This window comes from Curtobacterium sp. PhB142 (assembly GCF_004341255.1).
In the GTDB taxonomy this organism is placed as follows: domain Bacteria; phylum Actinomycetota; class Actinomycetes; order Actinomycetales; family Microbacteriaceae; genus Curtobacterium.
In genome coordinates, this window is record NZ_SLUT01000013.1 from 1 (window position 1) to 57,136 (window position 57,136).

Annotated in this window: 55 protein-coding genes, 1 tRNA gene and 1 pseudogene (1 of these 57 cut by a window edge); 22 read left to right on the forward strand and 35 right to left on the reverse strand. The window is 70.5% G+C overall.

The genetic code is table 11. The features are described from left to right. Positions 1–196: 196 nt before the first annotated feature. From EDF31_RS18400 to EDF31_RS18410, 3 genes are all read left to right on the forward strand, one after another. A complete protein-coding gene (locus tag EDF31_RS18400; RefSeq protein ID WP_131973754.1) occupies positions 197–826 on the forward strand; it encodes an esterase in 630 nt (209 codons plus the stop codon). 489 nt (positions 827–1,315) lie between these two features. Continuing rightward, entirely contained in the window at positions 1,316–1,519 is a 204-nt protein-coding gene (locus EDF31_RS18405) for a hypothetical protein (RefSeq protein ID WP_131847367.1), read from the forward strand. Between the two features lie 162 nt (positions 1,520–1,681). Continuing rightward, a complete protein-coding gene (locus EDF31_RS18410; protein ID WP_131847369.1) occupies positions 1,682–2,353 on the forward strand; it encodes a hypothetical protein in 672 nt (223 codons plus the stop codon). A 65-nt stretch (positions 2,354–2,418) separates the two neighbouring features. Here EDF31_RS18410 and EDF31_RS18415 read toward each other — a convergent pair whose 3' ends face one another. From EDF31_RS18415 to EDF31_RS18435, 5 genes are all read right to left on the reverse strand, one after another. Then, a complete protein-coding gene (locus EDF31_RS18415) occupies positions 2,419–2,943 on the reverse strand; it encodes a hypothetical protein (RefSeq protein WP_131847371.1) in 525 nt (174 codons plus the stop codon). A gap of 501 nt (positions 2,944–3,444) precedes the next feature. Then, entirely contained in the window at positions 3,445–3,813 is a 369-nt protein-coding gene (locus tag EDF31_RS18420) for a DoxX family protein (protein ID WP_131847373.1), read from the reverse strand. Between the two features lie 57 nt (positions 3,814–3,870). Then, on the reverse strand, positions 3,871–4,821 hold the full coding sequence (locus EDF31_RS18425) for an NADP-dependent oxidoreductase (RefSeq protein WP_131847375.1): 951 nt from the start codon (positions 4,819–4,821) through the stop codon (positions 3,871–3,873). Continuing rightward, positions 4,818–5,228: a DUF6640 family protein gene (locus EDF31_RS18430; protein WP_207896299.1), complete on the reverse strand. Its 411-nt coding sequence runs from the start codon at positions 5,226–5,228 to the stop codon at positions 4,818–4,820. Before EDF31_RS18430 ends, EDF31_RS18425 begins: the two co-directional genes overlap by 4 nt. 5 nt (positions 5,229–5,233) lie before the next feature. After that, positions 5,234–5,644 carry a nuclear transport factor 2 family protein gene (locus EDF31_RS18435; RefSeq protein WP_131847379.1) on the reverse strand — a complete coding sequence of 137 codons (411 nt, stop codon included), beginning with the start codon at positions 5,642–5,644 and terminating at the stop codon, positions 5,234–5,236. 85 nt (positions 5,645–5,729) lie between these two features. On the opposite strand from EDF31_RS18435, the gene EDF31_RS18440 reads away from it, so the two are divergent. Continuing rightward, complete coding sequence (locus EDF31_RS18440; RefSeq protein ID WP_131847381.1) at positions 5,730–6,395, forward strand: TetR/AcrR family transcriptional regulator; 666 nt, start codon at positions 5,730–5,732, stop codon at positions 6,393–6,395. 375 nt (positions 6,396–6,770) lie between these two features. Here the strand turns inward: EDF31_RS18440 and EDF31_RS18445 are convergent, their stop codons facing one another. Further along, positions 6,771–6,995 carry a hypothetical protein gene (locus EDF31_RS18445; RefSeq protein ID WP_131847384.1) on the reverse strand — a complete coding sequence of 75 codons (225 nt, stop codon included), beginning with the start codon at positions 6,993–6,995 and terminating at the stop codon, positions 6,771–6,773. Between the two features lie 121 nt (positions 6,996–7,116). After that, positions 7,117–10,224, reverse strand: coding sequence for an RHS repeat-associated core domain-containing protein (locus EDF31_RS18450; protein WP_131847386.1), 3,108 nt, complete (start codon positions 10,222–10,224; stop codon positions 7,117–7,119). Positions 10,225–10,912: 688 nt separating this feature from the next. Between EDF31_RS18450 and EDF31_RS18455 the strand changes: the two genes are divergently transcribed. Beyond that, positions 10,913–11,149 carry a hypothetical protein gene (locus EDF31_RS18455; protein WP_131847388.1) on the forward strand — a complete coding sequence of 79 codons (237 nt, stop codon included), beginning with the start codon at positions 10,913–10,915 and terminating at the stop codon, positions 11,147–11,149. A gap of 112 nt (positions 11,150–11,261) precedes the next feature. Beyond that, entirely contained in the window at positions 11,262–12,107 is an 846-nt protein-coding gene (locus EDF31_RS18460) for a hypothetical protein (RefSeq protein ID WP_131847390.1), read from the forward strand. Positions 12,108–12,635: 528 nt separating this feature from the next. Here EDF31_RS18460 and EDF31_RS20105 read toward each other — a convergent pair. The 8 genes from EDF31_RS20105 to EDF31_RS18495 all read right to left on the reverse strand — a co-directional run bounded on the left by EDF31_RS20105 (position 12,636) and on the right by EDF31_RS18495 (position 18,595). Continuing rightward, positions 12,636–12,797: a hypothetical protein gene (locus EDF31_RS20105; protein WP_165901492.1), complete on the reverse strand. Its 162-nt coding sequence runs from the start codon at positions 12,795–12,797 to the stop codon at positions 12,636–12,638. Continuing rightward, the gene (locus EDF31_RS18465; RefSeq protein ID WP_131973753.1) at positions 12,794–13,099 is read right to left on the reverse strand and encodes a hypothetical protein; all 306 of its coding nucleotides are present in this window, start codon (positions 13,097–13,099) and stop codon (positions 12,794–12,796) included. The genes EDF31_RS20105 and EDF31_RS18465 overlap by 4 nt, the downstream gene beginning before the upstream one ends. Before the next feature lie 152 nt (positions 13,100–13,251). Then, complete coding sequence (locus EDF31_RS18470; protein WP_131847394.1) at positions 13,252–13,608, reverse strand: hypothetical protein; 357 nt, start codon at positions 13,606–13,608, stop codon at positions 13,252–13,254. A gap of 88 nt (positions 13,609–13,696) precedes the next feature. Continuing rightward, entirely contained in the window at positions 13,697–14,668 is a 972-nt protein-coding gene (locus tag EDF31_RS18475; protein WP_131847396.1) for a WYL domain-containing protein, read from the reverse strand. Next, positions 14,661–15,692, reverse strand: a complete 1,032-nt coding sequence (locus EDF31_RS18480) for a WYL domain-containing protein (RefSeq protein WP_123294400.1) — start codon at positions 15,690–15,692, stop codon at positions 14,661–14,663. The genes EDF31_RS18475 and EDF31_RS18480 overlap by 8 nt, the downstream gene beginning before the upstream one ends. Positions 15,693–15,763: 71 nt before the next feature. Beyond that, complete coding sequence (locus EDF31_RS18485) at positions 15,764–16,690, reverse strand: hypothetical protein (RefSeq protein ID WP_131847398.1); 927 nt, start codon at positions 16,688–16,690, stop codon at positions 15,764–15,766. 43 nt (positions 16,691–16,733) lie between these two features. Continuing rightward, complete coding sequence (locus tag EDF31_RS18490) at positions 16,734–17,840, reverse strand: tRNA (adenine-N1)-methyltransferase (protein ID WP_243650148.1); 1,107 nt, start codon at positions 17,838–17,840, stop codon at positions 16,734–16,736. After that, on the reverse strand, positions 17,837–18,595 hold the full coding sequence (locus EDF31_RS18495) for an HAD family phosphatase (RefSeq protein WP_243650149.1): 759 nt from the start codon (positions 18,593–18,595) through the stop codon (positions 17,837–17,839). Before EDF31_RS18495 ends, EDF31_RS18490 begins: the two co-directional genes overlap by 4 nt. A 150-nt stretch (positions 18,596–18,745) precedes the next feature. Between EDF31_RS18495 and EDF31_RS18500 the strand changes: the two genes are divergently transcribed. Then, positions 18,746–19,681: a PAC2 family protein gene (locus EDF31_RS18500; protein WP_123312593.1), complete on the forward strand. Its 936-nt coding sequence runs from the start codon at positions 18,746–18,748 to the stop codon at positions 19,679–19,681. A 321-nt stretch (positions 19,682–20,002) separates the two neighbouring features. Here the strand turns inward: EDF31_RS18500 and mshC are convergent, their stop codons facing one another. Genes mshC through EDF31_RS18515 form a run of 3 tightly spaced genes read right to left on the reverse strand, consistent with a single transcriptional unit; the run spans position 20,003 to position 23,451 of the window. Further along, a complete protein-coding gene (mshC, locus tag EDF31_RS18505; RefSeq protein ID WP_131847400.1) occupies positions 20,003–21,247 on the reverse strand; it encodes a cysteine--1-D-myo-inosityl 2-amino-2-deoxy-alpha-D-glucopyranoside ligase in 1,245 nt (414 codons plus the stop codon). After that, a complete protein-coding gene (locus tag EDF31_RS18510) occupies positions 21,244–22,074 on the reverse strand; it encodes an undecaprenyl-diphosphate phosphatase (protein WP_111083996.1) in 831 nt (276 codons plus the stop codon). Before EDF31_RS18510 ends, mshC begins: the two co-directional genes overlap by 4 nt. Positions 22,075–22,134: 60 nt before the next feature. After that, positions 22,135–23,451 carry a M20/M25/M40 family metallo-hydrolase gene (locus EDF31_RS18515; protein ID WP_131847402.1) on the reverse strand — a complete coding sequence of 439 codons (1,317 nt, stop codon included), beginning with the start codon at positions 23,449–23,451 and terminating at the stop codon, positions 22,135–22,137. 183 nt (positions 23,452–23,634) lie between these two features. Between EDF31_RS18515 and EDF31_RS18520 the strand changes: the two genes are divergently transcribed. Further along, a tRNA-Leu gene (locus tag EDF31_RS18520) sits at positions 23,635–23,720 on the forward strand. A 388-nt stretch (positions 23,721–24,108) separates the two neighbouring features. On the opposite strand, the gene EDF31_RS18525 is transcribed toward EDF31_RS18520, so the two are convergent. From EDF31_RS18525 to EDF31_RS18550, 6 genes are all read right to left on the reverse strand, one after another. Further along, positions 24,109–25,437 (reverse strand): FAD-dependent oxidoreductase, encoded by a 1,329-nt coding sequence (locus tag EDF31_RS18525; RefSeq protein ID WP_111083993.1) that lies wholly within the window; start codon positions 25,435–25,437, stop codon positions 24,109–24,111. A 59-nt stretch (positions 25,438–25,496) separates the two neighbouring features. Beyond that, positions 25,497–25,694, reverse strand: a complete 198-nt coding sequence (locus EDF31_RS18530) for a hypothetical protein (protein WP_123294394.1) — start codon at positions 25,692–25,694, stop codon at positions 25,497–25,499. Between the two features lie 25 nt (positions 25,695–25,719). Continuing rightward, on the reverse strand, positions 25,720–27,513 hold the full coding sequence (locus tag EDF31_RS18535; RefSeq protein WP_131847441.1) for a DEAD/DEAH box helicase: 1,794 nt from the start codon (positions 27,511–27,513) through the stop codon (positions 25,720–25,722). Between the two features lie 176 nt (positions 27,514–27,689). Next, entirely contained in the window at positions 27,690–28,934 is a 1,245-nt protein-coding gene (dinB, locus tag EDF31_RS18540) for a DNA polymerase IV (RefSeq protein WP_111083991.1), read from the reverse strand. 37 nt (positions 28,935–28,971) lie between these two features. Next, positions 28,972–31,299, reverse strand: coding sequence for an FUSC family protein (locus EDF31_RS18545; protein WP_131847404.1), 2,328 nt, complete (start codon positions 31,297–31,299; stop codon positions 28,972–28,974). Positions 31,300–31,673: 374 nt separating this feature from the next. After that, the gene (locus EDF31_RS18550; RefSeq protein WP_131847406.1) at positions 31,674–32,837 is read right to left on the reverse strand and encodes an acyl-CoA dehydrogenase family protein; all 1,164 of its coding nucleotides are present in this window, start codon (positions 32,835–32,837) and stop codon (positions 31,674–31,676) included. Positions 32,838–32,848: 11 nt separating this feature from the next. Between EDF31_RS18550 and EDF31_RS18555 the strand changes: the two genes are divergently transcribed. After that, entirely contained in the window at positions 32,849–33,655 is an 807-nt protein-coding gene (locus EDF31_RS18555) for an SGNH/GDSL hydrolase family protein (RefSeq protein ID WP_200849146.1), read from the forward strand. Between the two features lie 131 nt (positions 33,656–33,786). Here the strand turns inward: EDF31_RS18555 and EDF31_RS18560 are convergent, their stop codons facing one another. Genes EDF31_RS18560 through EDF31_RS18575 form a run of 4 tightly spaced genes read right to left on the reverse strand, consistent with a single transcriptional unit; the run spans position 33,787 to position 38,356 of the window. Continuing rightward, a complete protein-coding gene (locus EDF31_RS18560) occupies positions 33,787–35,169 on the reverse strand; it encodes a serine hydrolase (RefSeq protein WP_131847408.1) in 1,383 nt (460 codons plus the stop codon). Between the two features lie 50 nt (positions 35,170–35,219). Further along, entirely contained in the window at positions 35,220–36,449 is a 1,230-nt protein-coding gene (locus tag EDF31_RS18565; protein ID WP_131847410.1) for a D-alanyl-D-alanine carboxypeptidase, read from the reverse strand. 25 nt (positions 36,450–36,474) lie between these two features. Further along, positions 36,475–37,053, reverse strand: coding sequence for a DUF1097 domain-containing protein (locus EDF31_RS18570; RefSeq protein WP_243650150.1), 579 nt, complete (start codon positions 37,051–37,053; stop codon positions 36,475–36,477). Next, a complete protein-coding gene (locus tag EDF31_RS18575) occupies positions 37,046–38,356 on the reverse strand; it encodes an amidohydrolase family protein (RefSeq protein WP_131847412.1) in 1,311 nt (436 codons plus the stop codon). Before EDF31_RS18575 ends, EDF31_RS18570 begins: the two co-directional genes overlap by 8 nt. A gap of 146 nt (positions 38,357–38,502) precedes the next feature. On the opposite strand from EDF31_RS18575, the gene EDF31_RS18580 reads away from it, so the two are divergent. Genes EDF31_RS18580 through EDF31_RS18590 form a run of 3 tightly spaced genes read left to right on the forward strand, consistent with a single transcriptional unit; the run spans position 38,503 to position 41,887 of the window. Beyond that, on the forward strand, positions 38,503–39,195 hold the full coding sequence (locus EDF31_RS18580; RefSeq protein WP_123294389.1) for a FadR/GntR family transcriptional regulator: 693 nt from the start codon (positions 38,503–38,505) through the stop codon (positions 39,193–39,195). Further along, a complete protein-coding gene (locus tag EDF31_RS18585; RefSeq protein ID WP_131847413.1) occupies positions 39,192–40,292 on the forward strand; it encodes an acetamidase/formamidase family protein in 1,101 nt (366 codons plus the stop codon). The genes EDF31_RS18580 and EDF31_RS18585 overlap by 4 nt, the downstream gene beginning before the upstream one ends. Beyond that, the gene (locus tag EDF31_RS18590) at positions 40,289–41,887 is read left to right on the forward strand and encodes an AtzH-like domain-containing protein (RefSeq protein ID WP_131847415.1); all 1,599 of its coding nucleotides are present in this window, start codon (positions 40,289–40,291) and stop codon (positions 41,885–41,887) included. The genes EDF31_RS18585 and EDF31_RS18590 overlap by 4 nt, the downstream gene beginning before the upstream one ends. A gap of 35 nt (positions 41,888–41,922) precedes the next feature. On the opposite strand, the gene EDF31_RS18595 is transcribed toward EDF31_RS18590, so the two are convergent. Next, positions 41,923–42,741 carry an RNA methyltransferase gene (locus EDF31_RS18595; protein WP_131847417.1) on the reverse strand — a complete coding sequence of 273 codons (819 nt, stop codon included), beginning with the start codon at positions 42,739–42,741 and terminating at the stop codon, positions 41,923–41,925. Between the two features lie 194 nt (positions 42,742–42,935). Between EDF31_RS18595 and EDF31_RS18600 the strand changes: the two genes are divergently transcribed. From EDF31_RS18600 to EDF31_RS18610, 3 genes are all read left to right on the forward strand, one after another. After that, positions 42,936–43,781, forward strand: a complete 846-nt coding sequence (locus EDF31_RS18600; protein WP_123938113.1) for a Sir2 family NAD-dependent protein deacetylase — start codon at positions 42,936–42,938, stop codon at positions 43,779–43,781. Beyond that, entirely contained in the window at positions 43,778–44,416 is a 639-nt protein-coding gene (locus EDF31_RS18605; RefSeq protein ID WP_131847419.1) for a histidine phosphatase family protein, read from the forward strand. The genes EDF31_RS18600 and EDF31_RS18605 overlap by 4 nt, the downstream gene beginning before the upstream one ends. A 69-nt stretch (positions 44,417–44,485) precedes the next feature. After that, complete coding sequence (locus tag EDF31_RS18610; protein WP_131847421.1) at positions 44,486–45,226, forward strand: hypothetical protein; 741 nt, start codon at positions 44,486–44,488, stop codon at positions 45,224–45,226. 99 nt (positions 45,227–45,325) lie between these two features. Here EDF31_RS18610 and EDF31_RS18615 read toward each other — a convergent pair whose 3' ends face one another. Both EDF31_RS18615 and EDF31_RS18620 read right to left on the reverse strand, forming a co-directional pair. Then, positions 45,326–46,399 (reverse strand): glycosyltransferase family 1 protein, encoded by a 1,074-nt coding sequence (locus tag EDF31_RS18615; protein ID WP_131847443.1) that lies wholly within the window; start codon positions 46,397–46,399, stop codon positions 45,326–45,328. A 5-nt stretch (positions 46,400–46,404) separates the two neighbouring features. Further along, complete coding sequence (locus EDF31_RS18620; RefSeq protein WP_243650151.1) at positions 46,405–47,412, reverse strand: alpha/beta hydrolase; 1,008 nt, start codon at positions 47,410–47,412, stop codon at positions 46,405–46,407. 113 nt (positions 47,413–47,525) lie between these two features. Here EDF31_RS18620 and treS point away from each other — a divergent pair, with 113 nt between their 5' ends. Next, on the forward strand, positions 47,526–49,235 hold the full coding sequence (gene treS / locus EDF31_RS18625; protein ID WP_131847423.1) for a maltose alpha-D-glucosyltransferase: 1,710 nt from the start codon (positions 47,526–47,528) through the stop codon (positions 49,233–49,235). A 37-nt stretch (positions 49,236–49,272) separates the two neighbouring features. Then, complete coding sequence (locus EDF31_RS18630; RefSeq protein ID WP_243650152.1) at positions 49,273–50,037, forward strand: 3'-5' exonuclease; 765 nt, start codon at positions 49,273–49,275, stop codon at positions 50,035–50,037. A 76-nt stretch (positions 50,038–50,113) separates the two neighbouring features. On the opposite strand, the gene EDF31_RS18635 is transcribed toward EDF31_RS18630, so the two are convergent. The 3 genes from EDF31_RS18635 to glgA form a co-directional block, all read right to left on the reverse strand. Beyond that, entirely contained in the window at positions 50,114–50,362 is a 249-nt protein-coding gene (locus EDF31_RS18635; protein ID WP_017887280.1) for a type B 50S ribosomal protein L31, read from the reverse strand. A gap of 108 nt (positions 50,363–50,470) precedes the next feature. Next, positions 50,471–51,253, reverse strand: coding sequence for an ABC transporter ATP-binding protein (locus EDF31_RS18640; RefSeq protein WP_131847425.1), 783 nt, complete (start codon positions 51,251–51,253; stop codon positions 50,471–50,473). A 9-nt stretch (positions 51,254–51,262) separates the two neighbouring features. Further along, a complete protein-coding gene (gene glgA, locus EDF31_RS18645; protein WP_131847427.1) occupies positions 51,263–52,462 on the reverse strand; it encodes a glycogen synthase in 1,200 nt (399 codons plus the stop codon). Positions 52,463–52,509: 47 nt separating this feature from the next. On the opposite strand from glgA, the gene glgC reads away from it, so the two are divergent. Both glgC and serB read left to right on the forward strand, forming a co-directional pair. Continuing rightward, complete coding sequence (gene glgC / locus EDF31_RS18650; RefSeq protein ID WP_123294454.1) at positions 52,510–53,751, forward strand: glucose-1-phosphate adenylyltransferase; 1,242 nt, start codon at positions 52,510–52,512, stop codon at positions 53,749–53,751. Positions 53,752–53,840: 89 nt separating this feature from the next. Continuing rightward, positions 53,841–54,479: a phosphoserine phosphatase SerB gene (serB, locus tag EDF31_RS18655; RefSeq protein WP_131847429.1), complete on the forward strand. Its 639-nt coding sequence runs from the start codon at positions 53,841–53,843 to the stop codon at positions 54,477–54,479. A 92-nt stretch (positions 54,480–54,571) separates the two neighbouring features. Here the strand turns inward: serB and fabG are convergent, their stop codons facing one another. Next, a complete protein-coding gene (gene fabG, locus EDF31_RS18660; RefSeq protein WP_027465673.1) occupies positions 54,572–55,285 on the reverse strand; it encodes a 3-oxoacyl-ACP reductase FabG in 714 nt (237 codons plus the stop codon). Positions 55,286–55,450: 165 nt separating this feature from the next. Between fabG and EDF31_RS18665 the strand changes: the two genes are divergently transcribed. The 3 genes and pseudogenes from EDF31_RS18665 to EDF31_RS18675 form a co-directional block, all read left to right on the forward strand. Beyond that, positions 55,451–55,873: a DUF3099 domain-containing protein gene (locus EDF31_RS18665; RefSeq protein ID WP_131847431.1), complete on the forward strand. Its 423-nt coding sequence runs from the start codon at positions 55,451–55,453 to the stop codon at positions 55,871–55,873. Further along, positions 55,873–56,079: pseudogene (locus EDF31_RS18670) on the forward strand (hypothetical protein); the annotation flags it as partial. The gene EDF31_RS18665 and the pseudogene EDF31_RS18670, both read left to right, overlap by 1 nt. A 98-nt stretch (positions 56,080–56,177) precedes the next feature. Continuing rightward, positions 56,178–57,136, forward strand: the 5' portion of a protein-coding gene (locus EDF31_RS18675) for an SURF1 family protein (protein ID WP_131847433.1). Its footprint extends 22 nt past the window's final position; only the first 959 of its 981 coding nucleotides appear in the window; its start codon is at positions 56,178–56,180; its stop codon lies beyond the right edge, outside the window.

The following is a 57,136-nucleotide window of genomic DNA, read 5'->3' on the forward strand; positions in this document are numbered from 1 at the left end:
TCACATCTCCACCTATCGAAGGTGCTCGGGCAGATCGTCGACATCGTGCAGCAGCATAGACACCACCACCGGCGCCCTCGTCTCACTGAACGATCGGTGACCGGACACCGTGTTGACGGACCGGCGCTTCCTCGGGACGCGAGCAAGCATGTTGTGAACGCGCCAGAATTCACTCATGTGCTCGATGCATCGGTTGGTGACCGCGCCTCTCGGCATCGCACTGTCCGTCGCGTCGGCATCGGGACGAGCCGACGCGACTTGGATCTTGTTACACGGTTCTGACGGGCACGAGACTGACCTGATGCCGCTCGCGGACCGCCTCCTCCCTGATGCTGCCCAGGTCGCCCTTCGCGGTGCCGTGGAAACAACTGGGGGCCGTGCCTTCTTCGACCGCCGCGCTGACCGGACCATCGACGACGAGGAAGTAGACGCTCGGATCGGCGCGCTGGTGGATGCGATACGGCACGGCCAGCGTCTGGTCGGCGGAACCCGTCACCGGATTCTCCTTGGATTCTCGAATGGCGCGATCATGGCCGCCGCGATCATGGCGCACCATCCGGAACTGTTCACCGCCGCCATCCTGATCCGTCCACAGGCCCCGTTCCGTTCACCGCCATCCCACACACATCTCGCGATGCCCGTGCTGATCCTCGACGCCCGGCATGACGCCCGACGCTCTCATGACGACGGCGTGCAGGTCGCCAGATGGCTGCATGACGCCGGCGCGACCGTCGAACACACAACCCTTCCGGTACAGCACGGCATCACGCACGACGACGAACGCGCAATCCGCGCGTGGCTCGACGAAACTCTGCGGGAGCCGTGAGCCCCACAGCCCCACAGCCCCAATGATGGCAACGCAGCTCCTCAGCCCAACGGACGCGGCGACCACCACACCAGGATGATCGGCATCCGTCGAGCCTCCACGTCGTTGTCTGGCGGCCGATCGGCTTGCGGGATCGCTCGGACCAGGCGCGCCCTAGAGCTGAGTAGCGTTCCCTGGGAACGGAAACGGAGCGCTTGATGTCTGGACAGCAGGTCGCGATGATCGCCGCAGGGTGCTTGGTGATCATCGCCTGCGTTGGCGTGATAGCAACTTCCCGCGGACTCGCCCGCACTATCTACGACGCATCCTGGGGCAGGCTCGGAGTACCGTTCCGGCCGCAACTCGCGCGCGTGGGCATCATCGGTGCTGGCGCATTCGGAGTCTTGCTCGGCGCAGGTGTCGTAGTTCTGGCGCTCACAGTCGCCGCCTCCTGAAGGACAGCCAGTGAACGATCGCTGATCATGTGCTCGAGAGCAGTACGTTGATGGCATGGATGTGGTGAGCGCGAAGGTGCTGGGTACTGGCGCCTTCGTCTTCGGACTGATCTTCATCACGACGTCGGCTGCGCGCCTGTCTCGCGCGGACCTCGACATCGTCCTCGTGATCCTGAACAGCGCACTCGGCATCGTCTTGCTCTACGTCGGCGCGAGGCTGTGGCGCTTTGCTCTTCGCGGAGCGAAGCACGACCGATAGCCGATCGGCTACCGAGACGAATCGCAAGAGAGCGTCCCTGCTAGATGGTTTGGGGTACACCCTTGTCCCCAGACACGCCGCCTGTACACATGCTCAGTTTCAGCGTTTACTGCGGGAGCCGCGGCACCGTCGCGGACGGGGTCGGTCGCAGGCGACCGCACGATGGCCGTTCTCGGGGGCCCTGCGTATCGCAAGGGAATAGGACAGCGCATGCAGAACGTACGACGTCGAGCAGCTCTCGGCGCAGCCGCCACAATCGGCGCCCTCGCATTGGCTTTCACGCCAACCGCCGCGAACGCGGCAACCTCCACCGCGGAACCCACGCGGGACTACTTCACGATGACCGTCGGTGGGTACGACGCGGCAGTCGCTGAAGCGAACGGCTATCAGATCATCACGAACGAGGATGGCACGCAGGAGTCAGTTCCGGTGACTGCGGCCGCGAAGGCGCGAGCAGCAGCACTACCGAGCGTCCAGGACCGCGTAGCGGATGCCGGCGAGGTGACCCCCTACGACGAGGTTGTCGGCGACTGCGGCCTGTCCTACCTCGACGGAAGCAAGGGAGCTAACGACACCATCAGCTACGAGACCGGTTTCGTCGTGCGCGATGCCGTCAGCTCGTTCACGTGGAACGTCACCGCGACGGGCTTCCTGACCAGCGGTTCGAACAGCTACTCCGGCGGGCCCGGTGACGCGGAATGGGGCGTCGCGGACACTGTCGTCGCAGTCGGTCCGGGGACAGCATTCGTCCCGGGGGTCAGCGCCGCCGCTGCCGCCACGCTGATCGACGGATCAGTCTGCTACTCCGGAGGCCCCTCGTTCGGCTTCAGTTGAGCCGGCACCACACAAGAGGGGAGCCCTGACGTATTGACGCGTCGGGGCTCCCGTCCTGTGTTCGATCAGGCGGCACTCAGCGCCGCTGCGGATCGGTCGCCGAAGTACAGCTCCGACGACACAAGCGCGGCGCGATCCGAGATTCGTTCGGACCACATGCCTTCCAGGGGCAGAACGATCAGCTGTTCGGGGAGATCCTGGTCAGCGGTGCGCTCGCGCCAATACCGGCGGGATGGACGGTCCTCGAGCGGCGTTCCCCGCTTCACGTTCGGCAGTACACGACGCCAGTGGGCATACGCGTTTTCCTCGATCATGGGGAGCTGTGCAGGCCAGGCTGGGTGCTCGAAGGGGTGCTGTACTCGGTCGGGTCGCTGCAGCCACCGAAGGTGCCCGGCCCAGTGCTGCTGCCAGGCAGTCACCGAGACCTCATCGAGATGCACCCGCCCTTCTAGGAACTCCTGCCCGAGGAGCGGCGGAAGATCTGACCGAGGGTCGATTGAAGCTACCGCTCGGACGGCTAGCAACTGCACGAACGGCGCCGGGAACGTGTCCACAGAGACGCTGATGCCGGACTGATCCGAAGCAAACATGCACTTAATCGTAACTCGCAAGAAGCGCAAATACGAGGGCTGCTAGGCCTGGCTGCGTGCTCGGCCGCAGCGCGCCGACCCGTTCGGCAGCCGATGCTCGTGATCGCACGCATCGACGGGCAATGCAACGACCACTTGAAACCACCGATCGGCTAACGAGACAGCCACGCGTCGGCGACAAGATGTTTGGTCAGAGCGAGCGACACCCGCGCCGGCGCCAAGACTCGTGAGCGGAGGGGGAGACAAGTAGCGAGCCCGTCGACACCTGAGTGTCGCCGTGCGAACAACTTGTCTCCTGCGCACACAACTGGTCGCCACACGGGAATCCCCAGGTCAAGCAGGACACGGGCAAGGGGTTGTCGCTCCCAGCCGTGTACCGGTGGACGACCGGTTGACGGGCGACCGGACATCGCTACATGCGTACGAGCCCCAGATCGTGGAGCTGCGCTGACGTGGCAGTGCTGCCTGTCTGCGACAGCCACTTCCACACCGGCTGCAGGCTCACGAGGACACGAGGATGAAGCCGAGGATCGCGGCGGCGAGGGGCAGCGCGGTCAGGACGATGGCCGCGATGGGAGATTCCTTGCGGCGGACGTGGACGGCGATCGCTCCGGCCATGATCACGGTCAGGGCGATGCCGGCGACGGGGCTGAGGGCAGGGGCGATCCGGGTCGCGATGGGGAGGACGAGGCCAATCGCTCCGACGACTTCTGCGAGGGCGATGAGCTTGACGGTGGTGTTGGAGTAGTCCTCGACCCAGCCCATGCCGGCTTCCTTGAGGGCTGGTGTCGGGCGGATCAGTTTCATCAGGCCTGCGCCGAAGAAGGCGACTGCGGCGAGACCGGCAACGATCCAGAACGTGATGGCCATGCGTTGTGTCTCCAGGTGGGGTGATGGTGTCGACGCGGCGGGGGTGCACCCCGCAGTTCAGTCGATGGTGATGACGAGTTTTCCGCCGCCCGAGGTGGAGGCGGTTTCCAGCTCCGCGAGGGCGGGGATGGCGTCGTCGAGGGCGACGGCACGAGCGATGCGGGTGACGATGTCTCCTCGTCCGGCGGCGTCGGCGACGTGCTGCAGATCGTCGCTGTCGGGGCGGCCCATGAACGCGTTGTAGGGACCGGGAAGGATGCTGCGGGCGAACTTCGATGCCGAGGGGACGATGTCGATGATCCGCCCGTGGAGGGTGAGCATCTGGCGTGCGACGTCGTAGGGCAGGGTCCCTGCCGTGTCGAAGAGCACGTCGAACCGGCCGGTGCGCGGAACAGGATCGGTGTCGAACGTGTCGAACGTGTCGAACGTGACGACGGGGTCGACGCCGAGGTGATGAGCTTCGGCTTCCGTTCCCGACCGGCGGCTACCGGCCACGGTCGCGCCTGCCGCAAGTGCGACCTGGACGGCGATCCGTCCGACTCCGCCGAGGCAGCCATTGATGAAGATGCGCTGTCCAGGTCGGAGCTTGCCGGCCGCCGTGACCGCCTGGTAGGCGGTGAGGCCGGCCACCGGCAGGGTTGCGGCGTGTTCGAAGGAGAGGGCGCCGGGCTTCCGAGCGACGGATCGTTCGTCGGCGATCACGAACTCCGCGAACGCTCCTGCATGCTGCAGGCGCGCCGCGCCGAGGACCGCGTCGCCGGCCCGAAAGCGAGTGACGCCCTCTCCGACCTGTTCGACGACACCGGCGAATTCGTGGCCGACACCGCGTGGGAACCTCCTGCCGGTCATGACCCGCATCTCGCCGTTGCGGATCTTCCAGTCCATGGCGTTCGCCGATGCTGCACGCACACGCACGAGGATCTGGCGTCGACCTGGCCGCGGGATGGCCGCGTCTTCCAACACCAGGACGTCGGGACCGCCGTAGCGGTGGTACTGCAGGCGCCTCATCGCTGCTTCCTCGTCGCGCCGAGCTCACGGCGTGCGAGGAACCAGCCGACGCCGATGACCGTCAGCATGGGGATCGTGAACTTGAGCTGCGGCCAGTTGTCCTCACCAGGCGGGTCCACGCTTGCCGTTCCGGGGTAGAAGAACGCCGAGAGCTGGCTCAGCCAGTACGTGCTGGCGGAGAACGCGGCCGCGTCCACGCCCACGCGCCCGGAGCCGGGGCGCCACAGATTCGCCAGGGTGGCCATCGACAGAGCGACGCCTGAACTCATCGTCTGCGCGTTGTGGAACTTCGCATGCGGAGGCCATGAGTCGTTGTGGATGTGCGTTTCGTTGAAGTCGAACACGAACGGGCCGACCATCTGCGCCACAGCGGTCGCGGAGACCAGGACCTTGCCCAGCGTCGCCATGCGCATCAGTGCTGGTCGCTGGATGTCGTACGGAGAGGCAGGATGACTCGGCTCGCGATCAGCCAGCGGCCTTCGTGCAGGACGACCGTGTCGTCGTAGACGACGCCGTGCACGCCACCGTCGGACATGATCATCAGGCCCTTGGACCGTACCGACGCCGTCGACTCCCCCGTCTCCGTGATGACGATGTTCGTTACGAAGTGCGACAGCGGTGCGTGCCCGGAGGCGAACAGCTGCCCCGCAGCGGTTCGCAGGGCCTCCAGACCCTCGAACGCGCCCATCCCGGAACTGGTCATGTCGTACGTCGCGTCGGGGGTGAACACCTCCCCGAGCTGATCCAAGGCGTTCTCGTCGACCACGAACGCCTGACGCGAAAGGGTCTCGGAGATCTGAAGCCGGTCGTCTGTAGAGAGCATTGCTCCTCCTTGTTTGGTACTCAGTACCGTATCACACCCCGTTCCTCTCGGAACGCAGTCCGGCACATGTTGATACAGTGCATCCATGACCGAGCCGACCGCCGAATCAGACACCACCCCGCTGACCCTGGTCGAACGGAAGCAGCGTGCCGCGCGGAGCCGGATCATCGACGCCGCAGATGAGCTGTTCGCCGAGCGAGGATTCGACGCGGTCTCGGTCACGGACATCGCCGAGCGGGCCGAGGTCGGCCGCACCACGTTCTTCCGACACTTCGGCGACAAGACGGAAGTCGTCTTCGCCAAAGAGCAGGCCATGTTCGACGCGATCGCTGCCGCTGCATCCACGACGTGGGATCCCGCGCCACCAGTGCAAACCCTCGGAGACGCCCTGAGCGCACTCGAACCGCTGGTCCTCCAACTCTGCGCGAAGGCCACTGCGGATCTCGTCGCCTACGAGCGGCACACGCTGCTCATCGACGCTCATGAGGAACTGCGCGCACGCGAGGCGGTGAAGCACCAGTACATCGCGGGCGAATTCGCGCAGGCACTCATGGGGCAGAACGCCCCCCTCGACGTCGCCATCATCGCGGGACAACTCGCGGTGGCCTGCTACTACAGCGGCCGCATCCTGGCCGGTAGCCCCACCGACCTGTCACAGGGGACGGCGGACGCCTTCCGCAAAGCGCTTGCAATGCATTCAGCAGAACCAGCATCCCGCTCAGTCAGCGCGCAATCGCCAACCGGACCATGACGGGGGGCAGATCGCGTGCGGCACCGCTCTGATCTGGCTCGGCATGGGGTCGACGAGACGCAGCCCACTGAACTTCGCCGCCATCGTCAGCGTCGCCGGCGTGCGTCTGCTCCAGTGACACCCACACCGAACCCGACATACAGCGCGTCGGCGCTGGTGAAGCGCGTGTGCCGCGTCCGGTAGCCGATCGGCTATCGGACGTGATCACGACACGGATCGGTGCGAGAACGACGACACCGAACGAAGCTGCTCACAGCACTACGGGCTCGTGCGGAAATCGCGCACGCGATGAGGGTGCCGACGAGACGTCTCGCAACCGTAGGGATGCGAGAAGCGCCCCGCCGGTTCCGGCGGGGCGCTTCTGGCGACGCTTGCTCAATGACCGCGTCGATACAGCGATTGAAAAACGATCACCCAAAGAACCAGTACTGCAATCCCGACACCGCCGATCCACTTCTCTGTTACACCACCGGTGAACAGCAACCAGCAACACACGACCGCTAGTACGCCGCTACCAATGGCTATCGGAGTGCGGTAGGCAGTTGTCCAAGTTTCTGAGGGTGGGGATGTGGGACGGTCGGACTCATCGCTGTCGCTCATAGCGCGAGCGTAAGCCTCTGGCCGGAAATATTGACACCGCGCTGTAAAACAGTGCGGGCTGCCGCCAAGTGCGAGGTCAACTTCGTGCGCGGCGGTCCATCAGCGCACCTGGTCGCTGTGTTCACCTGCCGATGTAGCAACCGACCGTACCTCCCACAAGACCAGCCACTCCACCGATGATGGCTCCACCTGCTGCTGCTGCGAGTGCCGCAGGTCCTACTTCGACCGTCGCTAGGCCTGTGGTGATGAATCCACCGATCAGTCCCGTTCCGACGGCAGCAGAGACGCAACCACCGTAGGTCGCGATCCCTGTCGGGTCGCTCCCATTGATTGGGTCGGCTGCTGCATACGCGTACCGGTTGCCGTTGGAAGGGTCGAGGGGGCTGTCGAGGGTGTCTTGCTGGGTCCAGGCCCCGATGTAGGGGTTGTACCAGCGCTGCCCGAACTTCACGAGCCCGGTGGCGATGTCGTCGATGCCAGCCTTGAAGGTGAACGGGTTGGACGGGAGCCCGTCGCCGCCGCCGTCGTAGCTGACCGTTTCGGTACCGTACGGGTCGTAGGAGTGGGAGAACGCGGCTGCGTCGTCGACGAGGAGCGCGAACGGGTTCCCGGTCCCGTCGTACGCGTACAAACCGGTCACGTAGGACGGGGTTGCCAGGGCGATGGGCTGCCCGGTCTTGGCGTCGTTGACGATGTTCGACCGCTGCCCGTTCCGGGTGGAAGTGACCAGCGTCGGGTTACCGTTCTGGTCCGCACTGCCGTACATGTACGTGCGGGTGGTTCCGCCAGCGGTGGACAGGGACAACAGCGACTTCTGGTCAGCGCCGGCGTACGTGTACGTCGTCGTCTGGGATCCGTTGTGCACGGCGGAGGTCATCTGCTCGGCGGCGTTGTAGGTGAACGTGTACTCGGGTGCTGCGGTGAGGTTCCCGGCCCCGTCGTACGTGTACCCGGTGTTGGTGATCTGGTTCGCCGCGTTGTACGTCAGCGACTGGTCGGTGGTGACGGTGCCGCCAGCGGTGGTGAACTTCGCCGAGGTGCGGTTGCCCCGCACGTCGTACCCGAACTCCCACGTGCCCGCAGTCGCGGTGCCACTGCCGGCGGTGACGGCCTTCGTGATGCGGCCGCGACTGTCGTACGTGTACGCGGTGCTCTGCCCGGTGAGATTGTCAGTCACCCATTGCACCTTGGACCGGTCGTTCGTGGTCGTGGTGCCGCAGGTGGGTGCGGTGCTGCCGGCGTTGTAGCAGTAGCGGAGGTCGTAGATCTGGCTGTTGTCCGTCGCCGACGGGCCGACGAAGCCCTGGGTTTCGGTGATGCGGCCGTTGGTGTCGTAGTCGGTGTGCGTGCGGCTCGCCCAGGTGCTGTTGGTGCTGTTCGCGTCCGTGTACGTGTCGGTGCGGCGGCCGTTGTCGTCGGTGATGAAGTGGAACTGCTGCGTGCCACTGCTCGAGGGCGACGGGGTCGTCGTCGAGGTCAGCACACCGGAGTCGTCATACGCCGACGTGATAGTGCCGTCGGGCCCGGTGAACGAGGTCTGGTTGCCGACCTTGTCGTACGTGTAGCTGACAGTCCCGTTCGCGGTGTTGCCGGTACTGAGCAGGTGCCCGAGCTGATCGTACGTGTTCGTGATCGTCCCGCCGGCGGAAACCTGGGTGAGCAGGTGCCCGGCGTTGTCGTACGTGTTCGTCACCGTCGGGGTGCCATCCGAGAAGCTCGTGGTGAGCAACCGGTCGTCACCGTCGTAGGTGTAGTTCGTCGTCCGTCCGGCACCGTCCGACGCTGACGCGATCCGCCCGAGGGCGTCGTACGTGTACGCACGTGCGGCGAGGCTGGTGCCGGTGACGGGCGTGACGGTCTTGAGCTGCTTGTTCTCGTACGTGTAGTTGGTCTTGTTCGTGCCGTTGCCCGGCGCAGTCGCCGTGGCAACCTGCCCGGCCGTGTAGGTCAGCGTCGCCGTCGCGGCGGTGGCACCGGACCCGGTGCTGCTGGTCAGCTGGTTGCCGACACCGTCGTAGGTGAGGTTCGACGTGTTACCGGCGTCGTCAGTGGTCGATGCCGGCGAGTACGCCGTGGCCGCCGGGGATGCGTTGTAGCCGATCGACTGCGACGCACCGCCGGTGGAGGCAACCTTGGTCAGCGACTGGCTGCTGTTCGCCCCATACGTCGCGGTCGTCGTCGACGCCGACGAACCCGATCCGATGGTCGAGGTGGACGGCTGCAGGTTTGCACCGTTGTAGGTCTTCGACCGGACCCGGCCGGCTGCGTCCGTGACGGTGTTGACGAGCTTCTGCGACGAGTTGATCGCGTACGTCGTGTGCGCCACCGACGCCACCGCGGTACCAGTGTCCGTGTTCGGGGACGCGACCAGCGTCGACGTCGCCGACGCATAGCTCAGCCGCGTCGTTGACGCCCCTGCGCTACCGGAAGTGGTGTTGGACTGCAGCACCTGGGACACCTTGTGCGTGGTCCCGGAGTAGCTGATCGTCGTCGTCGCACCCGTCGGGCTCGTGATCTGCGTCAGGTCATTTCCGGAGTACGCAAACGTCGTCGTCTTCCCGGCACCATCAACGTAATAGGTGAGGTTGCCGTTGGTGTCCTTCACCCACTTCACCGACCGCGCCGCAGACCCGGAGCCCTGCGTCACCGTGTAGGTCCGCGTGGTCGCGTCATAGGCGCCGTTCGCGGTCTTCGCGGCCGCCGTCCCGGCGGTGCTGGTGATGGTCGTCGGCACGCTGGCGATGTTCGACATCGTCACCGTGTTCCCGTTCTTGTCCGCGACCGACACCGGAACACCATTGGTATTCGAGGTGATGACCTGCCCCGTAGCCGGATCCGTCATCGTGTACGTCGGGTTCGTCGTCCCAGAGGCAACAAGCTTGCGGAGGAACCCAGCCGGAGCGGTGAACGTCGTCGACGTTGCCGAGGGGAAATTCCACGTCGCGCCATCGGCGTCCGTGTAGACCACCGAGCCGGACGCCCCGGACGAGAACGAGCCCGCGCCAGCGATCCCTGTCGTCCACCGGACTGCCTGCGCGGTGTTCGCGTTCGCGGTCTGCCAGCCCAACGAGTTGTACGTCTGAGTGATCGCGTTCGTCCCGCTCGCACCCGGCAGCGACAACCCAGCGGTCGTGACCTCGAGGTTGCCCGTGGCGACGTCAACGGCGACGCCGACCTGGTCCGAGACCGCGAACGGCAACGCCGTCGCCGACGGCCGCGAACCGGTCAACCCGGTCGTTGTTGGACCCGTCGGGATCGCAGCGTGAGCGACTTCGGTGACACCGCCCACGAGGGCGACGCTGACCGCGCCGACGAGCGCAACCTTCCAACCGAACGATGAATGGACAGCCTTACGGCGTGGAGCAAGAAGCACGGGTACCCCTAGCGGAAGAGCATGATGACGCGGGTGATGAAACGTGGCCAAGACACCCCAAGGCCACTCGAACGGCGTGAAACGCCCGCACCACCCGTCGACAGCACTGTCAGCTCAGATGAGGGTTGTTCGAAACCTAACGGCATCAATGCATAAGCCGCACCCCCCAAACGAGGGCATGCGGAAAACCGCAGCCCCTGGAGCAGCCGCGAACGTCTTGACGACACGGACCGAAGCGAACAAGCCGACACCAAGCTCAGCTGCTCACAGCGTGTCACGACTCAGGAGCTACCTGCTCAGAAACGATCGTTTCCGGTGGAAGTTTGCGCGACACGCCCGGGCCGAAATATCCGCCAGGTCGACGTACTACTTTCACGTCGCCACTGACCGATCTGCACGCCCAGCCCTGTAGATCGGCAGACCTGAGACTCAGCCCCGCTCGTCCGTATAACAGGAGGACTGACTCTCGTCGGTCGGCATAGACCCTGGGTCGCACGGCCCCGTGCGGCGTACCAGGGAGCACACACACTTGGAGTCCACGCCGATGACACTCGACCTCTTGCTACACGATCCACGTTTGGTTCTCGTGCTCGCACACGCTCTTGCCGCGGCGGTGTGGGTTGTCTGCTTCACGGTGGTGAAGCTGAACCGGCACCGCCTCGGGAAGCACTTCGGGGACCAGGCAGCATCGTTGTCCGGGAAGGCCGCCGAGCGCGCGCACGAACTTGCCCGGGACTACATCAACGGTCAGCCGAAGAAGCGCGGGAAGAAGCGCCCATAGCCGCCACGCAGGGGCCGGCGTCGTCGGCCTGCGCGATGATCGTGGCATGGGGAAGGCACGCGAGGATGCAGCTGCAGCGCCAGCACCGTTGCGATGGATTACGGCGCCGGGCGTGGTGCAGATGGTCGTGGCCCTCATCCTCGCCGGCATCGGGCTGGCGTTCGTCGTGACGGTGCAGTGGCCGTCCGACCTCGCCGCGCGCGATCGCGGCGGGTCCGCGTTGTCGTTCTCGGATGCGTCCCGGTCGTGGAGAGCGTCTGTCGAGTCGCTGGTGATGGCTGCGTACGCCGGCGGGATCTTGCTGCTGGCGCGGTGGAGCCCGCTCCGGTCGGCGTTCGGAGCCCGCCTCCCCCATGGCCCGCGGCCGTGGGTGCTCCTCGTCCGCCTTGCCACCCTGTATGTCGTGGCCACGCTGCTGTCGCAGTACGTGCTCGCGTGGGTGTCGTCCTCGAGCTCGTCGTCCGTGTCAACGACGTACGGCGGCTACTCGCTGTCGGATCGGCTGGTGTCGAGTGTGTGGGCGTCGACCTGGGAAGAGACGTTCGACGTCGCTGTGCCGGTGGCGTTCGCCTGCTTCGCCTGGTGGGTCATCCGGACCCTGCATGCACCGTCCGGGACGCTCGTCGGCCCGCCGGTGCGAGTGCCGGCGTGGTGTCTCCTGGCGGCCGGTTTCGGTCTGGTGACGCGGTTCCTTGATCACCTCTACCAGGGCGTCGACGCCGCGACGGCGGTCGTGGCGGTCGGCCTGGCGGCGGCGGCGTTGTTTGCCTGGGGCGGATCGGTCGTGCCGCTGATCGTCGGACACTTCGTCTACGACGTCGCGGTGGCGTCCCGGCCGGTGTTGCCCTCGGGGCAACTGCCCGGGGCCATCCTCAACTGGGTGGTGCTCGCGGCGGCTCTGGTGCTGACGTCGGCGCCGACGGTGCGGGCCCGATGGGATCGCAGGTCCCGGCCGTAACGGGTTCTCGTTACTCGACATGTTCCGGCCAGTCCGGACGTGATGAGGGCCGTCTGACCGGGAAAAAAGGCCACTTCGTCGCGTTGTTCACGTGACCGTAACGCCTGGAACCGCGTGTCGCTGGCGGGGTGTCCGGGGCCGGACGTAGCTTCACTGACGTACCCGGGGCGCAAGCCCCGGGTACGTCGAACAGAAGACGAGACAGGCCGCCAGCTACCAACTTCCGGTCCGGTCTCACCAACAGGTCCAAGGAGGACCCATGTGCTCATCTTGCGAACACGACCCCAACGGTACCGGCCGACACGCCGCCGGTTACAAGACGTTCTCACGCGTTAACTGGGCGCTCACCGCGTCGCGGTTCGCCCGTGAGGTCGTCGGTTGGTGGATGGCGAGCCGTTAGCGGGACGGCAGGGGCGCACCGGGCGGTCAGCCCGGCGCGCCCCTGTGCTCTCACGCCCGCCGCATGGGCAGCGAAGCGCCCTCGGTCGGGAGAGAGTCGACCGAGGGCGCTAGCTGGTGGGGAGGCAGTCACGCTTGCGTGACGAGGACCTCCGAGCTCAAGTGCACGACCGCGGACGTCCGGTCTGGGTCGCTGAGGACGGCGGCGCGCTCGGTGCGCAGCAGTGTCCTGCGCTGCGAGTCATCGAGCGGACCCGCGAGCAGGTTCCGGGCCACCTCCATGTCGCTCATCGCTGCACCTTTCGCACCGGCCGCTTGCCCTCGTAGGCATCCCGGACGATTCGGTCGAGGTCTGTTTCTGGCGGGGTCAGCGGTGCCGGCGGGTGGTACTCGACAGCACCGCGGGCGACTTCGCGTTCGGTGTAGCGCTTCGCGCGGAGATTGCGCAAGAACTGAACTGCCACGACGGTGAGTGCGAGCACCGCCACCACGGCGACAACCGCGGTAATGACCGTTCCGATTGTGAGCGCGATACCCATCGACTTCAGTCCCTCCGCTGGTCGGCTTGCTCGGTCATGGTTCCACAGTCCCATCGGTCGTCTCCTGCGCGATGGTGCCGCCTACCGGTGACACCCTGGCCGCGGTCACGCGATCACGGAAGGCCTCGGTGTCCTTCTGCGCGCGTTCGCGGGCCTCGATCCACTCGAGGTCGGGGGCTTCGTCCTCGCCCCAGCGGTGGTGTCGGTCATGGTCTCGTGTCCCCTTGGCACTGATCGGGTGGGAGCTGTTCTTCTTCGTCGGGCCAGTAGTCCCACTGCAACAGGCGGGTGCGTGCACCCTGGTACGCGCCCTTGTTGGCGTGGATGGCGCAGTCGTGGTTGTCGTGGTCGTACGCGGCTCGGTAGTACCGATCGGCGTCGAAGTCAGCGGCGTTGTAGGCGTTCAACGCGGTATCGACCTCGGCTTGCCGGGATTCCCAGCCCCACCGCTGTCCCTGTCGGAAGATGGCCCACTCCCGTTCGGTGAACTCCCCCATCGGGATCTCACGCGCTGGTGCCGGCGGCGCGGCGAGCTCGTCGTAGTCCGCGGGCCCGGCGAACACGTCGGCCGGCTGGGACGGCTCGGCGGCCGTCCTCGCCCAGTCCCACCGTGGCGGGTTCGACGTGCTCTCGGGCGGCGGGGCTGCGACGTCAGCCGGCGGCGAGGGCGGCGGCGACGAAGTCCCGCACCGCGTCCCGCGCTGCTGGCGGGTCGAGCACCACGGCACGGCCGGGCAGCCCCGCGACGAGCCGGACCACCCCGTCGAAGCCGTTCGACGCCGCGAGCCGGATCCGCACGCGCGCCTCGGCGTCGGGGGCGTCCGCGGTGTCGGCGAGGAAGTCGGCCACGAGCGGCAGCGACGACGAGTCGAGTTCGACGGTGACGATGACGTCCTCTGCCGACTGCTGGAACAGCGTGTCCGGGATCACCACCTGGTCCGCCGACTTCTCCACCGCACGGTCGTCGACGCGCGCACCGGACATCCGGTCGAGGCGGAAGGTCCGGAGCGCCTGCCGGTCGAGGTCCCAGGCGCGGAGGTACCAGTCCGTGTCGATCGACTCGACCCGGAGCGGGTCGACCCGACGGGTGCCGCCCTGGGTGCGCGGACCGGCGTACTCGAAGGACAACCCGCGGCCGCCGGCCATCGCACGACGGATCGTGGCGAGCGCGACGTCGTGCAGGTCCTGCCCGACCGCGACCGTCGACGCGGCACCGCCAGCACCGCGCGACAGCTTCGCCATGAGTGCCCGGATGGCATCGCGGTCAGCGGCCTCGGGCAGCGCGGAGAGGTACTGCAGCCCGGCGATGAGCGCCGAAGCTTCTCGCGCGGACAGTCGTGGCGAGTCGTCGATGGCGACGAGGTTCGTCAGGACGATCATCTCGTTCTGGTCGAAGTCGTCCCAGGCGATGTCGAACAGGTCGCCGTGCTGGTACTGCATCGTCTCGCCGGGGACCCCCGACACCGCGATGAGCTCCACGGCGCGGCGGATGCGGGCCTCGGGGACGCCGAAGTGGCGCGCGGCCTCGGCCACCGAGACGCGCTCGCGGTCGATCAGGTACGGCACCAGGGCGAGCAGGAAGGCGAGCTTGTCCTGCGCCTGCAGGGGTTGGGCGTCAGCCACGGGCGGACTCCTCTCCGTCGCTGTGGTCGCGCACGAGCGCACGGAGCCGCTCGACGACGCGCAGCCGCAGGTCCTCCGGCTCGAGCACCCGGACCTCGGGTCCGAAGGCGGCGAGTTCCTCGGCCAGGATCTGCGGGTCGACGTGGTGCAGCACGAGTGCGCCGTCGGCGTCGGTCTCGGTGTCACGACGGCGGGCGAGCCGCCGCTCGGCGTCGGAGCCGGGGGTCACCGCGATGCGCGCCGTGCGGGCTGACCAGATCCGTTCGAGTTCGGCGAGCGTGCGTTCCCCCGCGCCCACCGGGGCGGTGTGCTGCCCGACGTCGTACTGCGTGACGGGTCCGACGATGCGTGAGAGCAGGTAGTTCTTGTCCGAGTCCGTGGCGAACTCGTGGGCGGCGAGCATCCAGCGGCCGCCGTGCTGCACCAGGGCGAGCGGGGCGAGCTCGCGACGACGGGCCTCGTGCTGGCCCGGCGTGATGTAGTCGAACCGGACGGCGGCACCGCGGTCGAGGGCGGAGCGGAGCGGCTCGAACGCCGCGTCGCGTGCTCGGAGCCGCGGGGCGTACGCGTCGACGCCGAGCTGGAGTGCGCCGTCGTCGTCCTCGGAACCCGCGGACCGGACCTTCAGCAGCCCGCGACGCGAGTCAGCGGACAGCGCGCCTTCGCGCCAGGCCATGGCGGCCAGCGACAGCAGGGCCGACTCGTCCGGGGTGAAGCGGACGTCGACGGGCAGGTCGTACTCGCCCTTCGGGATCCGGTAGCGCAGCGTCTGGTTGTTGCCGGCGGCGCCCGGTGTCTCGATGGTCTCGAGCGGGATGCCGAGCTCGCGGACGTCGTCCTTGTCGCGCTCGAACTGCCGCTCGAGCGAGGCGTTGTCCCCACCCGGTGTGAACCGCTGGCGGTAGCCCTGCACGTTGGTCAGGATCTCCGCCTTGGTCAGCCCGGACTCCGTCGAGAGCAGCGCGAGCACGAGGCTGAACAGCCGCTCCTCTGCGGGCACACGGGGCACACGGGTCGCTGGCACGAGGCGATCCTACGGCAGCGCGGGTGCACCGGAGTGCACCCGCGCCGCGGTCGGTGGACGGTGTGGGAGCGTCAGCTCGACATCGCTCCGAGCACGTCGATGACGTACGCGTAGGCGGTGCCCTGCTGGTTCACGACGGCCAGGACCTGGTCGCCGACGTGGTGCCCGACGATGGCGTTCCGCACGCCCTCGTCGACCTGGCCCTTGGTGAGCGGCACGGTCTGCGCGCCCGAGCCGTCGGTCCAGCTGGAGCCGGCCACGGACGGGTCAGCGCCCCACGTCACGGCGGTGTACTTGATGACCGCGGTGTCCTTGGCGGTGAGCACGCGACCGGACCCCTTGCGGAGCAAGTGCGTCTCGTTCGACTTCGGCGCGTTCCACGACGGGATCGTGATGCCGGGGGCGCCGGACGGTGCGAGCACGACGGCGGGCATCTTGTCGCCAGCGAGCTGCGGAGTGCCGGTCGCGCGGGCGTCGAAGGCCCGCTTGACGTCGATGACGGCGATGACGGCGTCCTCGGTCTTCCCCGACGAGCCGCTGTCGGTGGTCGCGCTGGTGTCCGAGCTGCTGAGGGCGCTCTTCGGCAGCGCGACGGCCAGGCGGTCGCCGACCTGCGCGCACTCGAGCGATTCACCGAGGGCGCCGTAGTTGCTCGCCCCGGCCGTGATCGGGGCCGTCTGCCCGGAGTACCCGCTGGTCTGCGCGACCTCGCCGGTGGCGCCGTCGACGAGCGTGTACTCGATCAGGACGGGGGTGCCGTCGTCGATCGTGCGGCCGTCGCCCTGCTTCAGGACGGAGACCTGCGTGCCCTTCGTGGTGAGTCCGCTCGGGATCGACACCTTCGGCTCCTTGCCGAACGCGCCGGTGGCCGTCACCGCTTCGGACGCCGCACCGGGTGCGGCGCAGCTCGAGGGGGTGGTGCCGGCGCCGTTCGAGGCGCACGCCGTGAGCGACGCCACGAGACCGATGGTGACCAGGAGTGCGGGGATGGTGCGCACGGACCCTCTTTCCGTTCGATGCAGGACGGGCACGACCGTCAGCCTACCGTTCGCCGTCGGTCGGCTCGGACGCGTCGCTGACGGGTTCGGACCCCTCGGCAGCGGCTGCTGCGGACCCGGCCTCGGCAGCGGCGACCTTGCGGGCCTGCGCCGCCGACTGCCGTGCGACCTTGCGGAGCTTCTTGTCGCTCGTCGCGCGCTCGCCCACGGCGCCCGGGGTCCAGGCCTCGATGTCCTCGTCGGAGAACTCGACCTTGCCCGCGCGGCGCTTCAGGTTCGGCAGGACGGTGCCGTCGGCGAGACGACGGGCCGTGATGAGGAACCCGGTGTGCCCGACCATGCGGTGGTCCGGTCGGACGGCGAGCCCCTCGACGTGCCAGGTGCGCACCAGGGTCTCGCTCGGCATCGGGTCGGTGAAGCGGCCGGTGTCGCGCAGGGCCTCGGCCGTGCGGGACAGCTGGGTGACGGTCGCGACGTAGCAGACGATGAGTCCGCCGGGCACGAGGGCGTCGGCTGCGGCGTCGACGCACTCCCACGGCGCGAGCATGTCGAGGACCACGCGGTCGACACTCTGCTCCTGGACAGCGCCGGGCAGCTCCTCGACCAGGTCGCCGACGGTCACCGACCAGTTGTCCGGGACGGCGCCGAGGAACGTGCCGACGTTGCCCTGTGCGATCGCGGCGAACTCCTCGCGACGCTCGAAGGACTGCAGCTGCCCCGTCGGACCGATCGCCCGCAGCAGGAACAGGGAGAGGGCACCGGAACCGACGCCCGCCTCGACCACCCGGGCGCCCGGGAAGACGTCCGCGAACGCCACGATCTGGGCGGCGTCCTTCGGGTAGACGATGGCGGCACCACGCGGCATCGACATCACGTAGTCGTTGAGCAGCGGACGGAGCGCCAGGTACTCGTCGCCCGTGCTGGCCCGGATCACCGAGCCGTCGGGCTGGCCGATGACGTCGTCGTGCCGGAGGACCCCGCGGTGCGTGTGGTACTCGCCGGCGGTCTCGAGGGACAGCGTCGTGAGCTTGCCCTTCGGGCCGGTGAGCTGCACGCGGTCGCCGGCCCGGAACGGGCCACGCGGCGGCGTGTGGGGTGCGCCACCGGCGGTGTGCGGCAGGGCCGCTGTCGGGTCGTCGGTGTGGCTCATCGGGTGACTCCCTCGGTGTCCGCAGCGTGCGCCGGGTCAGGAGCCGGGCCTCCCGTCACGGCAGCGCGCGCGGCCAGCGCCGGCCCCGTCAACTCGACCAGGCGGTCGACGTCGACACCCGACAGGGTGGTCAGGTGCACGTCACCGCCGGCGATCTCGGACAGCGGGACGACGTGCTCCACGGCGACCGTGACGGCGCCGGAGGCGACGGCCGAGGCGACGCCGGTGGCGGAGTCCTCGATCGCGACGCACGCGGTCGGCTCGACGCCGAGCTGGGCGGCGGCGGAGAGGTAGGCGTCCGGGTACGGCTTCGGACGGTCGACGTCGTCACCGGCCACGACGACGCGGAACCCGCGCTCGCCCAGTGCCTCGGCGGCGACGAGTGCCATCTTGCGACGGGACATCGTCACCAGTGCGGTGGGGATGCCGCGGGCGTGGAGCTCCTCGACGAGCTCGCGGGCACCCGGGCGCCACGGCAGCTCACCCGCGCGCAGGTGCTCCATCACGTAGTCGGTCATCCACTGGATGATCTCCTCGACCTCCATATCGACGCCCTTGGCGCGCAGGAGCTCGCCGGAGCGCTCGAGGCCGGAGCCGACCAGGGACAGGCCGTCCTCGTGGGTCCACTCGGCGCCGTAGCGGTTCGTCAGGTCGACCTGGGAGCGCTGCCAGATCGGCTCGGTGTCGATGATCGTGCCGTCCATGTCCCACAGCACGGCTGCGGGCGGGACGAGGGCAGGAGGATGCGCGGTCACGGGCGACGAGTCTACCGGGGCCGTTCCGCTGGGCGCGGACGGGCATGCCCGCGGGCGTCGCCGGGGCCTACAGTGGATGCCTGCATCGTGTCCGGCCGGGTGCCTCGTCGTGCCCGCCCCGCTCCGCTCCACCACCAGGAGGTCCGCTCCGTGCCACAGCACTCCCCCTTCAGCGACGGCCGGTTGCTCGTCGTCGCCTTCGAGGGCTGGAACGACGCCGGCGAAGCCGCGAGCGGACTCGCCCGCCGCATCGTCGAGTCCCTCGGGCTCGACGAGCTGCGCGAGCTCGACGGGGAGCGGTACGTCGACTACCAGTTCAACCGTCCGACCATGGGGTCCGACGAGACCGGCGCCCGCGGGGTGCAGTGGCCCCGCATCGTGCTGCACGGCCCCGGGGCCGAGGGCCGTCCGGTCATCGGCGCCACCGGCTCCCCGACCGACCGCGACGTGTTCGTGCTCGTCGGTCCGGAGCCCTCGCGCACCTGGCGCGGCTTCTGCGCCGAGATCATCGACCTCGCCGACGTGTACTCGATCGACGCCGTCGTCTTCGTCGGCGCGATGCTGGCCGACGTCCCGCACACCCGGCCGATCTCCGTCTTCGTGTCGAGCGAGAACGCCGGCGTCCGCACCGCGTTCGACGTCGACAAGTCCTCGTACGAGGGTCCGACCGGCATCCTCGGCGTCCTGGCCGACGCGATGGACAAGGCCGGGCTGACCACGCTGTCGCTCTGGGCTTCGGTCCCGCACTACGTGCACAACTCGCCGTCACCCAAGGCCACGCTCTCGCTGCTCGACAAGATCGAGGAGCTCACCGACGTCACCGTGCCCCGTGGCACCCTGCTCGACGACGCCACCGAGTGGGAGGACGGGATCGACGCCCTCGCCGCCGACGACGAGGACATGGCCTCGTACATCGGGCAGCTCGAGCAGGCCCGCGACACCGTCGACTCCCCCGAGGCCTCGGGCGACGCGATCGCGCAGGAGTTCGAGCAGTACCTGCGGCGCCGCGAGCACAAGGACGGCAAGGACGGCGGCACCGCCGGTGGCGAGGGGCCCTGGCGTCCCCCGCAGCCGCCCCAGCAGTAGCCGACACCCCGCTCGGTTCCGCCGAGAGGTCGCGGACTGTCGGCTGCCGCCAGCCTCGGCGACAGTTCGTGACCTGTCGCCGGCACGCACGTGACGCGTTGCGACCGCACGGCGGACGGGAGGCACGGGGGGGGTCCGCCACGGGCCTCCCGTCCGGGGGTCGCGAACGGTCACGGCACCCCGCTCACCTCCGCCGGGTGGTCGCGAACTGTCGGTTGCCGCCCGCCAAGGCGACAGTTCCTGACCGACCGGCGGCCCGCACACGACGTGTCGTGACCTGTCGAGGCGGGCCGACAGCCGGCTCGCCAGCCCCTCCCGAGCTCAGGCCAGACGGATGCCGAGCAGCGCGTCGATCAGGTCGGCGAGCTCCGGCGTGCACGCCGTGCCCCCGGCGATCGCAGTGTCGACCGCGGCGACCGCACCCGGCGTGTCGAGGTCGTCGGAGACCCGCGCCCGGATCCGGGACGCCACGTCGGCCGCGTCGTCGGCGTGCCCTGCAGACGCACCCGATGCCCAGGCGTCCCAGGTCGCGAGGCGCGTCGTGGCACTCGTGAGCTCGGCGTCGAACCACTCCCAGTCGTCGGAGTACTTGTGCGACAGCAGCGCGAGCCGGATCGCGCGGGGGTCCGCACCGTCGTCGAGCAGCCCCCGCACGGTGACGAGGTTGCCGAGCGACTTCGAGATCTTCGTGCCCTGGTAGGCGATCATCCCGGTGTGCACGAACGCGTGTGCCAGGGGCTGGTGCGCCAGGGCCGCTGCGTGTCCCGCGCTCATCTCGTGGTGCGGGAAGACGAGGTCACTGCCGCCGCCCTGCACGCTGATCGGCAGGCCGAGGCGGTCGCCGGCGATGACGCTGCACTCGATGTGCCAGCCGGGCCGGCCGGGGCCGATCTCGGAGTCCCAGCTCGGCTCACCGTCGCGGGCCGCACGCCAGACCAGCGGGTCGAGCGGGTCGCGCTTGCCGGGTCGCTCCGGGTCGCCGCCGCGCTCGGCAGCGAGCGTGAGCATGGTCTCGCGGTCCAGGCCGCTCTCGTCGCCGAGCGACCACGCGTCGGTGGGGTGGTTCACGTCGAAGTACAGGTCCTCGCCCTCGGCGTCCGGGGTGGGGACCTCGTAGGCGGAGCCGGTCTCCTGCAGGAACGCGACGGCCTCGGCGACGCGGTCGACCTCGTCGGTGACGGCCACGAAGTCGTCGGGCGGCAGGATCCGCAGCGACTCCATGTCGCGACGGAACAGGTCGATCTGCGACGCGGCGAGCTCGCGCCAGTCGACGCCGTCGCGGGTGGCGCGCTCGAGCAGCGGGTCGTCGACGTCGGTGACGTTCTGCGCGTACTCGACGTCGAGGCCGGCGTCGCGCCACGCGCGGCCGAGCGTGTCGAACGCCAGGTAGGTCGCCGCGTGCCCGAGGTGGGTGGCGTCGTACGGGGTGATCCCGCAGACGTACAGCGCAGCGCGCTCGTCGCCCTGCGTCGGGTCGACCGGCTTGCCGGTGGCGGTGTCGTGCACGACGGGCCGCGGCGCTGCGCCGGGGACGTCGGGGACGGACGGGGCCTGCCAGGCCCTCACGGCTGGATCACTCCGAGCGACAACAACACGATGAGAACGATACCGAGTGCGATGCGGTACACGACGAACGGCATGAAGCTGCGCTTGCTGATGTAGTTCATGAACGCCGCGATCACCACGAACCCGACGACGAACGCCACCACCGTCGCGATGAGCGTGTCGGCGAGTCCGAACGGCGCTCCGTGGTCACCGAGGCTCGTCGCGGCCTCGTAGAGCCCGGACAGGAACACCGCGGGGACGGCCAGCAGGAACGCGAACCGCGCCGCGGCCGGTCGCGTGTAGCCGAGCGCGAGCCCCATCGACACGGTCGCGCCGGAGCGGGAGACCCCGGGGACGAGTGCGAGCACCTGCGCGAGCCCGATCAGGATGCCGCCACCGAAAGTCATGTGCTCGATCCGACGCTCCTTGCGGCCGACGACGTCGAGCACACCGAGCACGATGCCGAAGACGATGAGCACGATCGCGACGATCCAGAGCGAGCGGAACGTGGTCTCGATGGAGTCCTTCAGCAGGAGCCCGGCGATGCCGATCGGGATGGTGCCGAGGATCACGAGCCACCCGAGACGCACGTCGGGGTCGCCCTTCGGGACGTCGCGCCGGAACACGGAACGGAACCACCGCCCGATGATCCGGGTGATGTCCTTCCAGAAGTAGATGAGCACCGCGGTCTCGGTGCCGAGCTGCGTCACCGCGGTGAAGGCCGCGCCCGGGTCCTTCGCGTCGGGCAGGAACAGCCCGACGATGCGCAGGTGCGCGCTGGAGGACACCGGCAGGAACTCGGTGAGCCCCTGGACGAAGCCGAGGAAGATCGCCTCGAGGATGTGCACGCACGGGCCTTTCGGGGGAGGTCGGTCAGGACACCGCCACGCAGGCGACCACGAACAATATCAGTACGTGGCCAGGAGGTCCCCGAGAACACGCCGACCGAAGGCCAGCGAGTCGAGCGGCACCCGCTCGTCGACACCGTGGAACATCGCCGGGAAGTCCACCCCGGCGGGCAGCTGCAGCGGCACGAAACCGTACCCGGCGATCCCGAGCGTCGACAGCGCCTTGTTGTCCGTGCCGCCGGACAGCAGGTACGGCAGCACCGGGGCGCCCGGGTCGTGGCGGCCGAGGACGTCGCGGACGGCGTCGACGAGCGGTCCGCCGAAGTCCTGCTCGAGACCGATGTCGCGGAAGGACATCACGACCTCGACCTCGTCGCCGGCGAGCTCCCGCACGCGGGCCAGCACCGTCTCTTCGTCGCCGGGCAGGCAACGGATGTCGACGAGCGCCTCGGCCGTGTCCGGGATCACGTTGTGCTTGTAGCCCGCGGTCAGGACCGTCGGGTTCGTCGTGGTGTGCAGTGCGGCGTGGATGAACCGCGAGGCCGACCCGGTCGCGAGCGCGACCTCGTCCGGGCCTGTCACGGTCGGGTCGACGCCCAGGAACCGAGCGACCTCGGCGACCATCGCGTCCGTCGTCGCCGACAGGCGCACCGGCCACTCCTCGCTGCCGATCCGGGCGACCGCCGCGGCGAGCTTCGTCACGGCGTTGTCGCGGATGACGTGCGAACCGTGCGCAGCCGTGCCGCGGGCGACGAGCTTGATCCACATCAGCGCCTTCTCGCCCGTCTGCAGCAGGTAGGCGCGACGGTCGCCGAGGGTGATCGAGTACCCGCCCACCTCGCTGATGGCGGCACTGGCCCCGGCGAAGACCTCGGGGTGGTGCTCGACGACGTGGTGCGAGCCGAGGACTCCCCCGGCTTCCTCGTCGGCGAAGTACGCGATCACCAAGTCGCGCTCGGGAGCCCCCTGCGCCGCGATGACGTCCGACAGCGACGTGAGCATCATCGCGTCCATGTTCTTCATGTCGACGGCGCCCCGCCCCCACAGCGAGCCGTCCTTGACGACGCCGCCGAAGGGGTCGACCGACCAGTTCGCCGGATCGGCCGGAACGACGTCGAGGTGCCCGTGCACCACGAGAGCCGGCTTGTCACGATCGCGGCCGGGCACCCGCGCGACGACACTGACGCGATCCGGCTCGGACTCGAACAACTGCGGCTCGAGGCCCAGCCCGCGCAACTTGTCCTCGACGTAGTGCGCCGCCTCGGTCTCGCCGCGCGACTTCCCCTCGCCCCAGTTCGTGGTGTCGATGCGGATGAGGTCGCGCGCGATCGCCGCGGTGGCCTCGAGCTCGGTCGCGGTCGGCTCCGGGTTCGTCATGCGACCACGGTATCGGTCCGCACCGACGCGACCCGGCCCCGTGACGCCGCGGGACGCGCCGGGAACCCAGCCCTCTGGACGCGCCCGGGATGCGCGGCCGTGTTCATCGGGCGTTCAGACCCGTGCTAGTGTTTTCTCTCGGCAGGGACGCCGGGGAAACCCGGGGAAATCGCCACACATCCAGTCCGGATGGCGGAATTGGTAGACGCGCTAGCTTGAGGTGCTAGTGCCCGTATTAGGGCGTGGGGGTTCAAGTCCCCCTTCGGACACAGAAACATGCGGTGCCCCCTGACCTTTCGGTCCGGGGGCATTTTCTGTTGCGTCTCCCGGCGAGTGCCGCCATCGCTGCGCTCAGGGCGTCACCGCCTCGGGGTGGCCAGTTCGCTGCGCTCACGGCCAACGCCGGTTCGCTGCGCTCACGGCGGTTCCATGCGTGGGCATGTTCCGACAGCCCACCAGGGGATCGACTCGTGTGCTGTCGGAACATGCACACGCACTGGATGAGTGCGCATCTTCCGACGGAGCACGCGTCGATCGACAAGTGGAGCGTCGGAAGATGCGCACGCGTCCGGCAGCGAGCAAGACAGCACACGCACGGACGGACGGGAGGCGCGGTGCCCGCTGGCACCGCGCCTCCCGTCCGTCAGGTGGTTGCGTCTAGCTCTTCGACGCCTCGACGAAGTTGCGGCGCGGATCCGTCTCCTTGATGAGCGAGGTCGCGTCGCGGCCCGAGACGGCACCGGTGACCCAACCGATGACGATGCGCGCCTTGCGGTTCAGCGTCGGCATCGCGTACACGTGGTACGCGCGGTGGGCGAGCCAGGCGAGCAGGTTCGTCATCTTGATGCCCTTGATGTTCGCGGCACCCTTCGCGACACCGTACGAGGCGACCGTGCCGATCGAGGGGTGGCGGTACTCCTCGAGGGGCTTGCCGGTGATCGTCGCGACGACGTTGTCCGCCGCGACGACGGCCTGGCGGACCGCGTTCTGCGCGTTCGGCGGGTAGAACGCCGGCTGCTTGTCGGCGGTCAGGTCGGGCACCTGTGCGACGTCGCCGAGACCCCAGACACCGGGGACGACCTCGTGCGTGTCCTCGGCCTCGACCTGGAGCTTCGCGTTGGCGGCGAGGTGCCCCTTCGGTCCGCGGGGCAGGTCGGAGGCGTCGAGCAGCGGGTTCGGCTTCACGCCGGCGGTCCAGACGAGCAGCCCGGTCGGGATCTCGTCGCCGTCGGAGAGCTTGACGATGCCACCCTCGGCGCTCGGCATGGTGGTCTTCAAGCGCACGTCGATGCCGCGGGCGCGGAGCGACTCGAGCGTCCACTTGGACAGCTCCGGGCCGACCTCGGGCGCGACACGGTCGAGCGCGTCGATGAGGATCCAGCGGGGCTGCTCCCCCGCGAGCGACGGGTAGGTCTTGATGGCGGCCTGCGAGACGTCGAACAGTTCGCCGATCGCCTCGACGCCGGTGTAGCCACCGCCGACGAAGACGCTGGTCAGCAGACGACGACGCTCGTCCTCGTCACGGGTGGCAGCGGCCTTGGCGATGTTGTCGAGGAGCTTGGCGCGCACGTAGGCGGCCTCTTCCACGCTCTTGAAGCCGACGCCGTACTCCTCGAGTCCTGGGGTCGGGAAGGTGCGGGTGACCGAGCCGAGCGCGACGACGAGCTGGTCGTAGCCGAGCGTGCGGTCGTCGCCACCGGCGGTAGCGATCGAGACGGTCTTGTCCTTCGACGAGATGCCGGTGACCTTGCCCTGGATGACGCGGGTCTTGCGGAGCGCACGGCGCAGCTCGACGGTCACGTCCTTCGGGGCGATGTGGCCGCCGGCGACCTCGGGCAGGAACGGCAGGTACGTGTAGTAGGTGTTCTGGTCCACGAGCGTGATGCGCATGGGCACGGTCGCGGCGTGCTTCTGCAGCTGCTTGACGGTGCTGTAGCCAGCGGAGCCGCCGCCGAGGACGAGGACGTGAGGGATCGAGTCTGCCATTCCTCCGGTCTACCGGATACCGGCCGTCAAGGTCATGAACGCCGCACTTCCTGAGCGAATCAGCGCTCTCGGAGTCGCCACCAAGCGGTCTCGGCGAGGTCGAGGCCCATGTAGACCCCGTGCGCGGTGCGCCGGGACTCGGTCAGCGAGAACCGTCGCAACCGGTACCCACCACCGAACCGGTCGATGATCGCCTCTGGTGAGGACTCCGCGTCGCGCTTGACGTACCAGGTGCGGTCGTCGACGGACTCGATCACGGGCGGACCGCCCGGACCGGACCCGTCACCGGCGCCCGCCGATACGGGAGCGCAGGACGTCGATGCGCTTCTGGATCTGCTCGATGCTCGCCTGTGCCACGGCCGGCCCACCGCTGATGCGACGGAGTTCGGCGTGGATGGAGCCGTGCGGCTCGTTGGAGTGCCGGGACCAGATCGACACGAGTCGCGCGAGCTCGGTCCGCTGCTCCTTGATGGTCATGTACATCGGGCGGTTCTCGGGCTCGGCGGCCTTCGGTTGGCCGTCCTTGACCGCCCGGCCCTTGGACCGCTTCGCCTGGGTCGCCTGGCGCGCCCGGAGCAGGTCGCGCACCTGGTCGGGTTCGAGGAGCCCCGGGATGCCGATGAAGTCGAGTTCCTCGAGCGACCCGACCTCGCCGCCGGTGCCGAACTCGCCGCCGTCGTAGAGGACACGGTCGAACGACGCCTGCGAGTCGAGCGCCTCGAACGGCTGGACCTCGAGCAGGCTTTCGGACGCGCGGTCTTCCTTGTTGGCCTCGGCCACCATCGCGTCTTCGGGGTTGTACATGCCGTCGTCGGCGTCCTTCGGACGGTCGAGGGCGTGGTCGCGTTCGAGCTCGAGCGTCGCCGCCAGTGCCATCAGTCCGGGCACGCTCGGCAGGAACACCGAGGCGGTCTCGCCACGGCGCCGAGCACGCACGAAGCGGCCGATCACCTGGGCGAAGAACAGCGGGGTGCTCGCGCTCGTGGCGTACACGCCGACGCAGAGCCGCGGGACGTCGACGCCCTCGGACACCATGCGCACGGCGACCATCCACCGCGAGGTGTCGTCGGCGAACGCGCTGATCCGGCTGGACCCGGCGGCTTCGTCGGACAGGACGACCGTCGGCCGCTCCCCCGTGATCTGCTGCAGGATCCGGGCGTAGGCGCGGGCCGTGGTGGTGTCCGTCGCGATGACCAGACCGCCGGCGTCGGGCACGCCACGGCGCACCTCGGTCAGGCGCTTGTCGGCGGCGGACAGCACGGCCGGCATCCACTCACCCTCGGGCGACAGGGCGGTGCGCCAGGCCTGTGCGGTGATGTCCTTCGTGACCTGTTCCCCCAGGGAGGCCGACATCTCGTCGCCCATCCGGGTCTTCCAGCGCATCTGGCCGGCGTACGCCATGAACAGCACCGGCCGGACGACGCCGTCCTTGAGCGCACGGCCGTAGCCGTAGTTGTAGTCGGAGATCGAGGTCCGGATGCCCTGCTCGTCGGGGGCGTACTGGACGAACGGGATCGGCGCGGTGTCGGACCGGAACGGCGTGCCGGAGAGCGAGAGCCGTCGGGTGGCAGCGGAGAAGGCTTCCCTGATGCCGTCGCCCCAGGTGAGTGCGTCGCCGCCGTGGTGGACCTCGTCGAGGACGACCAGGGTGCGCCCGCCCTCGGTGATCTTCTTGTGCACCTCGGGGTTCATGCCGACCTGGGCGTACGTGATCGCGACGCCCTGGTAGTGCCGGCCGAACATGCCGTCGCCGTTCTTGAACATCGGGTCGATGCGGATGCCCACACGGTCGGCGGAGTCCGCCCACTGCCGCTTCAGGTGCTCGGTGGGGGCGACGACCACGATGCGGTCGACCGTGCCGCGCGCCAGCAGCTCGGTGGCCAGTCGGAGCGCGAACGTCGTCTTGCCGGCGCCGGGCGTCGCGGCCGTCAGGAAGTCACGCGGCTCGGACTCGAAGTACTTCGTGAGGGCTTCGACCTGCCACGCCCGGAGCTTCGACGCGGTGCCCCACGCGGCTCGGTCCGGGAACGCCGGCGACAGGTGCTGGACGGCCGAGTTGCCGGCTGCCTCGGCCAGGGCGGCCGCGTCGGCTTCGTCCCGTGCCACGGCGTCGGCGTCCGCCGATGACTGCGCGGACACCGCCGACGAAGACGTCGACGACGTGTGGTCGTCCCCCGACTCGGCCCACAGCGTGGCGGGCTGCTGCTGTTCGTACTCCGCTGCGCTCACTGGACCTGATTCTACCGCCACCGTCAGTCCTGCCTGGCGTGCGGGACGTGGCCGTCGGGGGTCCGGCGGACCAGGGATGCCGGTCGCAGCACGCCTGCGCCGAAGCGCGCGGCGACCGCGTCGACCGTGGTCTCGGTCTCGCGCCACGGCGCGTCGTCGTCCCAGAGCGCGTTGCTCGCGGCGGCCGGCACGAGGTTCTCGCCGCGGACCCCGATGAGCCGGATCCGGTTGCCCGGTCGGTGCAGCACGTCGTACAGCTCGACGGCTTCGCGGTGCAGCCGCTTGGCGACGTCGGTGGGCTCGGCGAGGGTGCGCGACCGGGTGAGCGTGGTGAAGTCGGTGTAGCGGACCTTGAGCGCGACGGTGCGGGCCTGCACGTCGGCGTGGCGCAGGCGGACGGCGACCTTGTCGGCGAGGCGCAGGAGCTCGCGCGCGACGTCGTCCCGCTCGGTCAGGTCGTGACCGAAGGTGACCTCGTGCCCGATGGACTTCTCGCCCACGCCGGTGTCGACGACGCGTGGGTCGCGCCCCCAGGACAGGTCGTGCAGGCGCTGGCCACCGGCTGGCCCGAGCGCGGACACGAGTGACCCGAGGGGCGTGTTCGCCAGGTCGCCGACGGTGCGGATGCCGCGGCGCTCGAGGGTCTCCTGCGTCTTGCCACCCACGCCCCACAGCGCCGAGACCGGCTGCGGGTGCAGGAACGCGATGGTGTCGGCCGCGGGCACGACGAGCAGCCCGTCCGGCTTGGACCGGCTCGATGCGAGCTTCGCCACGAACTTGGTCGACGCGGCGCCGACCGAGCAGTGCAGGCCCGTCTCGGCGTGGACCGTGCGCCGGATGGCCCGGCCGATCTCCCACGGCGTGCCGTACAGCCGGAGCGCGCCGGCGACGTCGAGGAACGCTTCGTCGATGCCGAGCCGTTCGACCCGCGGCGTGAACCGGTCGAAGACCGCCATCACCGCGGCGGACTGGTCGCGGTACTTCTCGAAGTGCGGCTCGACGATGATCGCGTTCGGGCAGCGGCGCTTCGCGATGGCCATCGGCATGGCGGAGTTCACGCCGTACCGACGGGCTTCGTAGGTGGCAGCGGTGACCACGGAGCGGTCGGAGTCGTGGCCGACGATGACCGGCAGACCCACCAGGTCGGGTCGGTCGAGCAGTTCGACGGACGCGAAGAAGGCGTCCATGTCGACGTGCAGCACGGTCGCCGAGACGTCGTCCACCGGTGCGTCGGAGACGAGCCGGTTGCTTCCGTCCTGCTTGCTCACACCGAGATGATGCCAGGGACCACCGACATCGCCGGGCTCACCGTGCGCCGGGGGCCGCCGAACGCGTGGCTGTCTCGCCGAGCACGGTCGCCCGGTGCCGGTCGGCCAGCAGCGCGAGCGCCTCGTCGATGCGGCCCAGCGCGTGCGCCGCGACCTCGACGGTCTGCTGGTCCGGACCACCCGCCGCCGCGCCCACCGCCGTGTCGAGCTGGTCGCCGACCCGCGCCCAGACCGGCGCCGGCGCGGCGGACCGGGGCCCGGCCACGATGCCGTCGGCCAGGTCCGCGATCGACGCGGCGAGGCGGTGGGCGGCACCGACCAGGGCGGCGGGCGGGTCCTGCGGGGGCGAGCCGAGCCTCCCGGCCGCCTCGCGCGCGAACGTCGCCGCCGCCTGCAGGGACGTCCGGGTCCTGGCGTCCGCGCGGGCGGGTCCGCCCGTCGGGAACCGCACCATCGGGCGCAGGACGGCGTCCAGTTGGTAGGTGGCCGCGTCGACGGCGCGCGATCGTGCGCGCAGGTCGGGTGCGGCGGCATCGGTGGCCGTGTCGGCGGACCGGGAGGCCCGGCTCGCGCCCGCACCGTCGGTCGCGTCCGCCTCGGCGTCCGCATCGACCCCGACCAGCGCGAGCACGAACGCCCGGACCGCGGTCAGCTGCCGGCGCACGGCCCGTCGGATGACGGCCCGGGTGGCGATCGGGAGGACGACGGCGCTCACGAGCACGGCGACCGCGGCGCCGAGCAGGTTCTCGGCGAGGCGGATCGGGATGAGCGAGTCGGTGAAGCTGCCGGAGAACGCGTACACCTGGCACAGGACGACGACCAGGCACGCGACCCAGACCGAGTAGACGCCGCCGAAGCCGTACGTGCCGACCGCGAGCAGGACGCAGACGAGCACGAGCGTGAACCAGGGGTGCGCCGTGCCGACGACGTGCACGAGGACCATGCCCACGGCGCCGCCGACGACCGTGCCGACGGCGCGGTGCAGGCCCTTGCGGACCCGCTCGTGCGTGGTGTTCGTGCCGGCGAGGACGATCATCACGCCGATCACGCCCCAGTAGAACCGCGGGCCGTCGAGCAGCAGCGCGAGGGGCTCGACGATCGCGACGGCGATCGCGGCGTGCACCGCGGTGCGCAGCGAGACGGAGAGTCGCCATCGGCGCCAGGGGCCGTCGGCGACGGTGTCGGCGAGCACCGGCACGGCCCCGGCCGGGCGGCCGCCAGCGAGGACGACGGGCGTGACGAAGGGCGCTGCCAGCGCGACGCCGTCGCCGCGGTGCGGCAGTTCGTCGCGGAGCTCGCGCCACCGCAGCCCGGCGCTCTGCAGGTCGGTGAACTCGGCGGCCATCCGACGGACGACGGCCGTCGTGCGCGAGCCGGGGTCGCCGGCTGACGCCGTGATGCCGTAGCGGGCGAGCAGCGTCTGCGCGGCGTCCTCGCCGTGCCCGCCGCCGTGGCGCAGGACGATCGTGACGGCACGGAGCGCGGCGTGCCGGACGTCCGACGGCGCGCCGTGCTCGACGAGGGCGCCGGCCCCACGCCCGAGCTCGTCGACCGCGAAGTGCGTGTCGAACACGAGCCGGTGGAGCTCCTCGGCCGTGGTGTCGGCGTCCACCCCGCTCGCGGCGAGCATCCCGTCGACCGTCAACGCGATCTCGTGGTAGCGGTCGCGGCTGCGACGGAGGCGGCGCAGGGTGCGGCGTCGTGCGGCCGGGTCGTCCGCCGCGGCGAGGACGGCGGCAGCGGCCTCGAGCACGGCCGAGCCACGGGCGACGAAACCACGGCGGGTACGCAACAGGGCACGGTGCGCGTCCGGTCGGAGCACCAGGCGGACCAGGACCGTCGCGGCGAGCGAAGCGGCCACGACGAGGCCGAGCGGCACGACACTCGTCTCGGGCAGCGGGAGGAGCAGCCCGCACAGGTACCCGGCGAACCCGACGATCGCGGCGTCGGCGGCCCACGCGCCCCACGCGGCCGCGGCGAACTGCAGGAACAGCAGCACGACGATGAGCACGAGCTCGAGGAGCCGGAACGGCTGCAGGGCGATGCTGCCGGCGAGGGCGACGACGAACGGCACGAGGACGGCTCCCGTGCGGGCAGCCGTCCGGCCGGTGCTCGGGTCGACGATCACGAGGCAGGTGATGAACGCGGGCATCGCGCCGATCATCACGCCCAGGATCGCGGGCAGGCCGAACGCGGTCGCGACGGCGTACCCCACAGCCATGCCGGCGGGCACCGCGACCAGGGTGCGGAGGGCACCGTCGGTCTTCACGAGCCCGGGGTCGAGCGCGAGGACCGCATCGGCGAGTCGCCGGGAGCGGGTCCGTCGACGGGGAGCGGTCCGGTTCGTGGTGTCGGTCCTCGGCACGAGTCGGCCGCCTCCTCTGCGCTCGGGAGGCCAATCGTACCGGATGCTAACTATCCGGCTGTGCGGGCGGCGGCCGCACGGTGCGGCCTTCGGCGCTCGGTGCGAGGTTGATCGCTCGGTGCGGCGCTACAGGGCCGCACGAGGCGAGCAACCTCGCACGGGCTCACAAGTCCCGCACCGTGCGATCGTCGCCCTGGCCCCGAAGCACCGTGCTACCGTCGCCGATCCGTGCCGGGTTGATCGCTCCGTGCGGCGCTACAGGGCTGCACGAGGCGGGCAACCTCGCACGGACTCACGCGCTCTGCACCGTGCGACCGTCGCACCGCACCGCACCGGGCCGGGCGCGCTACCGCTCCAGGCCGCACGCGTCCGCGTCAGGCGGGCGGGCCGAGCACCGACGCCGCGAGCGTGCGCGCCGCCGAGTCCCGCGACGACGGGTGGTACTGGCCGGCCCGGACGTCGCGCGCCAGGCGGGCGAGTTCGCTCGAGGACCGGAACGCCGAGCCCCCGACCACCCGCATGGCCTCGTCCACCACGTGCTGCGCGGTGTCCACCGCCCGCGCCTTCGTGCCGACGAGCAGCGGGAACCACCGGGCGCCGAGGTCGTCCTGTTCGTCCACCGACCGGGCGAGCGCGTCGACCTGCAGGGTGATCGCGTCGACGGCACCGCGCAGGTCCGCGATCGCACGCCGGACGTCCGGGTCCAGCGACCGGAGCGAGCCGTCGGCCGCGACGCGACGTCCGACGCCGGACACCGCCAGCGTGATCGCACGTTCGGCGATCCCGACGTACACCGAAGCGATGAGCAGCTCGAACGCCGCGAAGACCCCGAACACGAGCGGGTCCTGGTTCGGCCCGACCGGCAGCGACCGCACGATGCGGTCGGCGGGGACGTGCACGCCGTGCAGCTTCGTCGTGCGGCTCTGCGTGGCACGCATGCCGAGGGTGTCCCAGTCGTCCAGGTGCTCGACGTCGCCGTCGGACCGGAGCACGAAGCCGTGCACCAGCCGCGGTTCCGGGCCGGAGGTGTCCTTGCCGAACACGCTCAGGACGTCCCACGCCGGTGCGAGCGAGGTGAAGACCTTGGTGCCGGTGAAGCGGTAGCCGCCGTCGCCGTCCGGCTCCGCCGTCGTCGACGAGTCGAACAGGACGGCGTCGTTGCCGGGTTCGCTCACCCCGAACGCCAGCAGGTGGTCGTCCGACGCATGGTCGGTGACGGCCTGGAGGAACGACGCACCTCGCGCAGTCACGGCGCGCGCTGCCTGCACCCACACCTGGTGCATCCCGAGGCCGAGTGCCGTCGCCGGTGCGGCCTGGGCGAGGGTCCGCTGGACACCGACCGTGACGCGGAGGCCGAGACCGGAGCCGCCCTGCGCCACCGGCAACCCGATGCGCAGGTAGCCCGCGGCGCGGAGTTCCTCGAGGTCCTCGGCGCAGAACGCGTTCGCGGCGTCGTACCCGGGGGCGCGTTCGGCGATGCGGGCAAGCAGGTCGTCCGGCACGGTCCAGGCGGCTGCGCCCGTGTTGGCCTTCGTCATGGCACGAGACTATGGTCCGGAGCGTGTCAGATCGTCATCCGTGGTCCAGGTACGTCGCGATCGGTGACTCGTTCACCGAGGGGATCGGCGACCCCGACCCCACCGTCCCCGGGGGCAACCGGGGCTGGGCGGACCGGGTCGCCGAGGTGCTCGCCCACGGGTCCGACGACTTCGCGTACGCCAACCTGGCGATCCGCGGGCGGCTGCTGCAGCAGATCATCGACGAGCAGGTCGAACCGGCGCTCGCGCTCCGTCCGGACCTGGTCACGGTCTCCGCCGGGGGCAACGACATCATCCGGCCGGGCTCCGATCCGGACGAACTCGCCGAGCGGGTGGACGCCATGGTGTCCAGGCTGCGGAGCGACGGCGCCACCGTGGTCCTGTTCACCGGGCCCGACGTCGGCATGACGCCGGTGCTCGGCATGGTGCGCGGCAAGACGGCGATCTACAACGAGAACCTGCACGCGATCGCCCTGAAGCACGGCGCACTGGTGGCGGACATGTGGGCGCTCCGGGTGCTCCGCGACCCGCGCATGTGGGCACCGGACCGGCTGCACCACTCCCCCACGGGGCACGCCACGATCGCCGCCGCGGTGCTCGACGCCCTCGGCGTGCCGCACGGCCTCGAGCCGTTCAACCCCGAACCGCTCGAGGCGCGGCCGTGGCGTGAGGCCCGCGCCGAGGACCTCGGCTGGGCGAAGGAGTACCTGGTGCCGTGGGTCGTCCGGCGCATCAAGCACACCTCGTCGGGCGACGGTGTCTCCGCCAAGCGCCCCGAACTGCAGGACGTCGTCGAGCACAAGTCCGACACCCCGTAGCGGAACGAGGGCCATCCGAGTCCGCACGCCTCCCGACCGCGCCCCACCACGGTCATCGCGCCCCGACTCCCCAGGGCGCGATGACGGCCCGGGGGCGCGAACCGGGTCGTGCACCCTGTGGTCGGCGCAGGTCAGTCGGCGGGCCGGTGCAGCGTGAGCGCGCCGTCGTGCAGCGGTTCGGTCTCCCACGTCGTGCCGACCGTGCCGGCAGCGAGGTCGACGCGGAGCCACAGCAGGTGCGGTGTCTCCACGAAACGGAGCGCGACGAGCACGGTGCCGTCCGGCTGGGTCGCGGCGCTCGCTGCGAGGGCACCCTCGACGGCCCACTCCCCATCGCCGACCGACACCGACGCCGACGCTCCGTCGGCCGACACGGTCAGCCGGATCCCGTGGGTCCCGCGGTCGAAGGCCACGGCGTCGAGCGCCGCACCGGGCAGCACGCGGAGCGCACGACCGGCCACGTGCTCGGGGACCGCGGCGCCACTCACCGCGGGCAGTCCCAGGGAGGTGAGCCGTGCCTCCAGGGCGGTGTCCGCACCCGTGTCGGACGGACGGTCGACGGCGGGAAGCAGGTGTTGCCAGGCCGCGTCGAGGACCGCCTGCATGTCGAGGCTCTGCCCCGTGATCGCGAGGACGACGTCGTGCTCCGGCAGGACGACGCAGAACTGACCGTAGGCGCCGTCGCCGCGGAAGCCGTGGCGGGCCATCCAGAACTGGAAGCCGTAGCCCTGCGACCAGTCCGGGTTCTCCTCGGCCGGGTTCTCGATCTGCTTGCGCGTGGCGGCCGCGACCCAGTCCTCGTCGAGGATCCGCTCGCCGTCCCACAGACCGCGCTGCAGGTACAGCTGCCCGAGCGCGGCGACCGCCGAGGTCGGCGCGTAGCACCCGCTGAAGCCGAGCTCGGCGCCCGTCTCGTCGCGGCGCCAGGCGAGGTCGTCGATGCCGAGCGGGTCGAGCAGACGTGGACGCAGGTAGTCGACCAGCGAACCACCGCTGACCCGCCGGACGATCGCGCCCAGCGTGTACGTGCACGGCTGGTTGTAGGCGAAGACGGTGCCGGGCTCCTCGTCCGGCGGCGTGAGCAGGAAGCCGCGGACGAGGTTCGTCGGCTCGGCGGCGCGTGCTCGGTCGAGTGCTTCTTCGCGGTGCCCGCTCGCCATCGCGAGCAGGTGCCGGACCCGGATGCGGCGGCTGCGTTCGTCCGTGATCTCGTCGTCGAGCTCGGGGAAGTACGACAGTGCGGTCGCGTCGAGTTCGATCAGTCCCTCGCGCACCGCGATGCCGACCGCCGCTGCGGTGAAGCTCTTGCTGAGCGAGTAGAGCAGGTGCACCCGGTCGGCTGCGTACGGCTGCCACCACCCCTCGGCGACGACCTGGCCGTGGCGGAGCAGCATCAGGCTGTGCGGCTCGACACCGGCGGTCGACTCGAGGGCATCGACGAACGCGAGCACACCGCGGGCGTCGATGTCGAGGGCGGAGGGGGTGGTCCGGGGGAACGTCTTCGTCGTCGTCACCCGTCCGACAGTACGGACTCCGGGTGGTGCGCGTCAGCGCACGAGCACCGTCAGCCCTGGAACGGGTTCGTCCAGCGCCACCAGACGCCGGGATCGTCGATCGTCCGCTCGAGCACGAGCGGCACCGTGACCGGGTCGTGGTTCGTCACCGTGAAGCGGACCTTCCCGACCTGCTCGCCCTTCGTCCCGAGGGTGACCTCGTCGAGGTGCGCCTTCGCCCGGACCTTCGTCTTGCCCCAGACCAGGACCTCGGCCGCCTTCGCGGTGACCGCGTCGGCCTCGTCCTGCCAGGGGGTGGAGAACGTGCCGAAGGTCTGGCCGGCGTGGGTCAGGGGCACGACCTGGAAGTTGTCCGCGACCGACCGGAGCAGCCGTTGCACGTCGACGTCGAGCGAGTCGTGGTCGACCCCGCCGAGCATCACGCCGATGACGGTCACGTCGCGGCCGCCTCGCTCGTACGTCGCCGCGAACAGCAGGCAGGCGCCGGCCTCGTCGAGGGTGCCGGTCTTGATGCCCTCGATGCCGTCCAGACCGAGCAGCTTGTTCGAGTTCTCGATCTCGCCGACCGTCGGGATCGTGACGTCCTTGGTGCCGACGATCTCCTTGACCACCGGGTTCGCGAGCGCGAGCTGCCCGAGGTCGACCAGGTCGGTCGCGGTCGAGGTGTTCTGCGGGTCGAGACCGGTCGGCTCGTGGATCGTGGTGTCGTCGAGGTCGTGCTCCTCGAGCCACTTCGTCGCCGCCTGCTCGTACTCGGCGATCGACCCGAACGCCCAGATGGCGAGGGCGCCGGCGTAGTTGTTCGCCGACTTCATGAGCATCACCTGGAACGCCTGGTGCTCGGTGAGCTTCAGGCCGGCGGGCATCGGCGCGACCTCGCCGTTCATCGCCGCGTACTTGGCGTAGAGCGACTCCATCTTCGGCGTGAAGGTGATCGCCGGGCCGGACTCCCCCGCCGCCATCGGCTTCTCGTCGAGGACCACGAGCGCCGTGACGATCTTGGTGATGCTCGCGATCGACCGGGGCTTTGTGTCACCGCTGGTGCGCAGGCTCTCCGGGAAGTCGGTGGCCTCGACCGCGGTGGCGCCGTAGCCCGGGAAGCTCAGCGCCGGCACGCTCGACGTCGGGGCCGAGTACGTGGTGGTCGCGGCGCTCGCCGGACCGAACGGCACGACGGCGGCGGCCACGAGGTAGCCGGCGACGAGCACCAGGACCGCGACGACGGAGATCGTCACGGGCCGCCGGACGGCGGAGCGGGGGCGACGGACGACTCGTGACACGGGAACCGAGCGTACCGGTCGGTGCCTAGACCCTGGCTGCGACCGGCTGCTCGACGGCGGGGGTCGTCGTGGGCGTGTCCGTCGTCGCGCCGGGCTGGGTCGGCCGCGCGAACGTCAGCCGCCGGGACAGGTACGCGAACACCGGACCGAGCGCGTTCATCACGACGACCGACGCCCATGCCGCCCACGCGTTGCCCGGATCGAACCCGAAGCCGCCGAAGCACGTGGCGAAGAAGGACGCGAACCCGAGGAACATGCCGGGCACGAGCCCGAACAGCCGCGTCCGACCCGTGTACATCAGCGCGCAGTTGACGACCAGGATCAGCAGCGCGAGCACGGTGTTCTGCGCGGCCTGCCCCTCGCCGAGCACCGTGCCGAACCGCTGGTCGAGCAGCACGATCACGAGGCCGAAGGCGGACCCGATCGGCATCGCCGCCCAGAGCCGGGTGGCGTGCCGGAGCGTGGGCTTCGCCCCGAGCAGGAACATCCCCGCCCAGCTGATGAAGATCGCCCAGGTGGGCAGGTGCAGCGCGTTGCCGCCGATGAACGCCGTGGTGCCGGCGAGGACCGAGGCGACGATCTCGTGCGGGATCCGTTCACGCATGGGTGAGCTCCTTCGATCGAGTGGTGGGTCCGGTGGTGAGTCGGGTGGTCCTGGTGGTCTCCGCGACGACGCGGCCGCGCTTGACCACGAGGTTCCGGTCGGGGCGGTCGAGCAGGACGCCCGCGGGGTCGGTCGTCGACAGGACGACGAGGTCGGCGGCGGCTCCGGGCCGGATGCCGTGGGTGTCGGAGACCCCGACGACGCGGGCCGCGGACGACGTGGCCATCTCGAGCACGCGCCCGAGGTCGGCCGGGCCGGACAGGTGCCCCACCTGCGCGAGCAGCAACCCGATGTCGAGCAGGTCCGCGTTGCCGAACGGCGTGAACGCGTTGCGGACGTTGTTCGACGAGTAGGCGCTCGTGACGCCGGCGTCCCAGAGCTCGCGCACCGGGACGACCCCTCGGCGGACGTCTCGGTCGTCCGAGCGACCGCCGAGGTGCAGGTCCGTGGCGGGCAGCGGCACCACCGCGACACCCGCTGCTGCGAGTTTCGCGAGCACGGCGCTGCGCGAGACCGGGGGCAGACTGGCGAGCGAGGTCACGTGTCCGAGGGCGACCCGGTCCCGCAGCCCGCGAGCGGCGACACGGTCGGCGATGTGCGCGGCGAGGGCGAACCGCGGGTCGGACGTGTCGTCGGCGAAGTCGGCGTGCAGGTCGGCCGGCACATCGAACTCCTCGGCGAGGTCGAGGACGGTCTCGACGTGCTCGTGGCATGCGGCCAGGGTCGCCTCGTTGTAGGTGCAGCCACCGACCACGTCGGCCCCGGCGGCGAGCGCCTGGCGGAGCAGGGCGAGCGTGCCCGGCGCCTTCGCGATCCCCTCCTGCGGGAACGCGACGATCTGCAGGTCCAGGGCGTCGCGGTACTCGTCGCGCAGGGCGAGGAGTACCTCGACGCCGGTCAGTCCGACGACGGGGTCGACGTCGGGGTGCGCCCGGACGAGTGTCGTGCCGTTGGCGATCGCCTGGTCGAGCAGGGTCCGGGCGCGGTCACGGACGGAGTCGTGGGTGAAGCCGCGTTTGAGCTCCCCCGTCACCGCGATCGCGCCGGCGAGGGTGCCGTCGGGGTTCGGTCGTTCGCGGTCGAGCAGTGCCTTGTCGACGTGCAGGTGGGACTCGATGAGCCCCGGGATCACGACGCGACCGGCACAGTCCACGACGTGCGCCGCCTCGGTCGGCTCGACCTCCGTGCCCGCTTCGGCGACCTCGGTGCCCGCTTCAGCGACCCGGACGATCGTGCCGTCGGCGACGTGGACGTCGACCAGGCGGCCGTCGGTCAGGCGGGCCGTGCGCAGGATCAGGTCCATGGTGGGGTCTTCCTCGGATCGGATGGATCGGACGTGACCCACCCTTCGCCCGCCGTGTTTCCGACTCGGACGCCACGTGTGACGAGCGTGTAAAAGTTGGTCGTACCAATGAACCAAACGGACCAACGGACCCTAGGCTCCTGTCCATGCAGAGAGGCCGCACCCTGAGCGCCGCGACCGCCGCGCACCTGGCCCGCCTGGTGCTCGAGGACCTGGCACCCGGCGACAAGCTCCCGCCGGAACGGACCCTGGCCGAGGACCTCGCCGTGTCCCGCACCACGGTGCGTGAGGCCATGCAGGAGCTCGAGCGCCGCAGACTCGTCTCCCGGACACCCGGCCGTGGCACCGTCGTGCTGCCGCGCTCCGAGGAGGCGACCGCCCTGCTCGAACAGCAGACGGGCGCAGCGCACGGCGACGACCTGGCACGGCGGGCCGAGCACGTCGCCGAGTTCCGCACGGTGGTCGAACCCCGGGTCGCCGGTCTCGCCGCCGTCCGTGCCGGCGAAGCAGACCTGCTCGCCCTCGAACGCATCCTCGCCGCCACGCACGCGGGACTCAGTCCCGAAGAGTCGCTGGCCCAGGACGTCGCCTTCCACGTGCAGGTCGCGCGCACCTCCGGCAACCCGCTGCTGGTGTCCCTGTGCGAGCTCAGCAGCGGGTGGGTGCAGGACGTCCGTGCCCGGTCGCACAGCACCAGCGAAGGTCGCCGCTCGTCGTTCGTCTGGCACGAGCGGATCCTCGACTGCATCCGACGGCACGACGAGGACGGCGCCCGTGACGCGATGACCGCCCACCTCGCCGACGTCGCCCACCTCGTCGAACGGAAGGCCGACCGATGACCACGCACACCCCCGCGATCCCGACCCTGCAGCCCGGCGCCGGCCCGATCCGGTCCGGCCGCTACCTGCCCGTCGACCCGGACACGGTCCTGTGGGGTCGGCTGCCGAACGCCGACGACCGCCCGGTCATCACGATCGCGTCCGGTGAGGACGTCACGATCGACACCGTCAGCCACGAGGGGATCCTGCCCGACCAGGGCAGCGACCCCCGCGCGTACTTCGCGTCGCACGGTGTCGCCGCGGAGCACGTGCTGGACGACGCCGTCGCGATCGCCAGGAGCGGCCACCGGGACCCTGCCACCGACGGTCCGCACGTCGTCTCCGGTCCGATCGCCATCGCGGGCACCGAGCCGGGCGACGTCCTGACCATGACGGTGCTCGAGACGCTGCCGCGGGTGCACTACGGCGTCGTGTCGAACCGGCACGGCCGCGGCGCCCTGCACGGCGAGTACCCGGTCGACGGGACGACGGTCAGCGTCTTCGCCGACGTGGTCGAGACGGCTGCGGGTCAGCGGGGCCGCATCCCCCTGACCGGCGCCCGCGACCGCTTCGCGCACTTCCCGCTCGCCCCCTTCCTCGGGATCATGGGCGTCGCCACCCCCGGCGAGCGGCTGCACTCGGTGCCGCCGGGCCGGCACGGCGGCAACGTCGACGTGAACCTGCTGCAGGTCGGCGCGCAGCTGCACCTGCCGGTCCTGGTCCCCGGGGCGCTCGCGTACGTCGGTGACCCGCACTTCGCGCAGGGGGACGGCGAGGTCGCGCTCACCGCGATGGAGGCGTCGCTCCGCGCGACCGTCCGGTTCGACGTGACGCCCGCCGTCGAGGCCGCGCAGCAGTTCGGCGACCTGGTCTGGCCGCTCGTCGAGACCCACGAGTTCCTCGTGCCGACGGGCATGGACCCGGACCTCGACGAGGCCGTCCGCGCCTGTGTCCGGCACGCGGTCGCGATCCTCGGTGCCCGCTGGGGCATGGAGCCGCACCTGGCGTACGCCTACCTGTCGGCGGCGACGGACTTCAACATCTCGCAGGTGGTCGACCTGGTCACCGGCGCGCACGCCCGCATCCGCAAGGCCGACTTCGAGGAGCCCGCACGATGAGCACGCATGTGACGAGCACGCACGAGACGAGCACCGCGGCACCGGATGGCTTGCTCGACGCGCTCGACGCGTACGAGGCCGCCCTCGCCGCGAACGACCTCGATGCGCTCGACGCCGCATTCGTCGACGCCCCCGGCACGATGCGCGGTGACGACCGCGGCCTGCTCGTCGGGCACGACGCGATCAGCGCGTTCCGCGGGGCACGGGGTGGGGTCCAGGCCCGGTCGCTCACGCGCGTCGAGGTCCGCCCCCTGGCCGAGGGACTCGCCCTCGTCGTGTCGGTGTCCGAGTTCGCGGCGGGCGGGCAGGGCCTCCAGACGCAGCTGTGGCGACGCGACAGCGACAGCAACAGCAACAGCAACAGCGACCACGACGACGCCGGTCCGCGCTGGCGCATCGAGGCAGCCCACGTCACCGGCCGCCCGAAGGCCTTCGACACCACCGTCTGGCGCGCCGTCGGCGACCCGCTCGTCGCCCCCACCGCGTCCGGACCGCTCGACGGGCTCACCGTCGCGGTGAAGGACCTCTACGCCGTCCCCGGCCAGCCCGTCGGTGCCGGCAACCCGACGTCCCTGCGCGAGTCCCCCGTCCAGACGACGCCGGCAGCGGCCGTCGCGGCGCTCCTCGACGCCGGCGCCGCGATCCGCGGCATCGCGCGCACCGACGAGTTCGCCTACAACCTGACGGGACGCAACGAACACCACGGCACCCCGCCCAACGGGGCGGTTCCGACCCGACTGCCAGGAGGCTCGTCCAGCGGATCCGCATCGGCCGTCCGTCTCGGCACGGCCGAGATCGGGATCGGCACGGACACCGCGGGATCGGTGCGGGTCCCCGCCTCGTACCAGGGACTCTGGGGCCTCCGGACGACCCACGGCGCAGTCTCCCGCGACGGGCTGCTCCCCCTCGCGCCGTCGTTCGACACGGTGGGGTGGCTCACCCGGAGCGCCGACGTCCTGCTCGCGGCGCTCGACGCCACGGTGCCGTCGGATCCGGACGCTCCTGCGGAGTCGGAGCTCCTCGTGCCCGCCGAGCTCCTGGACCTCGTCGAGCCGGCCGTCGCCCAGGCCTTCACCGCGTTCGTCGCCGGACAGGGCCACCCGATCGGCACCGTGCAACTCGCCGACCTCGGGATCCCGCCCCTCGACGACCTGCGTGAACTGCTGCGCCTCGTGCAGGCCGCCGAGGCCGTCGCCGCCCACGGTGCCTGGATCGACGCCCACCCCGGCGCCCTGAGCACCGTCGTCGGCGACCGGTTCGCCGCCGCCCGGGCGAACGACCCCGCAGCCACCGCCGACGCCGTCGCGCGACTCGACGGCGTCCGGGCCACGATCCGCACGGCGCTCGCCGACCGGACCCTGCTGTTCCCGACGGTCCCGGGGCCCGCACCGCTCATCGCCGCCGACACCACGGCGCTCGAACGCACCCGGACCGCGACGACGGCGATGACGAGCCTCGCGAGCGTCGGCGGCACACCGGCGGTCAGCGCTCCGGCGCTCACCGTCGACGGAGCCCCCGTCGGCGTGTGCCTGGTCGGCGAACCGGGCACCGACCGTGCCCTGGTGATCCGCGCCGGACGGATGCTGCAGCACTGACGCGAGCCGCGCCTCCCGGTCCGCTCGTCGCGGCGCTAGGAGGCGAGCCGCTGGGCCTGGGTGACCGCCCACAGTCCGACGGCGCTCGCCGCGGCGATGTTGAGCGAGTCGACGCCGTGCGCCATCGGGATCCGCACCGTGGTGTCCGCCGACGCGATCGCGGCGGGCGTCAGCCCCTGCCCCTCGGTGCCCATGACGAGCGCGACCTTGCCGGGGACGTCCCGGGTGAACTCGGCGAGGTCGACCGACTCGTCGGTGAGCGCCATCGCGGCGAGGTGGAAGCCCTGCGCGCGCAGTTCCTCGCCCGCCGCCGGCCACTCGCCGATCCGGGTCCACGGGATCTGCAGGACCGTGCCCATGCTCACCCGGACGCTCCGGCGGTACAGCGGGTCGGCGCAGCGCGGGCTGACGAGGACCGCGTCCGCGCCCAGGCCGGCGACGCTGCGGAAGACGGCACCGACGTTCGTGTGGTCGACGATGTCCTCGAGCACGACGACGAGCTTCGCGTCCCGCACCACGTCAGCCACCGTCGGCAGCTCGGGGCGCTGCACCGCCGCGATCGCGCCACGGTGCATGCGGAAGCCGGTGAGCTCCTCGAGCAGGGCGTCCGGGCCCACGAAGACCGGACCGTCGTGGTCCGCGACCAGGGGCAGCACGCTGTCGAGCCACTTCTCCTGCACCAGGATGCTCCGCGGGGTGTGCCCGGCACGGACCGCGCGCTCGATGACCGTGTTCGACTCGGCGATGTACAGGCCGCCCTCCGGTTCGCTCACCCGGCGGAGCGCCACGTCGGTCAGACGGGCGAAGTCGTCGAGGCGGGGGTCGTCGAGGGAGTCGATGCGGACGGGGTGCACGGGGCTCGTTTCGGGGTCGTTCGTGGGCGCCGGTCGGTGTCGCGGCTGGCGTGCTGGCCGGTGTCGCGGCTGGCGTGCCGGCTGGGAAGCGACCGGGACGGTCGGCTGTTGAGGGTACCGTGAACAGGGTGCTGGATGATGCTGCGTCGACGACCGGACCGCCCACCGGGGCGCCGACCGGTCAGCCGACCGGTCTGCCGACCGCGGCGGACCTCGACCGCGTGCTCGAGGTGCTCGCCGGCAAGCGCGTCGCCGTGCTCTCCGGCGCCGGCCTGAGCACCGACTCCGGCATCCCCGACTACCGCGGCGCCGGGCGGGTCGTGCGCAAGCCGATGACCTTCCAGGAGTTCCGCGCCGACGCCGCCAAACGGCAGCGGTACTGGGCCGGCTCGCACCTCGGCTGGCGGAGCTTCGCCGCCGCCCGACCGAACGAGGGGCACCGGGCGCTCGCCGCCCTCGAGGACGCCGGTGTCGTCACGGGCGTCATCACGCAGAACGTCGACGGCCTGCACCTGCGTGCCGGGTCCCGCCGCGTGGTCGAGATCCACGGGTCGATGGACCGCGCCCTCTGCCTGACGTGCGGGCAGGTGTTCTCCCGCGCCGACCTCGCCACGACCATCGACCGCGCCAACCCGTGGATCGACGAGCCCGGCTCGGTGCAGCTGCAGCCCGACGGCGACGTCGAGATCACCGACGTCGAGCGCTTCGTGGTGCCGGACTGCTCGGTGTGCGGCGGGATGCTCAAGCCCGACGTCGTCTTCTTCGGCGAGTTCGTGCCCACCGAGAAGTTCCACGAGGCGGTGTCGATCGTCGCCGACGCCGAGGCGCTGCTCGTGGTGGGGTCGTCGCTCACGGTGAACTCCGGCGTGCGGCTCGTCGACCACGCTGCCCGCCGCAAGAACCCGGTGGTCATCGTGAACCGCGGTGCGACCCGCAGCGACCGCCGTGCCGCCGTGAAGCTCGATGGCGGGACGACCGAGACGCTGGTACACCTGGCCGAGCGGCTCGGTCCCGCGGCGTCTGGGATGATCGACGGGTGACGACGCTCCTGTACCTGGTCCGGCACGGTGAGACCGACTGGAACGCGCAGCGCCGCATCCAGGGTTCCACCGACATCCCGCTCAACGACACCGGACGGCGACAGGCCGCCGACGCCGCCGAGCTCCTCGCCCGCCGGCGGTTCGACGCCGTCGTCGCCTCGCCGCTGTCCCGCGCCGCCGAGACCGGGACGATCATCGCGGACCGGCTCGGGCTCGCGGCGCCCGTGACGTACGCCGGGCTGGCCGAACGCGCCTACGGCGAAGCCGAGGGGCTCACCGACACCGAGGTCACGGCGGAGTACCCGCACGACGACATCCCGGGCCGCGAGTCCCGGTCCGCGCTGCTCGCCCGCATCACCGAGACGCTCGGTGAGATCGCGGTGCGCTTCGACGGCGGGGTCGTGGTCGTCGCCACCCACGGCGCGGTGATCCGGAGCGTGGTGAACGAGGCGGCGCCCGGCACCGCCGACCGGCACGCCACCCCGATCCGCAACGGCTCGATCCACTCGTTCCGCTGGGACCCCGAACGCTTCCACGCGGAGCTCGTCCGGTTCGACGACCCGATCGACGACGTCTCGGACGGGCCCGGGCGGTACGCGTTCGACTACCAGAACCCGCTGGAACGCCGGGGCTGAGGAGCGTCCTGCGCGGACGGGGCGGCCGTCCTGCGACTAGGCTCCGACGCACCCGAACCAGGGGGCGACATGGTGACCGACGGAACCGACCCGGGTGGCTGGCAAGCCACTGACCAGCAGGACGACGACCTCGACCGTGCCTTCGGCCCCGAGACCGCCAGCGTGCAGACCCGCACGATGGGGCAACGGGCACGCACCTGGCTCGTCATCGGCGGCAGCACCGTCGTCGTCGCCGGCGTGATCGCCCTCGTGCTCGGCACCATCATCGGCAGCGTGCAGACCGGCATCGGCGGCGTGTTCCCCCGGCCGGACCTGGCACTCGACCGCCTCGACGACCGGCTCGCCGACGTGCCGGGCGTCACCGAGGTCCGCCACCACCCGGCCGAGAAGACCGGCTTCGCGAGCTACGACGCCACCGCGACGATCACGGCCGACCCGTCGCTCGACCCTGCCGCGCGCACCGACCTGGTCGAGACGCTGAGCCGCGCGACCGACTCGGCCGGTGGCAACGGCGTCCGGGTCGTCGCGATCGCCGACCTCGGTGCCCTCGAGGTGGGTGTCTCCGACTCCCGCACGGTGACCGCGAAGCGCCTGGTGCTGGCGGACACGCTCGACCACATCGGCGGGGTCACGGCCGTCCGCTGCTCGTGGGAACGCGGTGGCACGCCGTCGGACCGCGCCGCCGACCAGTCGATCGTCGTCGAGACCCCGGGGCGAGGGGCCGCCGTCCCGCCGATCGTGGCGCGGGTGACCGAGGAGACGCACAAGGTGTTCCCCGGGGCGAGCGTCGAGGTGGTCGCGGCGAAGTAGCGGTCGCCGGTCGTGTGGCCGACGCGGAACGACGAATCCGATGTCGTACGACGTCGACGTTGTCGCATCGCATCGGCCGACGCCCCCCGCCGCGCCCCGCTACCGCGCGCGCCGGTCAGCCACGGCCCGCTCGACCGCCCGCACGACCTGCTCCGCCGAGTCCTGCCACCGGAACCGCGCGGCCCGCTCGACCGACTGCGCCGAGGCCTCGTCCCACCGCTCCTCGACCCGCCGTACCGCAGCCGCCACCGCCGACGGCGACGCCGGGTCGAAGTACTCGGCCGCATCGCCCCCGATCTCGCGGAAGATCGGGATGTCGCTCACGACGACCGGGGTCCCGACGCCCATCGCCTCGACCAGCGGGATGCCGAAGCCCTCGTCGTACGACGCCGTCGCCAGGGCCGTGGCGGATCGGAGCACCGACAGGTACTCCTCGTCGGTCGCACCGTCGTGGAACACGATCGAGCCGGCCGGCGCGAGCCCCTCGATCCGTGCGCGGTCGGCGTCGGACACCCGCGACATGCAGTGCAGGGTCCAGTCCGCTCCGAGGAGGGGTAGCGCGGCCGCCAGCGTCTCCACGTTCTTGTACGGCATGAACGAGCCCATGTAGACGAGCGAGCGCTCGCGCGGCGCACCCGCCGCACGCGGAGTCGCCGGGTCGGCAGCGTTGTACGCCACCGTCACCGGACGCTTCGTCAGCCGGTGCTCGGCGATGAGCCCCGCGGTGGTCGCGGACACCGTGACCACCGCGTCGGCACCGTTCAGCAGGACGCGCTGCGGCACCCACGACAGGTGGAACGCGCGCCACCCGAGCCGGAGCGGCCACGAGAACTCGCGCGGAGGCGTCCGGTTCCGGTAGTAGATCAGGTCGTGCAGGGTGAGCACGAGTGCGTAGTCGCGCCCCCGCGAACCCATCGTCTGCATCGGCGAGAACACGGCGTCGAGGCCGAGCCGGTTCACCCGTCGTGCGACGAGCGGCTCCCCCGCGTCGGTGGGTGCCGGCAGCAGCTCCCACGGCAGGTCGCGCGGCAGTGACTCGAGCTGGCGCTCGTCGTGGACGAGCAGCACGACGTCGTGCCGGTCGGGCAGGTTCCAGGCCACTCCGGCGGTGAAGCGGCTGATGCCGTCGTGCCGGCCGATCCGCACGTACCGGCAGTCGATGCCGATCCGCAGGCGCGTCACGCGTCGGACTCCTTCGCGTCGCTCGCCGTCGCCTTCGTCGCGGTCATCCGGGAGGCCCGTCCCGCGCCCGACGGTCGGCCTGCCTTGGTGCCGCGGCCCCGTCCAGGGCGCGCGGCCGTGTCCGCCACCCGGCGCAGCACCGCGGCGGCGGCCGGAGCCGGTGTCTCGTAGTGCACCAGGTGGCCGACCCCGGGGATGACCACGAGTTCGGCATCGCGCAGGCGGGCGGCCAGGGCACGCTGCTCGGGGACGGCCGTGATGTCGTCGTGCTCGGCAGCGATCATCAGCACCGGCACGTCGATGCGGTCCGCGTACTCGGACACGTCGTGGGTGACCGAGGTGCGGAACACCTCGAGCACGCTCGTGCGGTTCGCGAAGGCCGAGAAGTACCGGTCGTGCTGGTCGTGCACCCAGCGGCGCATCCCGCGGTCGTGCGACTTGAGCATCGCGATGCTCATCACCCGCACGATGGCGGCGTTCCGCAGGATCCCGAGCCCGATCGGCTTCGGCAGCACCGCGCCGGCCTTGTAGTAGCCGATCGCGATCCCGGTGCCCACCGCGCGGGGCCCCTGCAGCGCCGGGGCGGCGATCGGGTTCACGAGGACGAGCAGCCGGGTGTCGAGCCCGGCGGCGACGGTGGCGGACACCACGATCGACCCGAACGAGTGGCCGAGGACGACGGCGTCGCGGCCGAGCCCGAGCGCCTCGTGGAACGCGCGCAACCAGCCGACGTACGACTCGATGTCCGACACCGGCAACGGGTCGGACACGCCGAAGCCGGGCAGGTCGGGCACGATCACGCGGACGTCCTGCAGGTGCGCGGCGATCGTCTCGAGGCCGTGGTGGTCGCCGCGGAACCCGTGCACCGCCAGGACGGTCTGCGTCGCGTCGGACGGCCCGTACTCCCAGTAGTGCGTGGTGCGGCCGTCGACCTGCACGGACCGGTGGACCACCGGGGTGGCGGCCATGAGCGACTGGTACGGGGAGAGCACGGGCGGTTGCATCGGCGCAAGTCTACGAAGACAACCGCACGAAACCCCGGACACCCGCAGCATCGCGCGCCTATCGTGTCCGGGGCGGGCCGTCGACGGGCCCGTCGACGACGACGAGGAGCACGGTGACCTTCACAGCCCCGATCCAGCTGCCCGGCCTGACGCTCGACCCGCAGTGGTACAAGCGCTCGGTCTTCTACGAGTGCATGATCCGCTCGTTCGTCGATTCGAACGGCGACGGGATCGGCGACCTGCAGGGCGTGATCGGCAAGCTCGACTACCTGCAGTGGCTCGGCGTCGACGCCCTGTGGCTGCCGCCGTTCTTCCAGTCGCCGATGCGCGACGGCGGGTACGACATCGCCGACTACAAGGCGATCCTGCCCGAGTTCGGCACGCTCGACGACTTCCGCGAGCTCGTCACGAAGTCGCACGAGCGCAACATGCGCATCGTCATCGACATGGTGATCAACCACACCAGCGACCAGCACGAGTGGTTCCAGCAGTCCCGCGAGGACCCCGACGGCCCCTTCGGCGACTTCTACGTCTGGCGGGACACCGACGAGGAGTACCCGAACATCCGGGTGATCTTCGTCGACACCGAGGAGTCGAACTGGACGTTCGACCCGGTCCGCCGGCAGTTCTTCTTCCACCGGTTCTTCTCGCACCAGCCCGACCTGAACTTCGAGAACCCCGCGGTGGTCGAGGCCGTGTACGACGTCGTGCGGCACTGGCTCGACCTCGGTGTCGACGGTCTGCGGCTCGACGCCATCCCGTACCTGTTCGAGTCGGAAGAGGGCAACGGCGAGGGCGAACCGGGGACCCACGAGTTCATCAAGAAGATGCGCGCGATGGTGGACGACGAGTACCCCGGCCGTGTCCTGCTCGCCGAGGCGAACCAGTGGCCGCGCGAGACCGCCGCCTTCTTCGGCACCGACGAGGAGCCCGAGTGCCACATGGCGTTCGACTTCCCGGTGATGCCCCGCATTTTCTACTCGCTCCGTGCCCAGCACGCCAAGGAGCTGTCGGCGATCCTGTCGGAGACGCTCGACGTGCCGTCCGCGGCAGCCTGGGGCGTGTTCCTCCGCAACCACGACGAGCTCACGCTCGAGATGGTGAGCGAGGAGTACCGGCAGGCCATGTACGGCTGGTACGGCTACGACCCCCGGATGCGCTCGAACATCGGCATCCGCCGCCGGCTCGCTCCCCTGCTCGACAACTCGCGGGCCGAACTCGAGCTCATCCACGCGCTGCTGTTCTCGCTGCCGGGCTCGCCGTTCCTGTACTACGGCGACGAGATCGGGATGGGCGACAACATCTGGCTGCCCGACCGCGACTCGTCCCGCACGCCGATGCAGTGGACCCCCGACCGCAACGCCGGGTTCTCCACGGCAGACCCGGGCAAGCTCTACCTGCCCGTGGTGCAGTCGCTCGTGTACAACTACGCGCAGGTCAACGTCGAGGCGCAGCTCGCCCAGTCCCGCTCCCTGCTGCACTGGGTGCGCAACGTCATCCACGTGCGGAAGGCCCACCCGGTGTTCGGGCTCGGGACCCTGCACGTGCAGGAGACCTCGAACGAGTCGGTGCTCGCGTTCGTGCGCTCGTGGGAGGGCTCCGGCCAACAGTTCGGGCCGTCGGCGGAGGACGTGCTGTGCGTGTTCTCGTTCGCCACGAACCCGACGTTGGTCACCGTGTCGGCTCCCGAGTTCGCCGGTCGGCCGCTCTACGACCTGTTCGGCGGCGGTTCGTTCCCCGCGTTCGACGAGGACGGCACCGTCACGCTGACCCTCGGGACGCAGTCGTTCTACTGGCTGCACGTCGGCGCGCCGGTCGGGTAGCACCGGTCGTGTCGGTGCGTCCCGTTAGCCTGACCGCGTGACGTTCCCCACAGCACAGCTGGATCCGACAGCACAGCTCGACACGCCCGCCCCGGCGCAGGACCTCTCCGGACGCCCTTGGTGGCACGCCCTCGGCGTCTTCGACCTCGAGACCACCGGTGTCGACGTCGAGACGGCGCGGATCGTCACGGCGCACGTCGGCCTCATCGACATGACGGGTGCCTCCATCGCCGAGGGCGCGTGGATCGCCGACCCGGGCATCGCGATCCCCGAGGGCGCCGCCGCCGTGCACGGCTACACCACCGAGCGCGCCCAGGCCGAGGGGCGTCCCGCGGCCGAGGTCGTCGCCGAGATCATCGCCGCGATCGAGGCGGTGTTCGCCCGCGGCATCCCGCTGGTGATCTACAACGCCCCGTACGACCTGACGGTCCTCGACCGCGAGGCAAAGCGGCACGGGTTCGCCTCCCCCGTCATCGGCAACGTCGTCGACCCGCTCGTGATCGACAAGGCCCTCGACACCTTCCGCAAGGGCAAGCGCACGCTCGAGGCGGCGTCCGAGCTGTACGGCGTCACCCTCGACGACGCACACGACGCCGGCGCCGACGCCATCGCCGCCGGTCGGGTCGCCCAGGCCATCGCCGGCAAGTACCAGGACGAGCTCGGCATCTCGGCAGAAGAGCTCCACCGCAAGCAGGTCGGGTGGTGCGCCGAGCAGGCGACCTCGTTCCAGGAGTACATGCGCAAGAAGCGCGACCCGTCCTTCACCGCCGACGGTCGCTGGCCGCACCGCAACGGCGCCTGACCCGCGCACCGGCCGCACGACGCAGAACGGGCGGTCCTCCCGAAGGAGGACCGCCCGTTCTGCTGTTGCCGAAGGACTACTTGGAGAAGCCCTTGAAGCGCTGGTTGAACTTCTCGACGCGACCGGCCGAGTCGAGGATGCGCTGCTTGCCCGTGTAGAACGGGTGCGAAGCGGACGAGATCTCGACGTCGATCACCGGGTAGGTGGCACCGTCGAGCTCGATCGTCTTGTCGCTGTTCGCGGTCGAACGCGTCAGGAAGGTCTCACCGGAGGCCAGGTCACGGAAGACGATGGCGCGGTACTCGGGGTGGGTGTCGGTCTTCATGGAGTTTCCTCGATAGCGGTAGCGGTGGTGGGATTGCGCGAGATGCGCGGGAAGTCATCGGCTTGCGCCAGCCGTCAACGTTACCAGACGGACGGCGCGATCGCAGCGCTAGGACGCGCGCGCCGTGTACCGGCCGGCGTCCTTCGTGACGGACAGCGCGATGCCGAACGCCTCGGTCAGGGTCTGGTCGGTCAGGACCTCGTCGATGGACCCGGCGGCCTGCACGTGGCCGTCGGCGAGCACCAGCGCGTGGGTGAACCCGGCGGGGATCTCCTCGACGTGGTGGGTGACGATCACGATGGCCGGCGAGTCGGCGCTCTGGGCGTAGCCGCCGAGGGTGCGGACGAGGCTCTCACGGGCGCCGAGGTCGAGCGAGGCGGCCGGTTCGTCCAGGAACAGGATCTCCGGGTCGGTCATGACGGCACGGGCGATCTGGACGCGCTTCTGCTCGCCGTCGCTCAGCTCGCCGAAGGTGCGGTCGGTGAACGACCCCAGGCCCCACTCCTCGAGCACACGCTGGGCACGGCGGACGTCGAGCTCCTCGTACTCCTCGTTCCAGCGACCCGTGACCGAGTACGCGGCCGTCAGCACGACGTCGATGACCTTCTCGGTCACCGGGATGCGACGGGCCAGGGCGGTCGACGCGAAGCCGATGCGCGGGCGGAGCTCGAACAGGTCGGCGCCGCCCAGCTCGGTGCCGAGCACCTCGACGTCACCCGAGGTCGGGAACGTCTGGGCACCGGCGACCTGCAGCAGCGTGGTCTTGCCGGCGCCGTTCGCGCCGAGCACGACCCAGCGTTCGTCATCCTGCACCCCCCACGAGATCGAGTCGAGGATGGTGGCCCCGTTGCGGACCACGGAGACGTCTGACAAGCGCACGACCGAGGGCATGCGACCAGCCTACGGGGTCCGGCCGAGCACCTCGTCGTAGACCTGCCGTGTCCTCGTGGCGATCGCGTCCCAGGTGAACTCGGACTCGACGCGCAGGCGTCCGGCACGGCCCATGAGCTTCGCGAGCCCCTCGTCGGCGAGCACCTCGTTGAGGGTCGCGGCCAAGTCCGCCACGTACTTGTCGGGGTCGGTCGGGGTGCCCGTGCCGTCCTGCGCCTGGTCGATCGGCACGATGCGACCGGTGAAGCCGTCCGCGACGACCTCGGGGATGCCCCCGGTGCCGGTGCCTACGACGGGGATGCCGCACGCCATGGCCTCGAGGTTCACGATGCCGAGCGGTTCGTAGATCGACGGGCACACGAAGACGGTGCCCGAGGACAGCACGTTCACGATCTCCTCGTGCGCGAGCATCCGGTCGATCCAGACGACGCCCTCGCGCTGCTCACGCAGGCCCTCGACCAGCCCGGTGACCTCGGCGAGGATCTCCGGGGTGTCCGGGGCACCGGCGCACAGCACGATCTGGACGTCCTCGGGGAGCGACGCCACGGCGCGGAGCAGGTAGGGCAGGCCCTTCTGCCGGGTGATGCGACCGACGAAGACGACGCTGGGGCGCGACGGGTCGATGCCGAGGGCGCGGACGGCGTCCTCGTCGACCTGCGGCTTCCAGGCGTCGATGTCGATGCCGTTGTAGACGACGTGCACCTTCGCCGGGTCGATCGACGGGTACGAGCGCAGGATGTCGGCGCGCATGGCCTTCGACACCGCGATGACGCCGTCAGCGTTCTCGAACGCCTCGCGTTCCATCCAGCTCGACAGGCGGTAGCCGCCGCCGAGCTGCTCGGCCTTCCACGGGCGCAGCGGCTCGAGGCTGTGCGCCGTGACGACGTGGGGGATCCCGTAGGTCAACTGCGCGATCCGGCCCGCCGAGTTCGCGTACCAGGTGTGCGAGTGCACGAGGTCGGCGCCCTCGACGTCGGCGGCGATGGCCACGTCGGTGCCGAGCGCCTGCAGCGCGCCGTTCGCCTGCTCGAGGCCGGCCGGCGTGCGGTACCCCCAGACGTCGACTTCGTCGCGGAAGGCCCCGAAGGCCCGGACGCGGACGTCGGTGTCGGTCCCCGACCGCAACGCAGCAGTCAGTTCGGCCACGTGGACACCCGCTCCGCCGTAGACCTCCGGCGGATACTCCCTGGTCAGTAGATCGACTCGCACGGGTTCAAGGTAACCGGTTCCCAGTGCTGACGCCTACTGTGAGCGGCATGGCACCAAAGAAGGTCTTCGGCATCGTGCTCGCTGGCGGCGAGGGGAAACGGCTCATGCCGCTCACGGCCGACCGGGCGAAGCCCGCAGTCCCGTTCGGCGGGAACTTCCGTCTCATCGACTTCGCGCTGTCGAACCTGGTGAACTCCGGTCTGCAGAAGATCGTCGTCCTCACCCAGTACAAGTCGCACAGTCTCGACCGGCACGTCGCCGAGACCTGGCGCATGGAGGGCCTGCTCGGGTCCTACGTGGCGTCGGTCCCCGCGCAGCAGCGACTCGGCAAGCGCTGGTTCGCCGGTTCGGCCGACGCGATCCTGCAGTCGCTCAACCTGCTCCGCGACGAGCGTCCCGACATCGTCGTCGTGGTCGGCGCCGACCACGTGTACCGGATGGACTTCCACCAGATGGTCGAGGCGCACATCGCCTCGGGTCGCAGCGCCACCGTCGCGGCGATCCGTCAGCCCATCGAGCTCGCCGACCAGTTCGGCGTCATCCAGGTGGACGCCGACGACCCGACGAAGATCGATGCCTTCCTCGAGAAGCCGAAGAACCCGGTCGGGCTCGCCGACTCCCCCGGCGAGGTCCTGGCCTCGATGGGCAACTACGTGTTCAACGCGGACGCCCTCGTCGACGCGGTGCTCCGCGACGGCCAGGTCGAGTCGTCCGCGCACGACATGGGCGGCGACATCGTCCCCGACTTCGTGGACCGCGGCGACGCCGGGGTCTACGACCTGCAGCGCAACGAGGTCCCCGGGTCCACCGACCGTGACAAGTACTACTGGCGCGACGTGGGGACGATCGACTCGTTCTTCGACGCACACATGGACCTCATCGCCCCGGTGCCGGTGTTCAACCTGTACAACCAGGACTGGCCGATCTTCAACCAGCAGACGAACCTGCCGCCGGCGAAGTTCGTGCGGGACGCCAACGGCAACACCGGCTCGACGGTCGACTCGCTCGTGTCGCTCGGCTGCCTGGTGTCGGGCGCACAGGTCGAACGCAGCATGATCGGCCCGTGGTGCGGGATCGACTCCGGCGCGAAGGTCCTCGACTCGATCGTGTTCGAGCGGGCGACGATCGGCGCCGGTTCGGTCGTGAACCGGGCGATCCTGGACAAGGACGTCGTCATCGCGCCGGGTGCGCAGGTCGGCATCGACCGTGAGGCCGACGAGGCCCGCGGCTTCACCGTGACCGAGTCCGGCATCACCGTGGTCGGCAAGGGCGTCCGCGTCGACGCGTAGCGTCGGCCGCACCGACGAACGGACGGACAGGAGGCACGGCTCGCGTCACGGACGCGGGCCGTGCCTCCGTCTGTCGGTACCGTTGGTCCGTGCCCCGCTTCCTCGTCGTCCTCGATGCCGATTCCACCCTCCTCGAGGACGAGGTGATCGAACTCCTCGCCGACACCGCCGGGACCCGGCCACAGGTCGCGGCGATCACGGAGCGCGCCATGCGCGGGGAGATCGACTTCGCCGAGAGCCTCCGGGAGCGTGTCGCGACCCTTGCGGGCCTCCCGGTCGACGTCTTCCGACGCGCACAGCAGGCGGTCCGCGTGACGCGGGGCGCCGACCAACTCGTCCGCGGCGTGCACGCCGCCGGTGGGACCGTCGGTGTCGTGTCCGGCGGGTTCCACGAGGTCCTCGACCCGTTCGCCGAGCGACTCGGTCTCGACCACTGCCGCGCGAACCGACTCGAGGTGTCCGACGCCGTCTTGACCGGCCGTGTGCTCGGCGACGTCGTGGACGCGCACGCGAAGGCCGTCGCCCTGCGCGAGTGGGCCGAGGCCGACGGCGTGGACGCGGTCCGCACCGTCGCGATCGGCGACGGGGCGAACGACCTCGAGATGATGCGCGTCGCCGCCCTGTCGGTGGCGTTCGACGCGAAGCCGCGCGTGCGGGAGCAGGCGGACGTCGCCGTCGTGGACCGCGACCTGTCCGCCGTGCTCGCGACGCTCGGCCTGCGCGGCTGAGCGGACCGTCCGGTTCTTCGCGCTCAGCGACACGTCACGCGCGCGAGCACCCGTGAACTGTCGCTGAGCACGAAACGACGCGCAGGCGCTGGCTAGTGGCCCATGCCGAGGCCGCCGTCGACCGGGATGATCGCGCCGGAGACGTAGCCGGCCCCGTCGCTCGCCAGGAACAGCGTGGCGTCGGCGACGTCGTCGACCGTGCCGTACCGGGCAGCCGGGATCGCCTTCTTGAACTCGGCCTGCAGCTCGTCGGACAGCGCCGCCGTCATGTCGGTCTGGATGAACCCGGGCGCGACGACGTTGGCGGTGATGCCGCGCGAGCCGAGCTCACGGGTGATCGACCGGGCCATGCCGACCAGGGCGGCCTTCGACGACGCGTAGTTGACCTGGCCGATCTGGCCGTAGGCGCCGACGACGCTCGACATGAGCACGATGCGGCCGAACTTGGCCTTCATCATGCCCTTGGTGGCGCGCTTCACGACCCGGAACGTGCCGGTCAGGTTGGTGTCGACGACGCTCGTGAAGTCGTCCTCGGACATGCGGAGCAGCAGCTGGTCGTTCGTGATACCGGCGTTGGCCACGAGCACCTCGATCGGTCCGAGTTCGGCTTCGACCTGCGTGAAGGCGGCGTCCACCGAGGCCGTGTCGGTGATGTCGGCCTGCACGGTGAGGGCCCCTTCGGGTCCGCCCTGTCCGCTGCGCGACGTGACCGCGACGCGGTGCCCGGCGGCGACGAAACGCTCGGCGAGGGCGTGGCCGATGCCGCGGTTGCCGCCGGTGATCAGGACGGTACGGGGGGTGCTCATGGTCGCTCCGTTCGGTGGTGGTGTGCGGTCGTGTCGTGCCGACGGGTCGGCGGACACGCCCGGACGAGCGTAGCGGAGCCAGCACCGCAGCCCGTTCGCGCGCGGCGCACCCACGATCGGCCCCGGAGGCTTAGGCTGGACCACGGGTAGACGGAGACCATCTGTATGAAGAGCACGCACACCAGCATCACCACGCTCCCGGATTCGCCGGAGCTGGACCGGGCGCACCGCCTGTCCCGCTACGTGTGGCAGATGGCCATCCGCGTCGTCCTCTTCGTCGTGGCCGTGCTCGTCTACTCCATCTGGCACTCCTGGATCGCCGTCGTGCCGATCGTCTTCGCCGCCGTGATCCCCTGGGTCGCCGTGATCGTCGCGAACGCCGGCAGCCGGACCGAGAGCGACATGATCTCGCCCGCCGGTGCGATGCAGCTCTACGACGCCGTCGACCCCGGCCTCCGCGAGCAGCAGGAAGAGGACCGGGCCCAGGCCTACCGCGACGAGCAGGACCGCCTCCGGCAGCAGGCCCAGCACGCGCAGGACGAGTGGCAGCGCAACGGCGACCGCTCGAAGATGTGGGGACACCGCTGATGGGCGCGACCTTCGACCTGCACACCGAACCGGGCTCGACCCCCGTCTGCTCCCGAGCCGGCTGCTCCAACACGGCAGCGTGGCGGGTGAACTGGCGCAACCCCCGGATCCACTCCGCCGACCGCGTGAAGATCTGGGCCGCGTGCGAGGAGCACCGCGACTTCCTCGCCGACTACCTGCGGTCCCGCACCTTCCCGGTGCGCGTCACCGGCATGCACGAGGACGTCGACCGGCTCGACGACGAACGCGATCCGGCCTCGTCGCCGAAGAACGACGTCGGGGTGCGCTCCACCGGCACCGGTCGATGACCGACGACTTCGACCCGCACTCCCGGTACAGCCGGAAGCACGCTGCCAAGCTGCAGCGCGCCGCCGACCACGCCCGTCGCTCCGAGCCGGACGACGAACGCCCCACCCAAGGCCCGGACGAGCCCTTCGTCGGCTGGCACTTCGTCCGCAGTCGCCGCTGGCTCGGGTACTTCGCGATCGCCGTGGCATTCGCGATCGTCTGCGCCCTGTTCGGCATGTGGCAGTGGGACCGCCGCAACGAGGCGGTGCGTCAGAACGAGCAGGTCGCCCAGAACTACGACCACACGCCGGTCCCCCTCGATCAGGCGCTGCCGACGGCGTCGAGCTGGCAGGACGAGCAGGAGTGGCTCCGCGTCTCCGTGACCGGCCGCTACGACATCGACGCGCAGCTGCTCGTCCGCAACCGCGTGCACAACGGCCAGCCCGGCTTCGAGGTCCTGACCCCCCTGGTCACCGACGACGGCCGCGCGTTCATCGTCGACCGCGGCTGGGTCCCCACCGGCAACGCGCAGGACGCCCCCGACCACGTGCCCGCTCCCCCGTCGGGCGAGGTCACGGCGATCGTCCGGCTGCAGCAGAGCGAGCCCCGGATCCCCGGCCGTACCGACCCCGCGCACACAGACCAAGTGCAGTCGGTCACCCTGGCCGACGTCGCGAAGAAGGTCGACACCCCGATCTGGACGGGTGCGTACGGCGAGCTCGCCTCCGAGTCCCCCGCCCCGACCGAGGCGCGCCCGCTCGGCTGGGAGCGTCCCACCGCCGACACCGGCCTGCACCTGAGCTACTTCATCCAGTGGTTCCTGTTCGCGGCCGGCGGCTTCGGGTTCCTGGCGTACGTGATGGTGCAGGAGTACCGGAACCTCAACCAGGACGACCCGGAGGAACGCGAGCGCGCCCAGGAGCGGCAGCGCCGCAAGGACGCCAAGCCGAAGACCGACGCCGAGATCGAGGACGA

Coding starts and splice junctions, on each gene's coding strand:
- EDF31_RS18405 (WP_131847367.1), top strand. CDS start 1,316: ATGGATGTGGTGAGCGCGAAGGTGCTGGGTACTGGCGCCTTCGTCTTC.
- EDF31_RS18610 (WP_131847421.1), top strand. CDS start 44,486: ATGGTGACCGACGGAACCGACCCGGGTGGCTGGCAAGCCACTGACCAG.
- EDF31_RS18525 (WP_111083993.1), bottom strand. CDS start 25,437: ATGGCAGACTCGATCCCTCACGTCCTCGTCCTCGGCGGCGGCTCCGCT.
- EDF31_RS18455 (WP_131847388.1), top strand. CDS start 10,913: ATGACACTCGACCTCTTGCTACACGATCCACGTTTGGTTCTCGTGCTC.
- EDF31_RS18555 (WP_200849146.1), top strand. CDS start 32,849: ATGGTCCGGAGCGTGTCAGATCGTCATCCGTGGTCCAGGTACGTCGCG.
- EDF31_RS18420 (WP_131847373.1), bottom strand. CDS start 3,813: ATGGCCATCACGTTCTGGATCGTTGCCGGTCTCGCCGCAGTCGCCTTC.
- EDF31_RS18430 (WP_207896299.1), bottom strand. CDS start 5,228: ATGGCGACGCTGGGCAAGGTCCTGGTCTCCGCGACCGCTGTGGCGCAG.
- EDF31_RS20105 (WP_165901492.1), bottom strand. CDS start 12,797: ATGAGCGACATGGAGGTGGCCCGGAACCTGCTCGCGGGTCCGCTCGAT.
- EDF31_RS18640 (WP_131847425.1), bottom strand. CDS start 51,253: ATGCCCTCGGTCGTGCGCTTGTCAGACGTCTCCGTGGTCCGCAACGGG.
- glgC (WP_123294454.1), top strand. CDS start 52,510: ATGGCACCAAAGAAGGTCTTCGGCATCGTGCTCGCTGGCGGCGAGGGG.
- EDF31_RS18635 (WP_017887280.1), bottom strand. CDS start 50,362: ATGAAGACCGACACCCACCCCGAGTACCGCGCCATCGTCTTCCGTGAC.
- EDF31_RS18580 (WP_123294389.1), top strand. CDS start 38,503: ATGCAGAGAGGCCGCACCCTGAGCGCCGCGACCGCCGCGCACCTGGCC.
- EDF31_RS18515 (WP_131847402.1), bottom strand. CDS start 23,451: ATGACGAACCCGGAGCCGACCGCGACCGAGCTCGAGGCCACCGCGGCG.
- EDF31_RS18585 (WP_131847413.1), top strand. CDS start 39,192: ATGACCACGCACACCCCCGCGATCCCGACCCTGCAGCCCGGCGCCGGC.
- EDF31_RS18575 (WP_131847412.1), bottom strand. CDS start 38,356: ATGGACCTGATCCTGCGCACGGCCCGCCTGACCGACGGCCGCCTGGTC.
- EDF31_RS18445 (WP_131847384.1), bottom strand. CDS start 6,995: ATGAGCGACAGCGATGAGTCCGACCGTCCCACATCCCCACCCTCAGAA.
- EDF31_RS18590 (WP_131847415.1), top strand. CDS start 40,289: ATGAGCACGCATGTGACGAGCACGCACGAGACGAGCACCGCGGCACCG.
- EDF31_RS18550 (WP_131847406.1), bottom strand. CDS start 32,837: ATGACGAAGGCCAACACGGGCGCAGCCGCCTGGACCGTGCCGGACGAC.
- EDF31_RS18490 (WP_243650148.1), bottom strand. CDS start 17,840: ATGAGCCACACCGACGACCCGACAGCGGCCCTGCCGCACACCGCCGGT.
- EDF31_RS18620 (WP_243650151.1), bottom strand. CDS start 47,412: ATGCAACCGCCCGTGCTCTCCCCGTACCAGTCGCTCATGGCCGCCACC.
- EDF31_RS18665 (WP_131847431.1), top strand. CDS start 55,451: ATGAAGAGCACGCACACCAGCATCACCACGCTCCCGGATTCGCCGGAG.
- fabG (WP_027465673.1), bottom strand. CDS start 55,285: ATGAGCACCCCCCGTACCGTCCTGATCACCGGCGGCAACCGCGGCATC.
- EDF31_RS18435 (WP_131847379.1), bottom strand. CDS start 5,644: ATGCTCTCTACAGACGACCGGCTTCAGATCTCCGAGACCCTTTCGCGT.
- EDF31_RS18425 (WP_131847375.1), bottom strand. CDS start 4,821: ATGAGGCGCCTGCAGTACCACCGCTACGGCGGTCCCGACGTCCTGGTG.
- EDF31_RS18410 (WP_131847369.1), top strand. CDS start 1,682: ATGGCCGTTCTCGGGGGCCCTGCGTATCGCAAGGGAATAGGACAGCGC.
- EDF31_RS18440 (WP_131847381.1), top strand. CDS start 5,730: ATGACCGAGCCGACCGCCGAATCAGACACCACCCCGCTGACCCTGGTC.
- EDF31_RS18465 (WP_131973753.1), bottom strand. CDS start 13,099: ATGGGACTGTGGAACCATGACCGAGCAAGCCGACCAGCGGAGGGACTG.
- EDF31_RS18570 (WP_243650150.1), bottom strand. CDS start 37,053: ATGCGTGAACGGATCCCGCACGAGATCGTCGCCTCGGTCCTCGCCGGC.
- EDF31_RS18415 (WP_131847371.1), bottom strand. CDS start 2,943: ATGTTTGCTTCGGATCAGTCCGGCATCAGCGTCTCTGTGGACACGTTC.